Raw genomic sequence first — 55,361 nt, 5'->3', positions numbered from 1 at the left:
TCACGTAGGTGAAACCAGTGCCCGCCGTCGAGCGGAGCTTGATGATCGGACGGACGTCCTGACCCTTCTTCGCCATCAGATCTTCTCCCCGCGTGCGAGGACGTCCTTGACGACGGACTCGATGCCGCGAGCGTCAATGACCTTGATGCCCTTCGCGCTGAGCGTGAGGGTGACCTTCCGCCGGAGCGAGGGCACGTAGTACGTCTTCTTCTGCACGTTCGGGTCGAAGCGACGCTTCGTCCGACGGTGCGAGTGCGAGATGTTGTGTCCGAAGCCGGGAACGGCGCCGGTCACCTGGCACACTGCTGCCATGGTTTCCTCCTGATGCATACCGTGCGTCCGATCGGACGCACCCAAGGTCACTTGCCTGGCACACACGCGCAGGCCACCTGGAGGTGACGTCACGAGGGGGTTGTGTGTGCCGCCCAGTCCGACCGCGAGGGCCGGAACCGCGCGACCGCGGCGTTCGCGACGGTCGGAGGGCTGAACAACGGGACCGCGCGAGCGCGGACCAGCCACCAACACTACGCGAGCGCCGGGCGTGTCGCAACCGCGCCCACGCCGAGCCCGACCGCGAACACGGCCGCGGCCACGAACACGGGCCCGACCGCGAAGACGGCCACGAACACGGCCACGAGAACCAGCACCAGCACCAGCACCAGCACCACGCTCACCCCGGCAACGACGTCGGCGGCAGCATCGTGTACCGCTCCTGCCGGATCCAGTACATCCCCGTCCGCCGCCGTTCCTCCCGCGTCGCGAACCGGTACCGGAACACCCGGGCCCGCACCGCCAGGGGTCGACCCCCGGCGAACGGGTCGTGCCGCAGGAGCCGCAGGGTCGGCGCATCCGCCTCGAGCAACCGCACGACGAACACCCGGAACCAGCGCTCCTCCATCCCGAGCGCCAGGAACCACATCAACCAGTCGAGCCGCAGGTGGTACGGCGCGAACTGGCCGGGCCGACGCCGGGGATCGCCCGGCTTCCCCCGGAACTCGTACGCGCGCCACTCCCCGTCCTCGCCGAGCCCCTCGACGATCACCTCGTCGCGCTGCTGCGTCACGCTGCCGAACGCCCCGTAGGCGTTGACGAGGTGCCACCGGTTGAACGACGCGTTCATCAGCTGGCGTCGGGACACCAGGTTCCGCGCGGCCGGCACGGACAGCCAGAGCAGCAGGAGGCCGACGAGCACGGTCAGCACGACGAACCAGGGCGGCGTCGCCGTCGGACCGGCGTCGGCGACCGGCGCGAGGAACGGCAGGACGGCGGTCACCGACCGGTCGTCGACCGCCGCGAACGCCAGCACGAGCGTGATCCAGTTCAGCCACGCGAAGTTGCCCGACACCACGAGCCACAGCTGCGTGACGAGCACGAGCGCCGCGGCGACCGAGGCGATCGGCTGCGGAGCGAACAGGAGGAATGGCACGACGAGCTGCACCACGTGCGACGCCGCCGTCTCGAACCGGTGCACCGGGCGCGGCAGCAGGTGGGCGGTCCGCGACACCGGGTTCGGCATCGGCTGTGTCTCGTGGTGGTAGTAGAGCGCGGTCAGGTCGCGCCAGGACCGGTCGCCGCGCATCTTGATCATGCCGGCGCCGAACTCCAGTCGGAAGACCAGCCACCGCAGGGCGATCAGCACCACGATCGGGGGCGCGACCCGGTCCGACCCGAGGAACGCCACCGTGAACAGGGACTCGACGAGCAACGACTCCCACCCGAAGGCGTAGAAGGTCTGGCCGACGTCGGAGATCGACAGGTACGCGAGCCAGAGCAGCAGGAAGCAGACCATCGGCACCCACGCGGGTCCGAGTTGCGGCACCCCGACGACGACCGCGAACGCGAGGACGGCTCCTCCGACGGCGAGGGTCCGCAGGCGTGCGTCGGTGTACCGCACCCACCGCCACACCACGGGCAGGGTCCGTGCGGACGGCCGCTCCATGAACCGGGGCACCGGCAGCAGGCCCCGCTCGCCGAGCAGCGCCGGGAACTGCAGCGCCGCCGACACGAAGGCCAGACACGCGATCGCCGCCACCCCGCGCTGCAGCACGAAGCGGGCGACGTCGTAGTCCGCCGCGCCGGCCCAGCTCGTCCACGTGTCGAGTCCCACGGGCCGTCACCGTACGCGGGGCACTCCGGACGTGGACACGATCTGTCCGGCGCGGCCCGGTGCAGACCGGCATGGAGGCGCGACCCGCCCCCGCCACGCAGCCACCGCCCTGCTGGCGACCGGTGAACGACCGCACCCGCGTCCGCGACGCGAGCCGAGCCTCCTGTCCGGAGCCCGTGGCCGGAGCGCGCCTACGGCCCGTCGGTCGCCTTCCGGGCCAACGCCCGCACCATCAGGTCCCCGAGCGCCACCGGCGCCGTGAACATCGGCCAGTGGCCGGTGTCGAGCCCGACGATCGAGAGCTCCTCGGTCGCGACGAGCTCCGCGGCCCAGGTCTGGTGGTCAGCGACCATCGCCGCCAGGTCGGCCGGCGAGATCTCGCACGTGATGACGGTGGCCGGGACCGTGTGCCGGGCGGCGTCCTCGTAGTGGAAGGGGTCGCTCGGGACCGCTGCCGGCTCCGGGACCGCCCGGTGCTCGAACGCGGTCCGGAGCTCCGCCGTCATCCCGCGGACGGTCGCGGGCTCCCAGAAGTCCCATGCCGGCAGCGGCACGACGCCGTCCACGACCGGGAGTTCGTCGTTGACGCAGCCGCCCTCGGGCCCCGGGAACGTGTCGACGTACACCAGGTGCTGGACGAGGGACGGCCGCCGGTCGAGGGCCATGTACGCGATCGGACCGGCGCCGGAGTGCCCGACGAGTGCGACCGGTTCCTCCGGCGTCGCAACGTCGTCGAGGCGTTCGACCAGCGCGGCGACCTGCTCGTCGAGGGTGTCACCGTCACGGGTGAGGGCCTCGACCGAGTGGCCGGCCTCGCGCAGGACCGGCACGACCTCGTCCCAGGCGTCCGCCTCGAGCCAGAAGCCCGGCACCATGATCACGTGCATGCGCCGGACCCTACGCGCCCGCGCGGGCAGCGGTGCAGGAGGCGCACTCGCCGAAGATGTCGACGACGTGGCTGGCGTTCGTGAAGCCGTGTTCGGCCGCCACACGCTGTGCCCACTGCTCGACCGGGTCGGCCTGGATCTCGACGGTCCGACCGCAGTTCCGGCAGATGAGGTGGTGGTGGTGCTTGTCCGTGGTGCACGCGCGGTAGAGCGACTCGCCGTCCTGCTGCAGCGAGTCGGCGTCACCGTCGGTGGCCAGGTCGGCCAGCGCCCGGTAGACGGTCGCGAGCCCGATCGTCGAACCGCCCTCGCGCAGGTGGGCGTGCAGCGCCTGGGCGCTGACGAAGCCCTCCGACCCGTCGAGCGCGCCGCGCACCGCTTCGCGCTGCCAGGTGTTGCGCTTCGGCTTCGGCGTCACGCCGGGGTTCTGGACGGCGTTCATGCGCGGACCTCCTGTGGTGCATCGGTGCCGGTCTGGAGGCTCGGTGCGCCCCCGTCGTGCTCGTCGCGGACCGCGACCCGGTCGCGTCCGCGGCGTTCCTTCCGCGCACCGACGATGCGGCACACGACCCAGATGGCGAACGAGATCGAGGTCACGTACGGACTGATCGGCAGCCCGCCACCGAGTGCCAGCAGGATGCCACCGACGACCGACACGACCGCGAACAGCATCGACAGCAGCGGGACCAGCAGCGGGTGCACGGTGAGCCGCAGCGCCGCGGCCGCCGGTGTCACGAGCAGCGAGAGCACGAGGAGCGCGCCGACGATCTGCACGGAGACCGCCGTCGCGAGGCCGAGGGTCAGCATGAACACGAGGGCGAGCGTCCGGACGGGCACCCCGGCTGCCGCGGCGACGTCGGGGTCGACGGACGCGAACATCAGCGGGCGCCAGATGACGATGAGCGTGACGACGACGATCGCGCTGACGACGATCAGGAAGGTCAGCTGCGGGTTGTCGACGGAGACGATCTGCCCGGTGAGCAGACCGAACTTGTTCGCCGCGCGGCCCTTGTAGAGCGCCAGGCAGAGGATGCCGAGGCCGAGCCCGAAGGGCATCAGCACGGCGATGATCGAGTTGCGGTCGCGGGCCCGTGAGCCGAGCAGGCCGATGAGCAGCGCCGCGACCACCGACCCGACGAGCGAGCCCGTCACGACGTTGACCCCGAGCAGCAGGGACGCGCTCGCACCCGCGAAGGACAGCTCGCTGATGCCGTGCACCGCGAACGGCATGTTCCGCGCGACGACGAACGGGCCGATCAGCCCGCCGACGATGCCGAGCACCGCGCCCGCGAGGATCGAGTTCTGCACGAGCACGAGGAGCTCGCCGTAGTCCTGGAACGAGAAGACCGTCGACCAGACGTCCATCAGATGCGCCCTTCGTCGGGTGCCGCGGCGTTCGGGTCGACGTCGTGGTGGTGGTGGTGTTCGCCGGTGTGGTCGTGGGTGTCGTTGGCGCCGACGATCACGATGCGGCCCATCGTCCGGACGACGTCGACGGGGGTGCCGTACAGGTCCGAGAGCACGTCGGCGCGCAGGACCTCGTCCGGCGATCCGATGCGGAACCGACCGCCCGCGATGTAGAGGACCCGGTCGACGACGTCGAGGATCGGGTTCACGTCGTGCGTGACGAACAGCACGGCCGCGCCCTGCTGCCGACGCTGCCGGTCGATGAGCTCGGTGACGCCGCGCTGGTGCCGGAGGTCGAGCGAGATGAGCGGCTCGTCGCAGAGCAGCAGGGCGGGGTCGGCGGCGATGGCCTGCCCGACACGGGTGCGCTGCTGCTCACCGCCGGACAGCTCGGACACCGGGGCGTCCGCGAACGCCGTCGCCCCCACCTCGTCCACGATGCGGTCGATGCGCTCGCGCTCGGCCTTCCGCTCGGGCCGGACGCCCCACCGGTGCCCGGTGACGCCCTGCGCGATCATGTCCCGCGCGCGCAGCGGGGTGCCGGACTCCATCAGGCGCTGCTGCGGGATGTACCCGATGCGTCGGTGCCCGCGCCGGACCGGCTGCCCGAGGAACGCCATCGACCCGCTGGTCAGCCGCTGCTGCCCGAGGACCGTGCGCAGGAGCGAGGTCTTGCCGGCGCCGTTCGGCCCGAGCACGGCCAGGAACTCCCCCGGCGCGACGTCGAGGTCGAGTCCGCTCCACAGCTTCCGTGTGCCGTACGACAGGCCCGCGTCACGGAGCGCGAGCACGGCGGAGCCGCCACTGCGCTCGGCAGTGGCGGCTCGCGTCGGTTCCTGGACCGTCGTCACTTCGTCAGTGCCGCCTGCACCGCGTCGATGTTCGCCTGCTGCCACGAGACGTAATCCTCCCCCTTCGGGAGCGTCTCCGTGACACCGACCACCGGGACGTCGGCGCGCTTGGCGGCCTTCTCGACCTGTTCGGTCTCCGGGCTCGAGGTCTGCTCGTTGTACGCGAGCAGCTTCGCCTTCCCGCCCGAGAACAGCTTGATGGTGTCGTTGAGCGCGGCCGGCGGGACGTCGTCGCCCTCCTCGATCGCCTCGGAGAAGTCCGGCGGCGTGACGTTGTCGAGGCCCATCGCGTCGAACAGGTACCCGGGCACCGGCTCGGTGTACGCGACCTGCTCCCCGCCGACGGTCTTCTTCACAGCGGCCGTCTGCGCCTCGAGGTCCTGCAGCTTCGTGGTGAGCGCGTCGGCGTTCTTCGTGAACGTCGCCTCGTCGGCACTGTCGAGCTTCCCCAGGCGCTTCGCGACGTCCGCCACGAGCGTGACCATCGTCGGGTAGCTGTAGAACACGTGCTCGTTGAACTCCGCGGAGCCGCCCGTGTCGAGCCCCGACAGGTCCACCACGTTGATGGTGTCGGCCGTCGTGTTCGACGACTTCGCCAGCGTGGTCATGAAGTCGTCGTACCCGCCGCCGTTCTCGATGAGCAGGTCGGCCTTGGACACGGCGAGCTGCGTCTTCGCGCTCGACTCGAACGAGTGCGGGTCCTGCGACGGGTCGTTCAGGATGCTCGTGACCTGCACGTGGTCACCGCCGATCGTCTCGACGAGCGAGCCGTACACGTTGGTGGAGGCGACGACCCGGACGGTGCCGTCGTCGGACGCGTCCGAGGAGGCAGAGGACGTCGCGCACCCGGTCAGGGCGAGCGCAGCGGCGCCGACGACGAGCGGCAGGGCGAGGAGGCGGGAGTGCATGGTGACGACGCTAGCGTTTCGTGAGAACGATTGTCAAAACCGGTATCACCTGGCCGAGGGGTCCGCGGCTACGGTGATGGAACTCCGACGGCAGGACCGGGCAGTACCCATCGTGACCACCACCCACCCACCTCCCGACGGCCCGGCCGAACTCGGCGCGCTGTTCGACCTGCACGGCCGTCGCATCCTGCTCTACCTCGCTCGCCGGACGGACCTGCAGACCGCCGAGGACGTCCTCGGCGAGACCTTCGTCATCGCGCTCACCCGATGGGACACCCGGGACCCGGAACGTGGTGACCCGCTGCCGTGGTTGTTCGGCATCGCCACGAACCTGCTCCGCCGCCACTGGCGCTCCGAGGCCCGTGCCCGCCGGGCCCTGGCGAGGGCAGCCGAACCGGACCTCGTCGACGACGACCCGAGCGACCGGGTCGACCGCGAGCGGGCCGTCCGCGCCGTCGTGCGAGAGCTCGACCGGATGCGCCCGGCCGTCCGCGACACGGTGCTGCTGCACGCCTGGGCCGAGCTCACCTACGAGCAGATCGCCGCCGCCACGGGCGTGCCCGTCGGCACCGTCCGCTCCCGACTGAACCGCGCCCGCGCCGCCCTCCGCGCGACACCGGACCTGCCGACCACCCTGAACGGAGAACTCCGTGCCTGACTTCACCGCCCTCCGAGCCGTCCGCGCCGAGGTCGACGACCTGCCACCCGCCGTCGTCGATGCCGCCCTGCACCGCGCCAGGGCCCGGATGTCCGCAGCACCCGTCGCACCCGTACGCCGCCGACGACGGCCGGTCCTGCTCGCTGCTTCCGCGCTCGTCGCCGTCGGGGCGCTGACCGGCGCCGTGGTCGGTGTGGTCCACCTGGCGACGCCGGACTCCGCGGCCGCGGCGACCCTGCACGACGCCGCACGTGCCGCCGCCACCTCCGACAGCGCGTCCCCCACGGCGTACACCCGCGTGACGGTGACGGAACTGGCACTCGGGTACGCCACGAGCGACGGCGAGCACTACGACGAGGGGTACCTCGCGCCGACCACGACCGTCACCTGGGTCCCGCGGTCCGTCGCGGGGCAGTGGGTCCGCGAGTCCTGGTCCGACCCCGCCACGGTCTTCTACGGCGGGGCCGCAGCACGGGAAGCAGCCCGATCGGACTTCGCCAGCAGTGCCCACCGTGCCGACCCGACGCGACAGCGGGCCCTCGCCGGGGCCTTCACCAACGGGGAACTCGGGGGGACTGCACCGGGCACCCTGACCGCGGTCGACATCCCGGGGCTCCCCCGTGACCCGGCAGCGCTCGTCCGACGGATCGAGGACGCCCCGAGGTCAGCGGGTGCCAGCGACGAGGAGCACGTCTTCGACACCGTGACCACGTTCCTGCGGACCGGCATCGTCCCGGCGGACCTGCGCGCGACGATGTTCGAGGTGCTCGCCGACCTGCCCGGCATCGTCGTGACGGAGGAGCAGACCTCGCTCGACGGTCGACGCGGAACGGCCATCGGCCTGTCGGAGGAGGGCAACGGCATGCGGCAGGAGGTCATCATCGACCGATCGGGCGGGGAGTACCTCGGCGAGCGGACCCTGCAGACCCGACGGACCGGCAGCATCCCGGCCGGCACGGTGGTCGACTCCGCCTCGGTGGTGACCACCCGGGTGGGCAGCGTTCCCGAGGACTGACCGGTCAGCGGATGGTGCCGGACGACAGACGGGAGGCTCGGTGCCAGCTGGCACCGAGCCTCCCGTCCCTGAAGGGGTCGCGTCGCGACTACGCCTTGGTGAGGTCGTCGACCGAGGCCGAGGCGATCTCGTCCTCCGGCTCGCGGCCGGGGGTCCCGAGGTTCCACTTCTTGATCACGAAACTGAACAGGAAGTAGTAGACCGCCGCGTACGCGAGGCCGATCGGGATGAGCCAGATCGCCCCCTGCGCCTTGCCGAAGTTCAACACGTAGTCGATGGCACCGGCCGAGAACGAGAAGCCGTCGTGGATGCCGAGGGCGTTGACGAGGGCGAGCGAGGTACCCGTCAGCACGGCGTGGATCACGTACAGCGGCCAGGCGACGAACATGAACGAGTACTCGAGCGGCTCGGTGATGCCGGTGACGAACGAGGTCAGCGCAGCCGAGAGCATGATGCCGCCGACGAGCTTGCGCTGCGACGGGCGGGCGTTGCGCCAGATCGCCAGGGCACCGGCGGGGAGCGCGAACATCATGATCGGGAAGAAGCCGGTCTGGAAGATGCCGGCCGTCGGGTCCCCCGCGAGGAAGCGCGCGATGTCACCGTGGTAGGTCACACCACCGGTGGTGAAGCTCCCGAGCTGGAACCACGGGAAGAAGTTCAGCAGCTGGTGCAGCCCGATCGGGATGAGCATGCGGTTGACGAACCCGAAGATGCCACCACCGATGACCGGCTGCGCCGTGACCTGCTCGCCGACCCAGGTGAGCCCCTGGTCGAAGTAGCGGTACACGAAGGACATCAGCACCGCGATGATCAGTGCGGCGACGGCCGCCAGGATCGGGACGAGACGACGACCGGAGAAGAAGCCGAGGAAGTCGGGCATCTTCGTGCGGTGGAACCGGGTCCACAGGCCCGCCGAGACGAGACCCATGATGATGCCGCCGAGGACACCGAAGTTGATCGTCGCCTGGTTGCCGGACGAGTCCTTCACCCCTTCGAGGACGATCGGTGACATCGCCGCGAACACCTGGTACATGACCATGTAGCCGACGACCGCGGCGAGGGCCGTGGTGCCGTCGGACTTCTTCGCCCAGCCGATCGCGATGCCGACGGCGAAGAGCAGCGGCAGCCAGGTGAAGACACCGTTGCCGGCCGCGGCGACGATCGTGGCGCCCTTCTCGAAGCCGGGGATCGCGCCGAGCATGTCGCTCTGGCCGAGACGGAGCAGGATGCCGGCCGCGGGCATGACCGCGATCGGGAGCAGCAGGCTCCGACCGAGTCGCTGCGCGTTCGCGAAGACCCTGCTCTGCTTCTTCGGCGTCTTCTTCTCCGGCACATCCGTGGTTGCAGCAGTGCTCATCGGAGGTCCTCTCGTCATCGGGTGGAGCTGGTCGGGGTGAGTTGAGTCGTGCAGCCGGCGCCGGTACTCTCAGCAGTGTCGCGAGGTCCGGTCCTGTCCGGTCATGACCAGTACGTAGTGTCGACGACCTGTGTACTGACTGTCAACCTGATCGCGAAGCCGTAACGAGGAGGAAACAGATGGCCGACATCAAGGCAGCCGACATCATCGCCGCACTCGGCGGAGCCGACAACATCGAAGAGGTCGAGGGCTGCATCACGCGCCTCCGCGTCGAGGTGGAGGACGGCGACCTCGTCGACAAGGACGCACTCAAGACCGCCGGCGCCCAGGCCGTCGTCGGTGGCGGCACCGGCTGGCAGGTCATCGTCGGCCCGATCGCCGACAACCTCGCGCAGGACATCCAGGACGAGCTGTGACGGCTGTCCGCACGCCGTTCGCCGGGCCGGTCGTCGCACTCGCCGACGTGCCGGACCCGGTGTTCGCCGGACAGCTCGTCGGTGCCGGGGTCGCGGTCGACCCGACGGGCGTCGACGGCACGGTCACCGCGGTGGCACCGGTCGACGGCACCATCGTCAAGCTCCACCCGCACGCCTTCGCGATGCAGGGCTCGGCTGGCACGGACCTGCTCGTGCACGTGGGCATCGACACCGTGAAGATGGCCGGCGAGGGCTTCGAGCTCCTGGTCGCCGAGGGTGCCACCGTCGCCGCCGGGGACCCCGTCGTCCGGTTCACCCCCGCCACGATCACCGCCGCCGGCTACTCGCCGGTGTGCCCGGTCGTCGTGCTCGGCTCTGCCGCGGACTCCGTCGCGCAGGACGCCGTCGGCACCACCGTCGCCGAGGGCGACACGCTCTTCACGGTCTAGCGGCCGCCGGTCGGCTGCCGGTCGGCAGCCGGTCGGCAGCCGGTCGGCGCCGGCCGCGGCCGGCCTGCCGGGTGGGCGCGCTGCCCCTGCGCCGAGACTCGGCGCTGCGGACACCTTCGCGGGTCGACGCCCGCGGAAGTGTCCGGCAGGCCGAGACTCGCCGGGCGGGCCGCCGGGCGCGGACACCATGCGCACCAGGGGTCACGCGACCTGTGTGGCCGTGACCTCCATCTGCACGCGGTAGCGGTCGGACCGGTACCACGAGCGGGCGTGCTCCACGGGGCGATCCCCCGCGTAGGACACCCGGTCGAACTCCAGCACGGGGGCGCCCGTCTTCGTCCCGAGCAGGGTCGCGACGTCGTCCGCCGCGGACTTCGCGGCCACGGTCTGCTGTGCCCGGTCGATGGGCAGCCCGTACTCGTTCGCGACGATCGAGTACACCGACCCGGACAGGTCGTGCTCGAGCAGCCCGGGGAACGCGTCCGCCGCGAGCCAGGCGTCGTCGATGGACACCGGGGCACCGTCGGCCATCCGCAGGCGCTTCAGGTGGTACGCCGTGTCGTGCTCACCCAGCCGCAGGGCCGCGGCGGTGTCGGACGGGGGCACCCGTTCCTCGCGGATGAGCACCACGGTGGTGGGCACGTGCCCCATCGCCCGCATCTCCTCGGTGAACGAGGCCAGGTGCAGCGTCGACTGCACCGGGCGGTGAGCGACGAACGTGCCCTTGCCGCGGACCCGTTCGAGGTAGCCCTCGTTGACGAGCTGACCGAGGGCCTCGCGCACCGTGATCCGCGAGACGCCGTACTCGGCGATGAGCTGCCGCTCCGAGGGGATCGCCGCACCCGGAGCCAGGCGGACGGTCGCGAGCTCGAGCAGGATGCGCCGGAGCTGCTGGTGCTTCGGCTCGGCACCCTCGGTGATGCGGGTCGTCATCGGCTCCTCGTGCTCCATCGCGGTGGTTCGGTGACTGGTCATGGGCGGACATGACCAGTTGTTCTCAGACTACCGAGTCACCCTCCGCGCGTCGATGCCGCACCCCGTGAGTTCATCCGTCCGGCCGATGCCCGACGGCGGGCACTCCGCTTCGATGGGACGCATGACCGCGATCCGACTCGGCACCGTGGGGGCAGTGGTCCTCGTGACGACGCTCCTGCTGACGGTCGCGCGGGGGGATGCCTGCTGGGTCGCCGCACTCACACTCGTGCTGTGCGCCGCGGTCGCCGCGGTGATCGCCGGCCAGGCCCAGGACAGCGGCCGGATCGACTGACCGGCGGGGATCAGGCGTTCGCGACGAGCCAGTCGACCTGCTCGGACGACAGCGCCCGGTCGGACCAGACCTGGCGCTCCACGCCCGCGGGGGTCGGCGCAGCCGTGGTGCCCCGCCACACGAGCGAGAGCCCGGCGCGCGCGAGCACCCGAGCGGACGCGGGGTTGTTCGTCAGGACCCGGCCCGTGACGGGGACGCCCGGGGCGGTGTCGCAGGCGGCCGTGACGGCAGCCTGGGCGATCTCGGTCGCGTAGCCCTTGCCCCATGACTCGGGCGCGAGCCGGTAGCCGAGGTTCCAGACGCCACCGGCGGTCATGTCCACGCCGCCGACACCGACGACGTCGCCGGTGTCGATCGAGCGTGCTGTCCACGACCCGAGGCCGTGCCGCGCTCGCCCACCGATCTTGCGCTGGACGAGGTCCTGCGTCATCGCGCGTGAGGTGTGCCGTCCAGAGGGCAAATGAGTCCACGTGCGGGCGTCGGAGAACACCGCGTGCACGGCGTCGACGTCGGACGGCGTGACCGGTGTGAGCACCAGGCGACCCGTTCGGATCTCCTGTGGGGGCATCAGGAGCTGGTGGACCATGTGATGATCATCGCCCCGACCGCCGACATCCGCGTGAACACCACGCGGACGATCGCAGACGACATCCGACCTGGCAACACCCTCGACACCGGCCAGCTCGCGCCGGGCATGGTGGTCGGCATGCGCTCCACGACGACGACCGGGCTCCTCCTCGCCGCGACACTGGCCCTGGCGGTGACCGGCTGCACCGCCGGTCCGACCGAGTCCCCCGCATCACCGCCACCCGACCGGCCGTCGTCGAACGCAGCCCCGACCGGCACGACGGCCCCGACGTCGGCGCCGTCCGCGGACCCCACGAGCACGGCGCCGACGGACACGGCACCCACCCCGACCTGCGGTCCCACCGACGGCGCCACGGTGGTCGGAGCGGCCGTCGCACGCCTCGCGGCCCCGTCCGGGTTGCCCGATGCGCGGTGGGACGCCTCGGCCGCGGACGTCAGCGGCTACGACGCGTGCACCGCGCTGTCCTGGGCCGTCGTCCCCCTCGCCGAGGGCACGGCCAGCTCGCCGTACGCCGTGCTGCTCTTCCACCAGGGCACGTACCTCGGGACCGCCACGAAGGTCCAGTACCCGTTCGAGCCGCAGGTCGCGCGCTCCTCGGACGCCGCGATCGACGTCACCTACCGGTACGCGACCGCGACGGACCCGAACGCGGCCCCGAGCGGCACGACGCGAGCGACCTACACGTGGAACACCGCCGCACAGCGGGTGGTCCTCACCGGCGACGTGCCCCCGACCCCGTAGGACGCCGCCGACGCGCGCGCGGACACCAGGCGTTGTTTCCCACACCGCGCGCCATGGGGAGCGCTTTCGCGCGTTGCGGGTCGGAAGGAACGACCCCCCTCGCGCGAAACGATTTGCTGCGCACGGGAGGACCCGCGCCGCACGGGAGGACGCGCGGCGTCGACGCGTGTGCGTGAGGACCCGCCGCGACCAGCGGACCGCTAGTCGAGCAGGAGCGCCGGCTCCTCGATGACCGAGGCCACGTCGTGCACGAACCGCGACGCGACGTCTCCGTCCACCACGCGGTGGTCGAACGAGGCGCCGATCGTGGTCACCATGCGCGAGCGGACGTCGCCGTCGACGACCCACGGCTTCGGCTTGATCGTGCCCATGGCGACGATCGCGACCTGCCCCGGGTTGAGGATCGGCGTGCCGGTGTCCATCCCGAACACGCCGATGTTCGTCACGGTGATCGTGCCGTCGGCCATCTGCGCCGGGCTGGTCTTGCCGTCGCGGGCGGTGATGGTCATCTCCTCGAGGGCCTTGGCCAGCTCGAGCAGCGACATGTCCTGGGCGTCCTTGATGTTCGGCACGATCAACCCGCGCGGGGTCGCCGCCGCGATGCCGAGGTTGACGAAGTGGTGCACGATGATCTCGCGGTCGGTCCACGACGAGTTGACCGAGCGGTTGCGGCGGACGGCCCAGATCACGGCCTTCGCCATGATGAGCAGCGGCGAGACCTTGACGCCGGCGAACGTCGGCGACGCCTTGAGCCGCTTGACGAACTCCATCGTGCGGGTCGCGTCGACGTCGACGAACAGGGACACGTGCGGTGCGGTGAACGCCGACGTGGTCATCGCCGTCGCGATCGCCTTCCGCACGCCCTTCACCGGGATCGTCTCCTGGCGGACGTCACCCCACTCGGGCGTCTCGATGTTGCGGAAGACGCTGGCCTGTTGGGCGTGCCGGATCACGTCGTCGCGGGTGACCTCGCCGGACAGGCCGGTCGGCACCACGATCGCGAGGTCGACGTCGAGGTCCTTCGCCAGCTTCCGGATCGGCGGCTTCGCCATCACGGCGGGCATCGACGGCCGCGCGGGACGCTGTCCCTGCGCGGCGACGGCGTCGGCGGTGGTCGCCTCGCCCTCGTCGGTCACGACCAGGTCGGTCTCACGACTGGAGGCTCGGTTCGCCTGGGCAGCAGCGGCTGCAGCCCGGCGGGCACCCGGCTTGCGACGGGAGGGTGCGCTGGTCGCGGAGCCGTACCCGACCAGGACGGCGCCGGAGGACTCGTCGGTGCCGACGACGGACGCGCCCTCGGCTGCAGGCAGCGAGGCCGGCATGCGGGACTCGGTGGGCGCGGGGGTGGCAGCGGGCGCGGGCGTCGGTGCGGTGGCACGGGCGGGCGTCGCCGCTGCCGGAGCGGGAACGGCCACGCGGGCGGGGACCTCGACGGGCGGGGCGGAGGCGACCGGGGCACTGGGCGCGACCACGGGCGAGACCGGGGCGGCGTCGGCGACGGGGGCGGGGCCTCCCCCCACCGGCACGGCCTGCCCGCCGCTGGCGCGTCGGTCAGGCACCGGCGGCGTGGGCCCAGGCTGTTCCGCGGTGGCGGGGACGGACGCACCGGACTCGACCCGGATGATCGGGCGGCCGACCTCGACGGTGTCGCCCTCGGCGACGAGCAGACCGGTCACCGTGCCCGCGAACGGGGACGGCAGCTCGACCAGCGACTTCGCGGTCTCGATCTCCACGAGGACCTGGTCGACGGCCACGGCGTCACCGATCGCGACGCGCCACTGGACGATCTCGGCCTCGTTGAGGCCTTCGCCCACGTCGGGGAGGGGGAATTCGGCGACGGCCACGTCGGCTCCTTCGGCGGTCGGTCGTGCGGTGGAGAGATGGTCCGGACGGACCGGGTCAGTAGGCGAGCGCGCGGTCCACGGCCTCGAGGACGCGGTCGGCGTCCGGGAGGTGGTGGTGCTCGAGCTTCGACTGCGGGAACGGGATGTCGAACCCGGACACCCGCAGCGGCGGCGCCTGCAGCGTGTAGAAGGCGCGCTCCGCGACGGTCGCGGCGATCTCGCTGCCGACGCTGACGAACTCGCTGGCTTCCTGCGCGACGACCAGCCGGCCGGTCTTGCGGACCGATGCGAGCAGCGGCTCCCAGTCGATCGGCGAGATCGAGCGGAGGTCGACGACCTCGCAGCTGGTGCCCTCGGCCTCGGCGATGTCGGCGGCCTGCATCAGGGTCGCGACCATGGCGCCGTGCCCGACGAGGGTGACCTCGGTGCCGGTGCGGGCGACGCGGGTGGTGTGCATCGGCACGTGGCCGTCGACCATGTCGACCTGGCCCTTCGGCCAGTAGCGCGACTTCGGCTCCATGAAGACGACGGGGTCGTTCGACGCGATCGCCTCTTGGATCATCCAGTAGGCGTCGTTCGGCGTGCTCGGGCTGACCACGCGGAGACCCGGGGTGTGCGCGAAGTACGCCTCGGGGCTCTCCTGGTGGTGCTCGATCGCACCGATGTGGCCGCCGTAGGGGATGCGGATGACGACCGGGAGCGACATGTGCGCCGGCAGCCGGTTCGCCATCTTCGCGAGCTGCGAGGTGATCTGGTTGAACGCCGGCCAGACGAAGCCGTCGAACTGGATCTCGATGACCGGGCGGTAGCCGCGCAGCGCCATGCCGATCGCGGTGCCGACGATGCCCGACTCGGCGAGCGGGGTGTCCCGGACGCGCTCGGCGCCGAAGCGCTCCTGCAGGCCCTCGGTGATGCGGAAGACGCCGCCCAACCGGCCGATGTCCTCGCCCATGAGCAGGACCTTGTCGTCGGCGGCCATCGCCGCGGCGAGCCCGGCGTTCAACGCCTTGGCCATCGGGATGGTGGGGGTGGGGTCCGCGGGGACCTCGCCGGCGCCGGGGTGCGACCGGAGCGTGTAGTCGACGAGCTGCTCGGTGGTGGTCATGCGGAGGCTCCTGCGTCCTGGGCGGACTCGTAGTCGTGCAGCCAGGCGCGCTGCTCGTCGATGCGCGGGTGCTGCTCGCGGTAGACGTTGTCGAACATGGCGTCCATCGGGGGTGCCTGCAGTGCCGACGTCTTCGCGCGGATGTCGGCGGCGATCTGCTCGCCCTCGGCCTCGAACTCCGCGAACTGGGCGTCGGTGGCGCCACGGCTGCGGAGGTAGGCCTCGGAGCGGGTGATCGGGTCACGGGCGACCCAGTCGGCGAGCTCGTCGTCGCCGCGGTAGCGCGTGGGGTCGTCGGAGCTCGTGTGGGCGCCGATGCGGTAGGTCTCGGCCTCGATGAACGCCGGGCCCTGGCCGCTGCGGGCGTGCTCGGTGGCGACCGCGCTCACCGCGTACGAGGCGAGGACGTCGTTTCCGTCGACCTTGACGCTCGGGATGCCGAAGCCGCGCGGGCGGTCGACGAGCGGGGTCGGGGACTGCACCGACACCGGCACGGAGATCGCCCAGTGGTTGTTCTGCAGGAAGAAGACGACCGGGGCCTCGTGGGACGCGGCGAAGACGTAGGCCTCGTTCACGTCGCCCTGGCTCGTGGCGCCGTCGCCGAAGTACACGATCGAGCACTCGTCGACGTCGGGGTCACCCGTGCCGACGACGCCGTCGAGCGCCTGCCCGATGGCGTAGCCCGTGGCGTGCAGGGTCTGCGCGCCGATGACGAGCGTGTAGACGTGCGTGTTGCCGCGGGCGTCCGGGTCCCAGTTGCCGTGGGCCTGGCCGCGGAAGAGCGAGATGATCTCCATCGGCTCCACCCCGCGCTGCAGGACGACGGCGTGCTCGCGGTAGGAGGGGAAGAGGTGGTCCTGGGGGCGGAGCGCGAAGGCCGAACCGACCTGGGCGGCTTCCTGCCCGTGACTCGGTGCCCACAGGCCGAGCTGCCCGGTGCGCTGCAGGTTGCCGGCAGCGTGGTCGAAGCGGCGGGTGAGCACCATCTGGCGGTGCATGGCGAGCAGCGTCTCGTCGGGGAGGGCCGTGGCGATCGCCGCGAATTCAGCGTTCTCGTCGGTCTCCACGAACCGGCCCTCGGTGTCGAGGAGCCGGACGATGGTCGTCGCGGGGGCCGCGGCGTGGAAGGACATGCGGGTCAGCGTAGCGGCCGGGCTGGGCCGGCCGTTGTGAGTCCCCCGACAAGTGAACGGGCCGTTTCGAGGAGCTTCCCGACAGCCTCGTGCTCGCCGATCGAGATGCGGAGCCCCTCGTTCCCGAAGGCCCGGACGATGATGCCCGCGTGCTCGAACTGCTCCGTGGCGTGGGCGGTGTGGTCCCCCGTCGGCAGCCACACGAAGTTGCCCTGGGCGTCCGGCACGTCCCAGCCCTGCGCGCGGAGCTCGGAGACGATGCGGTCACGCCGTTCCGTCAGGTGCGTGACGCGTTCCAGCAGCTCGGACTCGCGCTCGAGGCTGGCCAGTGCGGCCGCCTGCCCCTGCGCGGTGACGGACAAGGGGATCGCGCACGCGCGCACGGCGTCGAGGACGTATGCCGGTCCGAGCGCGTACCCGACGCGCAGACCGGCCAGGCCGTACGCCTTGGAGAAGGTCCGGAGGACGACGAGGTTCTGGTAGCGCTCCAGCAGCGGGACACCGCGGACGGCGTCGGGGTCGGTGACGAACTCGGCGTAGGCCTCGTCGAGCACCACCAGGACGGTCGCCGGCACCCGCGCCATGAAGGCGTCGAACTCGGCCGCGGTGACGATCGGGCCGGTCGGGTTGTTCGGGGTGCACACGATCACGATGCGGGTGCGCTCGGTGACGGCAGCGGCCATGGCGTCGAGGTCGTGCCCGCCGTCGGCCCGGTTCGGCACCTGCACGCTCGTGGCACCCGCGACGGTGACGACGCCGGGGTAGGCCTCGAACGACCGCCAGGCGTAGACGACCTCGTCGCCCGGGCCGGACGTGGCCTTCGCGAGCTCGTGCAGGATCGCGACGCTGCCCGGGGCGACGTGGACCTCGTCCACCGTCACGCCGAAGCGGTTCGCGAGGACGGCGCGGAGCGCGATCGCCGAGGCGTCCGGGTAGCGGTTGAACGCGGTCTGCGCCTGCACGGCCTCGACGACGCCGGGGAGCGGCGGGAAGGGGTTCTCGTTGCTGGACAGCTTGAAGGCGTCGGCAGCGGCCTGGCGTCCCTGCTTGTAGGCGGGGAGCACCGCGATCTCGGGGCGGATGTGCACGGGCTGATCGGTCACGACATCAGCCTACCGAGCGGCTACCAGGCATCATGGACGCATGCGATTCCTCGTCCGCCTCGTCATCAACGCCGTCGCGCTCTGGCTCACCACGCTCATCGTCAGCGGTGTCTCCGTCACGCCCTTCGGCGAGGGCGGCACCGTCGAGACCGTGCTGACCTTCCTGCTCGTCGCGTTCGTCTTCGGGCTCGTCAACGCCGTCATCGGCACGCTGATCCGGATCGTGGCCTTCCCGATCTACATCCTGACCCTCGGGCTCATCTCCTTCGTGGTGAACGCGATCCTGCTGCTCATCGTCGCCGGGATCTCGACGAGCATCGGCTTCGGGCTCGAGGTCGACTCGTTCGGCTGGGGCATCGTCGGGGCCTTCGTGCTCGCCGTCTTCGCCTGGCTGATCGGCCTGGTCGCCCGCCCGGTGCTGAGCCGCCCCCGCGCTTGACGGGCCCGGGGCACGACGCCGTGCGCCATGATGAGCAGATGACCACGGACGCCGGCGCCCCGTCGCCCTTCCGCGTCTCGTTCGTCTGCAGCGGCAACATCTGCCGGTCCCCGATGGCGGAGATCGTCTTCGCCCGGATCGTCGAGGACGCCGGCATGAGCGACCGCTTCCAGGTGCAGTCCGCCGGCACCGGTGACTGGCACGTCGGCGAACCGGCGGACGAGCGGACGATCGCAGCACTCGCGGCGCGCGGATACGATGGCAGCAGGCATCGCGCCCGTCAGTTCGACCCGGACCGGTTCCCGGACCTCGACCTGGTGGTCGCACTCGACCGTTCCCACGAGCGCATCCTGCGGTCGTGGGCGCCGACCATGGACGACGCCGCCAAGGTGACGCTCCTGCTGCGGTACGACGACTCCTGGCCGGAACAGGCCGACGTGCCGGACCCGTACTACGCGGACCGACACGAGTTCGACCGGGTCCTGTCCACGGTCGAACGGGCGTGCCGCGCACTCTTCCACCAGATCGAACCGGCAGTCCGCCAGGGAGCACCATGACCCCCCTTCCCCCGCAGCCGATCAGCCCCCTCGACGGGCGGTACTACCCGGTCGTGCACACGGTGGGTGAGCACCTGTCCGAGGCGGGCCTCAACCGTGCGCGCGTCTCCGTCGAGGTCGAGTGGCTGATCTTCCTCACCGACCACGCGATGTTCACCACGTCGCCGCTCAGCGTCGACGACAAGGCCGCCCTCCGCGCCGTCGTCACCGACTTCGGGCAGGCGGAGATCGCCGAACTCGCCGAGATCGAGGCCACGACCCGGCACGACGTCAAGGCGGTCGAGTACTTCGTCCGTCGCCGGCTGTCGGAGCTCGGCCTGGACGCCATCGCCGAGCTGACGCACTTCGCGTGCACGAGCGAGGACGTCAACAACCTCTCCTACGCGCTCACCATCAAGGACGCCGTCGCCCAGGTCTGGCTGCCGGGCTTCCGCGCCGTCATCGCACGCCTGCGGGACCTGGCGCTCGAGCTGCGGAGCGTCCCGATGCTCTCGCACACGCACGGACAGCCCGCCACCCCGACCACGCTGGGCAAGGAGCTCGCGGTGGTCGTCTACCGCCTCGAGCGCGTGCTGGCGCAGGTCGAGGGCGGCGAGTACCTCGGCAAGTTCTCCGGCGCGACGGGCACCTTCTCGGCGCACCTCGCCGCCGACCCCGAGGCCGACTGGCCCACGCTGTCGCGCGAGTTCGTCGAGGGCCTCGGCCTGACGTGGAACCCGCTCACGACGCAGATCGAGTCGCACGACTGGCAGGCGGAGCTCTACGACCGCGTCCGGCACGCCAACCGCATCCTGCACAACCTGGCGACCGACGTGTGGACCTACATCTCGATGGGGTACTTCACGCAGATCCCGGTCGCCGGGGCCACCGGGTCGTCGACGATGCCGCACAAGATCAACCCGATCCGGTTCGAGAACGCCGAGGCGAACCTCGAGATCTCGTCCGCGCTGTTCTCCACGCTGTCGGAGACGCTCGTCACGAGCCGTCTGCAGCGCGACCTGACCGACTCCACGACGCAGCGCAACGTCGGCGTCGCGTTCGGGCACTCGCTGCTCGCGCTCGACAACCTGCGGCGCGGGCTCGGCGAGATCGCGGCGAACCACGAGCGCCTGGCCGCCGACCTCGACGGCAACTGGGAGGTGCTCGGCGAGGCGATCCAGACGGTCATCCGCGCCGAGGTCACCGCCGGGCAGTCCGACATCGAGGACCCGTACGCGATGCTCAAGGAGCTCACACGGGGCAAGCGCGTCAGCCAGCAGGACCTCGTCGCGTTCGTCAACGGCCTGGACATCTCGGACGGCGCGAAGGCCCGGCTGACGAACCTCACGCCGGGGACCTACACGGGCCTGGCAGACGAGCTGGTCGACCACCTCGACGTCTGAGGACGGCGGCGGGACCGGTGACCCTCCGGGCAGGAGGCTCGGCCCGGCCCCGTCGGGGACGTCACCGGCTCAGGTGGTGACGTCCAGGGCGGTGGCGACCAGGGCCTCCAGGACGGTGCGGACCACGGGGCGGACGGCATGGTCCGGTCGGACGAGCGCCTCGATGCGGCGTCCCGCGCGGACGTCCGCGAGCTCCGCCAGGTGGAAGCGCCCCGGCGCCCGCGTGCGCGACGTGTACCGGGGGACGAGCGCGATCCCGTGGCCCGCCGCCACCAGGTTCTCGATGACGGGCAGGTGGATCGTGCGGAACGCGACGGACGGCGGGGTGTCCCGAGCAGCGGCCATGGCGGTCAGCACGCGGTCGATCGGGTAGTCGCGCGGTACGCCGATCCACGTCTCGTCCACGACGTCGTCGATGCCCACGCGGGCACGGTCGGCGAGCCGGTGCCCCTCGGGCAGGGCGACGTCGAGCGGTTCCCGGAGCAGCGGGACGGTCTCGAGGGCCTGCCGGTGCGGCGGGGACGACCCGTCCGGGCGGTGGCCCACCACGACGTCGTGGTCGGCGGTGAGCGGGGCGAAGCCGTCCTCGCTGACGTCGACGTCGGAGAGCACCAGGTCGATCGCGGGGTGCTCCCGCATCCGGTCGAGCAGACCCGGCAGCAGCAGCTCGGCGGCCGACGGGAAGATCGCCAGGTCGACGACGCCCGACGCTCCCCCGAGGTGCTCCTGCCAGGCGGCATCGACGGTGGCGACCGCGGTGGCCACCACACCGGCCAGCCCCGCGAGCACCTGACCGTGCTCGGTGAGCCGGACCCCGCGGCCGACGCGTTCGACGAGCGGGACGCCGACCTGGCGCTGGAGGGTCTGCAGCTGCTGCGACACCGCGCTCGGGGTGCGGTGGGTGGCAGCGGCGACGGCGGTGACGGACCCGCGCTCGTCGAGCTCGCGGAGGACGGGGAGCAGCGTGACGTCGAAGCCGACCATGCAGGGACCCTACAACGTCGGTGTCGAAGTGTTCGCTGGTGCTACCACCCGGGCTGCGGGAGCATCGGAGGGTGCTGCTCCGCGACCGCCTCCTCGCCCTGACCGTCGCCGTGGTCTGGGGCCTGAACTTCCCGGCGACGGCGATCGCGCTCGAGCACTGGCCGCCGTTCCTGCTCGCCGCGGTGCGGTTCACGCTGCTGGCGGTCCCGACGCTGCTGTTCGTGCCGCGCCCGCCGATCCCGTTCCGGATGCTCGTGCTCGTCGGTGCGACGCTCGGGGTGCTGCAGTTCGCGTTCCTCTACCTCAGCATGGCGTCGGGGATGCCGTCCGGGCTGGCCTCGCTCGTGTTGCAGGCCTCGGCGCCGTTCACCGTCGTGCTCGCCGGGGTGTTCCTGCGCGAGCGGCTGACCCGGCGGCAGGTCGTCGGCGTGACGATCGCGGTCCTGGCCCTCGCCGCGATCGCCGTGCACCGCTCGCAGACGGCCGCGCTGCTGCCCGTCGTGCTGGCGCTCTGCGGGGCACTCGGGTGGGCGATCGGGAACGTGGCGACACGGAAGGCCGGGGCGCCGAACGGGCTGCACCTGACGCTGTGGTGGTCGGTGGTGCCGCCGATCCCGATGGCCGTGCTGTCGTTCGTCGTCGAGGGGCCGGTGCGGATGGGGCAGGCGCTCGGGACGGCCTTCACGCTCGACGCGCTGCCCGCCGACCTCGGGCTGCTCTACATCGTGCTCGTGGCGTCGCTCGTCGGCTACGGCCTGTGGACGCGGCTGATGTCGCGGTACCCGTCGAGCACCGTCGCACCGTTCTCGATGCTCGTCCCCGTGGTCGGGGTGCTGGCGTCGTGGCTGGCGTTCGGCGAGGTGCCCGACGTGGTCGAGGTCCTCGCGGGCGTGGTCGTCGTCGGCGGGGTGCTGTGGGCGTCGCGCACGCCGCGCCTGCGCACGTCGGCTCCGTCTGGCTCGTCTGCTCCGTCCAGGGAGCAGCGATCGTCGCGTGCGCTCGACCCGGGCGACGATTCCTGCTCCATCGATGCACCCGTTGCCGAGCCCGCCGCCGCCGGACCCGCCGCTGTCAGCCCCGGTGGGCCCGACGGTCCGCGATGATGTCCGCGAGCGCCCCGTGGAGCAGCGGGTACCGGAACTCGTAGCCGGCCTGCACGAGGCGCGTCGGCACCACCCACCGGCTCTTCAGCACGAGTTCGGTCTCGGTGCGGATCGCGAACGACCCGAGCTCGAGCATCCACCGCCAGGTCGGTAGTCCGAAGCGCCGCCCGACGGCCTCCCGGATCGTGGCCATCACCGTGCGGTTGTCGGACGGGTTCGGGCTCGTCACGTTCACCGCGCCGTCGAGGTCGTCGTGGTCACGGATGAACCGGATCGCGCCGAGGACGTCGGCGATGTGCACCCAGCTGAAGCGCTGTCGCCCGTGGGTGTGGCGGTCGTGGTGGTACGTCCCCGCGGTCAGCCGCGCCGGGGTCGGGAACCAGGGGCCGTCGTGCTGCGGTCCGCCGAGCCCCGCCTGTGCGAGCCGGAGGAGCGGGACCAGCGCGCTGCCGTCCCCGAGGACGATCGCCATCCGGAGCGCGACACGACGGGTACCGGGCAGGTCGGCGGCGAACAGGGCGTCCTCCCATGCGCGGGCGACCCCGACCGAGAAGCCCTCGCCGAGCTCACCCGTCGCCTCGTCCTGCGGGCGGTCGTCGGCGTGCCGGTAGATGGTGGCGGTCGAGGCGTTCAGCCACAGCGGCGTCGGGTGCTCGGACGTGCGGATGGCCTCGGCGAGCTCGAGCGTGGTGTCGACGCGCGAGCGGATGATCTCCGCCCGGTTGCGGCGGCCGTAGCGGCAGTTGACGCTCTTGCCCGCCATGTTCACGACGATCGCGGCACCGTCCACGAGTTCTCGGACCCGGAGCGTGTTGCCCCAGACCGCGTCGCCGGTGCGGCCGATCGTGACGACCTCGTAGCCCTCGTCGCGGAAGGCGTCCTGCAGGTACGTCCCGACGAAGCCGCTCGCCCCCGCGATCACCGCACGGCCCTTCGTCGTCTGGGTGCTGTCGTCAGTCATCGTTCTCCCCGTCCTGCCCCGGCGCGATCGCGTACCGGAACGCCCCCTCGTACCGGTACAGCGTGCCGAGGATCGGCGCCGCGAGCACCAGGGACACGCGCTGGCGGTCGGCTTCGTCATCGAATCGTTCCGTGAGCGTGACCCGCGGGGCGAGGAGGGCCGGGAGGCTCCACTCCCGACCCAGCGCACGGAACGACACACGTGTGGAGACCAGGCGCAGGACGCCGGCGTCCGGCCCGTGCGCGTCCACCTCCGCCCGCAGGTCGGCGCTGACGCGCCCGCGGCGACCGAGGTGGTCGACCAGCCCGTGCGGTCCGGCGGCGATCGCGTCCACCATCGTGCGGTCCCCGGAGCGGAACCGGAAGGTACGGTGCGCGCGGACGGCGAGCTGGGCCTCCTGGCCGGTGCCGGGGTCCCCGCGACCGACGCGGACCGGGCGGTTCGCGACGGCGAAGGGGACGTCGCCCTCCCAGACCGGGAACAGGACGCAGGCGCGGGCGAGGACCGCGAGGACGGGCCACAGCCAGCGCCGCGGGGTGCCGACCACGGTGAACACGCCCTCGCCGCGACCGACGTGACCGGCCGGGATCGGGCCGAAGTACGTGCGGAGGCGCGGGTGCAGGCGGGCGAGGACCTCGGGTGCGACGGTGCGCTGCCAGGGCGATTCGGTCACGGGCACGATCCTGGCAGGTCGTCAGTCGTGCTCCCTACGATTGGGGGCATGGGACACGACCACGGGCACGCGCACGCCGGTGCGAACGAGCGCGCCCTGCTCGTGGCGTTCTGCATCTCCGCGACGATCCTGCTGGCCGAGGTCGTCGGGGCCGTCGTGACCGGGTCCCTGGCGCTCCTCGTCGACGCCGGGCACATGGTCGTGGACACCGGTGGGATCGGGATCGGGCTCGTCGCCGTCCGGCTCGCGCGGCGCTCCCCCACGTCGCAGCGCACGTGGGGCTTCCAGCGGGCCGAGGTGCTCGGGGCCACGGCGCAGGCGGCGATCCTGCTCGCCGTCGGCGTGTACGTGATCATCTCCGGCGTGCAGCGGTTGTTCGTCCCCGCGGAGATCCACTCCGGGCCGCTGCTGGTCTTCGGGGCGATCGGCCTGGTGGGCAACCTCGTCGCGTACGCGGTGCTGATGCGGGCCTCCGGCGTGGACTTCACGTCCCGGGCCGCGCGGCTCGAGGTCCTCAACGACACGCTCGGCTCCGTCGCGGTGATCATCGCCGCGATCGTGCTCGGGGCCACCGGCTGGGACCGCGCCGACTCGGTCGCGGCCCTCGTGATCGGGGCGCTCATCCTGCCCCGGGCGATCCGGCTGCTCCGCGAGACAGCCAACGTCCTGCTCGAGGCCACGCCGCCAGGCCTCGACCTCGAGGACGTGCGCTTCCACATCCTCGAACTCGAACACGTGATCGCCGTGCACGATCTGCACGCCACGCTCGTCGCCACCGGGGTGCCGAACCTCACCGCGCACGTCGTGGTGGACGACCACTGCTTCACGACGTCGCACGCGCCGGAGATCCTCGACGAGCTGCAGCGCTGCGTGGCGGAGCACTTCGACGTGCCGGTCGCGCACTCGACGTTCCAGCTCGAGCCCGCGTCGCACCGACTGCACGAGCACGAGGTGCACGCGTAGGGACGGCGGTGCCGCGGGGTGCGCGGTGCGGGGGTGCGGCGCGCGGCGAGCGGCGAGCGGCGAGCCGATTCCGAACGACAACATCCCTGTCGTACGACGTCGAGCTTGTCGTTCCGGGGCGGAGGGGGCGGGCGGCGGCAGGGCGGCGCGGGACGGGGCGTCAGCAGTCGTCGTCGCGCGTGGGGTAGGCCGTGATGACGCGGTCGGTCGTGGCGGAGACGATGACCTTCACGAAGGCGTCCGGCGAGGGCGTCGTGCCGTCGTCGAACCGGACGGGAGCGGCATAGCAGACCTTGCCGTCGCCCGCATCGACGGGGAAGCCCGACCGCGGTGCCGTCACGGCGGTCTTCACCGCGGTCAGCATGGCGTCGTCCCAGTCGCGGTCTCCCGTCCCGGCGAGGACGTCCTGCCAGTCGCCGGTGTGCCGCACGCGGATGTGCTCGTAGCCCTGGCTGCTGTTCCCGCACTGCAGGACGACCTGCCCGAGCGCGGCGGTGTCGTACCGGCCGACCTCGGCGCGGCTGCTCCGGTCGCACGAGGCCAGCACGTCGTCCCCGGGCAGGTCGGGCCCTCGACGGTCGATGACCACGGTGCCGTCGGCGGTCGCCACGGCCGCGGGAGCCGTCGTCGCGCTGGTCACCGGGTCGTCGCCGCTCCGCTGCGCGCCGAGGGCGAACCCTCCGGCGACGAGCCCGACGGCCACCACGACGGCCAGGCCGGCCACGACTGATCGGTTGCGCTGCGTCGGCATGCGGCCAGTATGCCGGAGGTGGGGCGGGCCTCCAGGCCGGGGACGACCCACCGGACCGGAGGCTCGGAGCGGCTCAGGCGCGTGCGGCCAGTCGGATGCCGGCGACGACGGCGAGCACCGAGACGAGCACCACGTACCCGATGAGGACGGGGAGCGTCGGGAGCACCAGGAGCGCTGCCCCGACCGCCACGACCGGCACCGTGAGCCCGGCGTAGGCGATGAGGAAGACGGCGGCGAGGACGCCGCCGCGCTGTCCCGGTTCTGCCAGCTCGCCGGCGCTGCCGATCGCGGCGCGGAAGATCAGCCCGACGCCGGCACCAGCGACGACCCCGCCGCCGATGAAGCCGCCGACCTGCAGGACCACGGCGGCACCGGCGAGGACCACGAGGCCACCGACGAGCAGCACCATGCCGAGGCGGATCTGGGCCCGCTGCGAGAGCCGGGCGAAGACGAGCTGCGAGAGGGCACTCGCGGCGAAGACTCCGAACGTGGTCGCACCGGCGGCCAGCCGGTCGGTGACGTGGAAGGTGGTGCCGAGGAAGGTCGGTGCGACCGAGGTGAACAGGCCCTGCACCGCGAGGGCGGCGAACGCGGCGACGCCGGCTGCCCAGAACGCGGCGGACTTGCCCGCCGGGGCCTGGATGCGCTGCGGGCGGTAGGGAGGGCGCTCCTCGGGACGGTCGACGGTCTCCGGGGCGGCGAGCACCGCGATGAACGACACGGCGAGCAGCACGACGAACACGGCGTAGGGCACCATCAGCGGGGCGCCGACGAACTCGGCCAGGGCGCCGCCGATGAGCGCGCCGAGCGAGAGGCCGCCGAGGTTCACGACACCGGCGGCGATGCTCGCGCTCTTCGCGGAGCGCGGGTCACCGGTCGCACGGACCCGGAGCTCGCCGAGGTGCGCGGTCGCCGTGGCGGTCAGCGTGCCGATGCCGAGACCGGTGACGAAGCGGGCGACGATGAGGCCGCTGACGTCGTTCCAGACGAGGAACAGCACGGCCGCGACCAGCTCGAGGGCGATCGAGACGAGGATGAGCGGCTTGCGCCCGTGCACGTCGCTGAGGTGGCCGGCGAGCCAGAGGGACCCCACGACACCGACGCCGTAGGCCGCGAACACGATGGTCGTCGTGAAGGTCGGGAAGCCGTCACGGGCCTGGTAGAGCACGTAGAGCGGGGCAGGGACGGTCGCGAAGGCCATCACCGCGAGGAAGGCGACGGCGACGGCCCAGAAACCGGCCGCGTGGCGACGGCGGGTGTGCGAACGCCGGCCGCGCGGAGCGGGCACGCGGTCGTCGGGTGTGGTGGGGGTCGAAGCGGTGGGCGTCGCCGCGCTGTCCGTGACGGTTGACATGGTGCCATCGTCGTCCCGCCGGGTCATCATGTCGAACGGATGTCCTTGATGTCCGCCATCGACCTGATCGATGATGGACGCATGGAGACCCGTCTGCTCGAACAGTTCGTCGCCGTCGCGGACGAGGGCACCGTGACCCGCGCCGCCGAACGGCTCTGGGCAGCACAGTCGACGGTGTCGGCGGGGATCGCGAGCCTGGAGCGGACGTTCGGCGTCCGGCTGTTCGACCGCACAGGCCGGCAGCTCGTGCTCACCACGGCGGGCGAGGACCTGCTCCCCCACGCCAGGGCCGTCCTGCAGTCCCTCGACCGGATGCAGGACCTGGCGACGGCGACCGACGCCGAGCTCCGCGGGCGGGTGCGGCTGGGGATCTTCACGAGCATGGACGTGGTCGACCTGATCGGGGTGCTCCGGACGTTCCGGGAGCGACACCCGCTCGTGGCCGTCGAGCTCATGACGTCACCGTCGGGCACGACCGGGCTCGTGCAGGACCTGACGTCCGGACGGCTCGACCTGGCCTACTGCGGCCTGCCCGTCGTGCCGGCCGGCATCACCGTGGAGCCCCTCCGCGAGATGCCGTTCCGGGCGTTCGTCGCGACGGACCACCCGCTCGCCGGACGGGCCTCGGTGTCGCTGGCGGAGTTGGCGGACGAGCCGTTCATCGACACGGCGCACGGCTTCGGCAACCGGGTGATCCTCGACCAGGCGCTCGAACGGCTCGGGATCCGGCGGCGCATCGTCGCGGAGATGAACGACATGCCGGCGGTGGTGCGGTTCGCGACGGCGGGGCTCGGCGTGGGGGTCGTCCCGGACTCGGGTGCGGCGCACGAGGGGGTCGCGATCGACCTCGACGACGAGGTCGACCCGCTGCGCGTGGGGCTCGCGATGCGGACGACGCCGGTGCCGAACCGGGCGACGCAGGCGCTCGCCCAGGACATCGTCGCCGCACGGCGCTGAGGCGGGCGGCGCTGGGCGCGGCGCTGAGGGCGGACGGCGCGGGTGCGGCGGGGTGGTTCGGATCGGCGCCACACAACCGACGTGCGCTCGAACCACGGACGTGCCCGGTTCGAGCCGGTTCCGGTTGTGCGACGCCAGGCGGAACCGCGCGGGCAGCCCGGGCGGCCCGGACGGGTCAGGCGTCGAGCAGGGGCGCGACCCGGTCGACGGAACGCCGGGCAGCGGCGGAGGACGCCACGAACCCGATCACCACGATGCCGACACCGATCCCGACGACGATCCACCACATGGCGTGTGTGGCGACCGCGAACCCCGCTCCGACGCTCGCGACCGCGCTGGCACCGGTGACCGTGCCGGCGAGGGCGACGCCGAGGGACACCCCGGTCTGCCGACTCGTCGAGGCCACGGCCGCGGCGGACCCGGCCTGGGCGCGGGGCATGCCCGAGACGGCGGTGTTCGTGATCGGGGCGTTCACCATGCCGAACCCGAAGCCGAACAGCACGAAGGCGACGACGAGCACCCACATCGGTGTGGTGGCGTCGATCGTCGTGAGGACGGCTCCGGCACCGCCGATGCCGATCCCCGCGAGCACGAGGGGGACGCGCGTGCCGAACGACCCGACGAGCCGCCCGGACACCGGCGACATCACCATGGTGGCGAGGGCGGCGGGGAGCGTCCAGAGGCCGGACTCGAACGGGGACATGCCCCGGACCTCTTGGAGGTAGAGCGCGTTGAGGAACAGGAACGCCCCGTTCGCCCCGAACGCCGCCACCGCGGTGAGCACGGCGGACGAGAACGGGATGCTGCCGAAGAACCGGACGTCGATGAGCGGCTCCGCGCGACGACGCTCGACGGTCACCAGCAGCGCCAGGGACCCGGCGGCCACCACGAAGAGCCCGAGCGCACCGGGTGAGGTCCAGCCGAGGCGCGGCCCCTCGATGAGTCCGCCGACCAGGGTCGCGAGCAGCACGATGACGAGCAGCTGCCCGACCGGGTCGAGACGACGGGGCTTCGGGGAGCGCGACTCCGGGACGAACAGGGCGGTCAGGACGATCGCGGCGATGCCGATCGGCACGTTGATCCAGAAGATCGCCCGCCACCCGACGGTGTCCGTGAGTGCTCCGCCGACGAGCGGGCCGACCCCCATCGAGACGCCCACGACCGCGCCCCAGACGCCGACGGCCCGTGCACGTTCCTTGGCGTCGTCGAACGTCGCGGTGATGATCGACATCGCGACCGGGTTCATCATCGAGCCGCCGACGGCCTGGACCATGCGGAAGACGACGAGCCACCCCACGCTCGGCGCGAGCGAGCAGAGCAACGACCCGAGCGTGAACAGCGCGAGGCCGATCTGGAAGGTGCGACGGCGTCCGATGCGGTCGGCGGTGGAGCCCGAGAGCATCAGGAGGCTGGCGAGCACGAGCGTGTAGGCGTCGATGGTCCACTGCAGACCGCTGATGCTGCTGTGGAGCTCGCGTCCGATCGAGGGCAGCGCGACGTTCACCACGGTGGCGTCCATCGAGACGATGAACAGGCTCATGCAGCAGACGGCGAGGATCAGGTACCGGTGGCGGTACCGGTCCGGGAGCGCTGGGTCACCCAGCGCGGGGCGCCGGACGTCAGTGGAAGCCGTCGTCGTCTCCTTCACCCGGGGTCTTGTGACCACCGAGCATGTCGTTGTCGTCCTGGTCGCTCGTGGAGGCGAGCTGCAGCATCGCCAGGACCACCACGACCACGATGAACGCGATGCCGAGGAAGATCAGGGCGAGCATGACCTCCCGCGTCGAGAGCAGCACGACGAGCCCGGTGAACACCGCGATGATCGCGGAGATCCCGAGGAGCTCGACCGGGCGCATGCGGTCACGACGGCTGGGGTTGGTCATGCGTGTGGTGCTCCGTCCGGGGACACTGCCGGAGCAGTCGTCCCCCACTTGTGCGAGAGGCCGGCGATCACGTGGAAGACCGCCGTGATGGCGAGGTAGGCGCCGAGCAGGCCGACGAGGACGATCGAGGCGTCGAGCGTGCCGGTCACGCGCTCGACCCCGCCGAGCTGCTGGGAGTAGTCCGGCGGCGTCAGGAGGAACGCGATCGCCAGCAGCAGGGTGAGCCCGCCGATCGTGGACCAGTCGCGCGAGAACGGCGACCGGCCGCGGGACCGCAGGCCCTGCGTGAGTTCGAGTGCACCGGTCAGGACGGCGAACGCGACGACCACCGCGATGAAGGCCGGCAGCCCGAACCCGTTGCAGGCGATGCCGACGGCACCGGCCACCACGCTGACGACGGCCTGCACGAGCGCGGTGCGGCGCGAGCGCGGGTCATCACGCAGCCGGGTGGCGCTGCCGATGCCGACGACCACGCCGTCGACGATGGCGAAGACGCCGAACAGCAGCAGGCCGTAGCCAGCCGCGTGGTTCGACGAGAAGGTGATGACCATCGCGATCACCGCGGCGGGGACGGCCCGCAGCACGGGGATCGGCCAGTACCGCGCGCGCTGGTGTGCGTCGGCGACGGAGTCGGACACGAGACCTCTTTCGGGCATGTTGATCGTGGTCCGATCCTACCGCCGCCCCGGTGTGCCCCCGTCCCGAGGACCCCGTCGGCGCTGAGGATCCGAGAACCTCAGCGCCGAGGGGACACACGCCGCCGGCTCAGTCGCTCACGGCACTCCCGGGCATCGCCGCCCCACGCACCGGCTGCTCCGGAGCGCGACGTCGGCGCCGGGCGAGCACCCAGCAGCCACCGCCCAGGACGAGGAGCAGGACGCCGATGCCCGCGGCGAGCGCCGTGCCCGCGGCACCCGTGTACGCGAGCGCACCCGGGGCCGCTGGTGCGCGGTGTCCGGCGCTGCCGCCGCCGTCACCGCGGTCGCTCGCGTGCCCGGTCGTCGGACCCGCGGTCGGGCTGCCGCTCGGCTGCGGTGACGGTGTCCGGGTCGGGGTCGGCCCGGGCGTGGCACCGGCGTCGGGGTCGTCCGGCCGCGGCACGACGATGGCGACCTCGTCCGAGGGGTCGCCGCCGTCCGGGTCGGTCGGGGACGTGGCGGTCGCGATGTTGACCACGTCGGAGCCGTCGCCGCGGTACTCGGGGTCGAGGACGGCCCGGATCCGGAAGGCGTGCTCCTGTCCGACGGCGAGGGACTCCCCTGACCGGCAGGTGACGTGCTGCCCCTCCGCGGTGCAGTCGTCGTCGGACCCGGCGAAGGACATCGCGGCGGGCAGGTCGTCGACCGCGCCGACGTCCTGCGCCACGGCGGGGCCCCGGTTGCGGGCGGTGACGACGTACTCGACCTCGTCACCGGGCTCGACGTCCGTCGACGGGGAGACGCGCTTGTCGGTCTCGACGTCGGCGCGGACGGTGATGGGCGTGGTGGCGGTGGAGGTGTTGTCGGACTCGTCGACGTCGGCCAGGCCGGGTGCCACGTCGATGGTGGCGACGCTCGTCAGTGCACCCTCGGCCGCGGGGTCGAGGGAGCCCTCGATCACCGCTCTGGCAGTACCGCCACGGACCAGGTCGAGCGCCGTGTCCACGTCCCCGGTGCCGCTGCCGTCGCCGCACGCCGAGCCGTCGGAGGCCGAGCAGGTCCACGTCACGTCGCTGAGCTGGTCGGGGACGTCGACCGTGAACGGGCTCGGCTCGGAGTCGTTGCGACCGGTGTTCGCGGCCGAGACGGCGTAGCGGACCCGCTCCCCCGCGACCGCAGGGGCCGTCTCGTGCTGCACGCGGAGGTCCGCCGGCTGTGCGACCCGCAGGGCGTCGATCTCGTGGACGCTCCGGTAGGCGCCGGTCGCGCCGGTGAACCCGAGGCGGAGGGTGTCGGGCAGCGGGGCCTGGCCGTCGCCGCCGAGCTGGACCGAGTCGAGCACGGTCGTGGTGACCCCGCCGGTCGTCAGGCGGACGGTGAGCTCGAGACCGTCGTCGCCGGGCTGCAGGGTGACGCGAACCGTCCTGGTGGTGGGGCCGTCGGTCTCGACCCCGCTGCGGACGGCGGCGTTGTCGACGAACCGGTAGCCGTCCGTGCCGTTGCCGGAGCCACGGACGGTGACCGTGTTCGGCGACCTGCCGGGACCACTGCCGTTGATGGGCAGGGAGAAGTTGCCGTGGAGGTCGAGGGCCACCGCGGCGAAGCCCCCGGGGAGCCCCGGGGGCGAAGCCCCCGGGGAGCCCCGGCGTCTGGCAGGGTCCCGAGCCTTCGTTCTGCTCGGTGCGACAGGCGTACCCGAGCGCGGCCCCGGTCCCGCCGACCCCGGGAGCGACGGAGCCGTCGGCGAGGTAGAGGAGCAGGCCGTCGGCACCTTGCTCGTACGGCGTGTACATGGCGTAGTCGAACTCGACGTCGAGCCCCAGGGTCGACGGGAAGGCGTCGTCCATGGCCCAGGCCCCGGCGACGCCGACGCCCGCCGGTGTGAGGCGGAGCCGGCCGTCGACGATGCGGGCGCTGCCGGTCAGCGTGCCCCCGTCCGCGGTGGTGAAGTCGTTGACGTAGGGGAAGGTGTGGTCCTCGGCCTGCGCGGGCACCGGGCCGAGGGGCGCGAGGACGACGGCGAGCGCCGCCGCGACGGCCCCGAGCCCGGACGCCCGACGCACGCCGTGCCCGGTCGCCCGACGCACGCCGACCCCGGATGCCCGCCGTGCGCCACGCCCGACGACCGGACGCGGGCCGCGCCGGGCCGACCGACGCGGCCGGACCGGCGGAACGGGTCGTGCAGGAGGTGGTGGTGGTTTCGCTGGTGATGTCATGCCACCGATGCTCGCGACCGGGCCGCGACCACACGGCGGGGCCGGGTCCATCTGTGGAACCCGGCCCCGAGCCTCCTGGCTGTGGAGGGATGGACCCCGCAGCGATCAGCCGAGCGCTACCCCACCCACACCGTCGTCTCGCCGGGCAGCATCCCGTCCGTCAGCGGCCCGGACGCCAGCAGCACCTGTCCCTCGGGGAGTGGCACCGGCGACGTGCCGAAGTTCGTGTACGACCGCCACCCGTCGTGCCGGGCGAACCCGACGACGTGCGCCGGGGTGTCCAGCCACGTCAGGTGCTCGCCGCGCTGCAGCTGCCGACGCGTCGCGAAGGCCGCGCGGTACAGGGACAGCGTCGAGGTCGGGTCGTCGGCGAGGGCCTCGACGCTCGACGCGCCGAAGTCCTCCGGCTGGGGCAGCTGCGGCGGCACGTCGCCGAACCCGAACGACGGGCCGTCGACGGTCCACGGGATCGGCACGCGGCAGCCGTCGCGCCCCTTGACGGTGTGCCCCGAGCGGATCCACTTCGGGTCCTGCAGCAGCTCGCGCGGGATGGCCGGGGCCTCGTGCAGCCCGAGCTCCTCGCCCTGGTAGGTGTACGTCGAGCCGGGCAGCGCGAACAGCAGCAGCGAGGCTGCCCGGGCCCGGTGCAGCCCGTGGTCCCGGTCGAGCGTGGGCGTGGTGCCGTCGGTCATCAGCCACGCGTCGGTGTCAGTGTCGTCGGGCAGCCCGTACCGGGTGGCGTGGCGGACGACGTCGTGGTTCGAGAGCACCCACGTGCTCGACGCGCCGGACTCCTCGGACATGGCGAGGTTGCGCTCGATGATCGTCCGGAAGGCGGTCGGGTCGAACGGGGCCTCGAGCAGGTCGAAGTTGAAGGCCTGCCCGAGCTCGGTCGGCCGGGCGTAGAGGACGCGACGGGGCGCGGGTGCCCAGGCCTCGGCGATCGCGGCGCGCGGCGGGTCGTACTCGTCGAGCACACGTCGCCACCCCGCGAAGATCTCGTGCACCTCGTCGCGGTCGTAGAGCGGGTCCGAGCCGTCGAGGGGCAGCGCCTGCTCGTTCGAGGGGCGGTACGGCTCCGACAGGTCCTTGGCGAGCCCGTGGGCGACGTCGACACGGAAGCCGTCGACGCCCCGGTCGGACCAGAAGCGGAGGGTGTGCTCGAAGTCGGCGTGCACCTCGGGGTTCGTCCAGTCGAGGTCGGGCTGCTCCGGCGCGAACAGGTGCAGGTACCACTGACCGTCGGGCACCCGGGTCCAGGCGCTGCCACCGAAGTTCGCGACCCAGTCGCTCGGCGGGAGCTCCCCGTCGACGCCGGCACCCTCGCGGAACACGTAGCGGGCCCGCTCGGGGGACCCCGGTCCGGCGGCGAGCGCGGCACGGAACCACTCGTGCTCGTCCGAGGTGTGGTTCGGCACCACGTCCACGATCACCCGGATGTCGTGCGCGTGCGCTGCGGCGATGAGCGCGTCGGCGTCCTCGAGCGTGCCGAGCCGGGGGTCGACGTCGCGGTAGTCCGCCACGTCGTAGCCACCGTCGGCGAGGGGCGACGGGAAGAACGGGGAGAGCCAGATCGCGTCCACCCCGAGTTCGGCGAGGTAGGGCACCCGGCTCGTGATGCCGGCGACGTCACCGAGTCCGTCGCCGTTCGAGTCGGCGAAGCTCCGCGGGTACACCTGGTAGACGACGGCCTGACGCCACCAGTCGGCGTCGGGGGTGGCTGGGGTGCTGGCTGGGGTCCTGGATCCGGTCACCCCTGCACGCTACCGACGACGACACACCCTGTTCCGAGGGTCGGGAACACGGCGTCGCACGAACCGGTTGGTTGTCGGTGAAACAATCAGACCCGACAACGACGTCGACGAACGACCACGCTCGACCACGAAAGGGTCCCCATGACGAACGTCCTCGTCCTCGTCGGCAGCCTCCGCGCCGGCTCCATCAACCGCAAGCTCGCCGAAGCCGCGATCCACCACGCCCCGGAGGGCACCACGCCCACCGTGTACGAGGGCATCGTCGACCTGCCCTTCTACAACGAGGACATCGACGGGGACACCCCGCCCGCCGCAGCGGTCGCGTTCCGGCAGGCGCTCGCCGAGACCGACGGCGTCCTGCTCGTCACGCCGGAGTACAACGGCACGATCCCGGCCGTGCTGAAGAACGCGCTCGACTGGGCCTCGCGGCCGTTCGGCGCCTCGCCCCTGTCCGGCAAGCCCGTCGCCGTCATCGGTTCCGCGTTCGGCCAGTACGGCGGCGTCTGGGCGCACGACGACGCCCGCAAGGTCGCCGGCATCGCGGGCGCGAAGGTGCTCGAGGACGTCAAGGTCGCCATCCCGCAGTCGGTCGTCCGGTTCGCGGAGACCCACCCGCGCGAGGACGCCGAGGTCACCGAGCTCGTCCAGGGCGCGCTGACCGCGCTCGCCGAGGCCGCCCAGGAGCCCGCAGCGGCCGCGTAGCCTGCCGCACCGACACCGGACGGGAGGCTCCCCACCAGCTGGTGGGGAGCCTCCCGTCCGGTGCGTCCATCCTGAGCAACGGTCAGCACCACCCGTGTGTTCGCTAGACGTCCTAGCAACGAGACGGGTTACCCTGATCGGCATGTCCTTGCAGGAGACCGCGGAGGCGTCCGGGTACTGGTTCCCCGACGACGACGCGACGCAGCGCGGAGTCGCCGTGCTGAACGCCCTGCGTCGGTACCGTGCCGCCGAGACCGCGATGCGTCGGCGCACCCGCGACTCGATGGGCATGGGCGAGACCGACCTGCTGGCCGTGCGGTACCTGCTGCAGGCCCAGCGCGCCGGCCGCCAGGTCAGCCCGAAGGACCTCGCCGCGTACCTGAAGATCTCTTCGGCATCGACGACGATCCTCATCGACCGCCTCGTGAAGAGCAACCACGTCCGCCGCGACAAGCACCCCACCGACCGCCGCGCCCTCGTCATCACCCCGACGACCGCGAGCGACGACGAGGTCCGCGCCACGCTCGGCACCATGCACCGCCGCATGATGTCGATCGCCGAGGGGCTCTCGCTCGAGGACGCCCGCACGGTGGCGTTCTTCCTCGAGCACATGCGCGACGCCGTCGACCAGGTCGACCCCGCTCCGTCCCACTGACGTCCGCGCGTGCGCGGGGGACACTCCCTCACTGCGCACTGTGAACGGTGGCGCTCGCAGCGCGTAGACCAGAGAGGTCAACCGAAGCGAAAGGAGCCACCACCATGCACGCATCGGACAAGATGGCCAAGAACCTCCAGGCGGTCCTCGTGGACCTCATCGACCTGCACCTCCAGGGCAAGCAGGCCCACTGGAACATCCTCGGCACGAACTTCCGCGACCTGCACCTGCAGCTCGACGAGATCGTCGACGCCGCCCGCGAGTTCGCCGACGACACAGCCGAGCGCATGCGCGCGCTGTACCTGGTCCCCGACGGCCGCTCGGCGACCGTCGCCGCCGGCAGCCACCTCGACGCGTTCCCCGACGGGGAGATCACCACGCACGACGCGATCGACCAGATCACGCTCCGTCTGTACCAGGCGACCGGCACCATGCGTGACGTGCACGACGAGGTCGACGAGGAAGACCCGACGACCGCCGACCTGCTCCACGGCTTCATCGAGCGCCTCGAGCAGCTCGCCTGGATGGTCAGCGCCGAGAACCGCGCTCCCCGCACCCCCCTCGCCGCAGCGGTGACCTCGCAGACCGCCGAGGCCTCCGCGCACGCGTGACACCAGCACCACCAGCAGGTGACCGCGCGGCGCACTCGCGCCGCGCGGTCCTTCGTTGAACCAGGAAGGAACCGACGTGGACCTCGGCATCCAGGGCAAGACCGCACTCGTGTTCGGCGGCGACTCCGGCATCGGCTGGAACACCGCCCGCATCCTCCTCGCGGAGGGCGCCACGGTGGTCGTGACCGACATCGACCAGGCACGACTCGACAACTCGGCCGACCAGCTCGAAGCACCGGTCGGCAAGCTCCACGCCTTCGCCGCTGACGTGCGCAGTGCCGAGAGCCTGGCGTCGCTGCACGAGCAGGTGCGGGACGCCGTCGGCGAGATCGACATCCTCGTGCAGTCCTCCGGTGTGACCGGTGCGCAGGGGATGTTCCACGAGATCGACGAGGCCGGCTGGGCCGAGACCCTCGACGTCGACCTGATGGGCCCGGTGCGCATCACGCGCGAGTTCATCGCCGACCTGCGGAACGGCGGCTGGGGTCGCATCGTCTACCTCGTCTCCGAGGACGCGTCGCAGCCGTACGACGACGAGCTCCCCTACTGCGCCGCCAAGGCCGGGGTGCTCTCGTTCGCGAAGGGCCTGTCGCGCAGCTACGCGAAGGAGGGGCTGCTCGTCAACACCGTCAGTCCCGCCTTCATCCACACGCCGATGACCGACACGATGATGAAGAAGCGTGCCGAGCAGATCGGCAGCAGCTTCGACGAGGCCATCGAGAGCTTCCTCGACGAGGAGCGTCCGTACATGGAGCTGAAGCGCCGCGGGGAGCCGGAAGAGGTCGCGAACGTCGTCGCGTTCCTGTGCTCCGAGCTCGCCAGCTTCGTCAACGGCTCCAACTACCGGGTCGACTCCGGCTCGGTCGCCACGATCTGACAGGGACACCATGACCGACTACCGCTACCTGATCGTCGGCGGCGGGATGGTCGCCGACGCGGCCGCCCGCGGCGTCCGCGAACTCGACACCGACGGCACGATCGGGGTCCTCAGCGAGGACGTCGACCGCCCGTACGCCCGTCCCGCCCTGTCCAAGAAGCTCTGGACCGACCCGGACTTCAGCTGGGACGAGAAGGTCGACCTGCACACGGAGGAGACCGGCGCGGAGTTCCTGCTCGGCACCAGGGTCGTCTCGATCGACCGTGCCACCAAGACCGTCACCACCGCCGACGGGGCCACGCACGGCTACGAGCAGCTGCTCATCGCCACCGGCGGCAAGCCCCGCGGCCTGCCCGGACTCGAGCCGTCCGACCGCGTGCTCGACTACCGCAGCGCGGCCGACTACCGACGCCTCCGCACCCTGGCCGACGCCGGCGCGCACGTGGTCGTCGTCGGTGGCGGCTACATCGGCACCGAGATCGCCGCGGGCGTCGTGCAGACCGGCGCCCGCGTCACCCTGGTCGACCCGGACGAGGTGGTCGGCGGCGCGATGTTCCCCGACGACCTGGCCCGGGCGTTCCAGCAGCGCTTCGTCGACCACGGCGTCGAGCTCCGGACCGGCCGCCGCGTGACCGAGGGCTCGCAGACCGCCGACGGCGTCACCCTGACGCTCGACGACGGCTCCGAGGTCGAGGCCGACGCGGTCGTCGTCGGCCTCGGGATCGAACCCGTGACCGGTCTCGCCGCGGACGCCGGTCTCACGGTGGACGACGGCATCGTCGTGTCCTCGACGCTCGTCACCGACGACCCCGCCGTGTTCGCCGCGGGTGACGTCGCACGGTACCCCGACCGGATCCTCGGCACCCGCCGGGTCGAGCACGTCGACAACGCGCAGCAGCAGGGACGCCAGGCTGGCCGCAACCTCGCCGACGCCGACGAGACGTACGACCACACGCCGATGTACTACTCGAACGTGTTCGACATGGGCTACGAGGCCGTCGGGACCGTCTCGACCGACCTGCGCACCGTCGAGGACTGGCAGGACCCGACCGTCACCGGCGTCGTCTACTACCTGGACGACGACGACACCGTGCGTGGCGTGCTGCTCTGGAACGTGTCGGACAAGACCGACGAGGCCCGCAAGGTGCTCGCCGAGGCGAACGCGATCACACCAGACATGCTGCCGGGCCGCATCACGGCCTGACGAGACTGGCGGTCAGTGGTCGTCGCGCCGGTTCAGCTCCGGCGCGACGGCCTCGACGATGTCGTGGCGGACGTCCGGGTCGACCGGAGCGTCGGCGTCGTCGGCCATCGCGAGTGCGTGGGCGGACTTGCCGGCCTCGAGGACCTCGTCGTCGCCCTTCGCCATGCCGAACAGCTCCTTGAAGCGGGCACGGACGACGAGCCAGGCGTCGCCGGGGCCGAGTCGGGCCAGGTCCGTCTTCGTCGAGTCATCGCGGACGCGCTGCAGCGACGACACCCCGCGGTCCGTCAGCTCGCCCTTCACGTGGGCGACTGCCAGGCGCGCGACGACGTCGGCCTGCGCGTGCATGACCGAGTGCGCCCCACCGACGACCTCGCGGAGGACTGCGTGCGGGAAGACCCGGGCCAGGCGTCGGACCCAGTCGCGCGGGACCATCGCGTCGTGCTCCCCGCGGACGATGAGGACGCGGGCCTGCACGTGCGGGGCGCGCTCCTCGATCGGGAACGCGATCATCTTCGGCAGCACCTTGCGGAACCAGTGCCAGCCGCAGAGCGCGTACGCGGTGACGGCGTGGAAGCGGACGGCGGAGGGTTCGTGGAGGGCTGAGCGGAGGAACCGCACGGCGGACTCGCTGACCGTGCGGGCCTTCGAGTCGACGACGGGACTGATCAGGACCAGGTCGGTGATCTCCGGGTGGCGCGCGGCGACCTCGGTGACGACCTGCGTGCCCATGGAGTGGCCGACGAGCACCGGGTTGTCGAGGCCGAGCTCCTCGATCACGCGCTCCACGGCATCGGCGTAGCGCTCGATCGAGACCGTGCCGCGGAACTTCGGCACGCCCGCGAAGCCCGGCAGGTCGAGGGCGCGGACGGGGCCGAACTCCTCGAGGTTGGGCGCGAGGCGCTCGTAGTACGTCGACGCGATCCCCAGACCCGCGACGAGCAGGAACGGGCGCTTGCCCACGTCGCCGATCGAGCTCACGCGGACGTTCGTGCCGTCGACGGGGACGCGGTCGACCTTGACCACGACGTCGGCGCTCTCCGTGTGCTCCAGGGCGTCGGCGTGGCGCGGGTGCTCCTCGTTCACGTGGGTCTCCTCGGATGGCAGGCGGTCGCCCAGACTACCGCCAGGGGTCCGGCACTCCGAGGTGTGCGGCTGTCAGCCTGCGCAGGCGCAGCCGGCGGCGACCGCGGGCTCAGCCACCGAAGGCGAACGCCGGGACGCCGTGCACGCGGGTCGGCACCGCGAAGACGCCGCCGGAGTGCGGGTGCTCCTCGAGCTGCTCCTCGGTCAGGTTCTCGCGGGCGGTCGCCACGAAGAGCGTCGACATGTCGTCCCCACCGAAGGCCACGGAGGTGACGTTCGGTGCGGGGACGTCGACGGTCTCCAGGTGTGCCCCCGAGGCGTCGTACCGCTCGATGTGCCCCTCGCCGTAGCTCGCACTCCAGAAGCAGCCCTCGTCGTCGCGCACCAGCCCGTCGTGGGGAGCGCCCACGACGAAGGGCTCCAGCTCACCGAGCTCCCCGTCGGGGCCGTACGTCCCGCGGTAGATCGTCGAGGTGCTCGTGTCCGTGACGTACATCAGGTCGCCCGCCGGGGACCACTCGAAGCCGTTCGTCGTGCCGAAGCCCCCACGGAGCAGTCGGGTCGTGCCGTCGGGCTCGACCGAGTACAGCGCGCCGTCGGGCTCCCCCGTCGTCAGGTTCATGCTGCCGACCAGGAAGCGGCCGAAGGGGTCGCACTTGCCCTCGTTGAAGCGGATGCCGGCGTGCGCGTGCTCGACGTGGGTGATGGTCCGAGGGTCCCCACCGTCGGCGTCCGTGACGACGACCGTGTCCCCGAGGGCCGCGACGAAGCCGCCCTGGGCCCTGGGCTGGAAGGACGCCAGCGGCGGGGGCAGCGGGACGGCTCTCAGCGGGGAGCCCGACGCGTCGGCGGTGTTCAGCGTGCCGAGGGTGATGTCGGTCCAGCGCAGGACGTGCTGGTCGGGGTCCCACACGATGCTCTCCGCGAGGACGGCGCCCGCGTCGGAGAACAGGTGGGCCGGTCCGGTGGTGGCGCTCGTCGTCATGGTCCCGGTCTACCGCGGGCCACCACACACCACGTTCAGCCCCTGTGGCAGGTCGGCTTCCGAGGGCCCTCGCGGCGGGGAGTCCGTTCCCGTTCTCCGCGGTGACGGATCCGGTTCGGGAGACCCGGGCCGAGCCAGCCGGATCCGTCAATGTCCCCGACGAGATCCGTCGTCCGGAGCCGGGCGCCTCCCGATGCCCCACGAGTGGTCACGACACCCCGTCGGGTGGTCGTCGAGATGCTCCACGAGTGGTCACGACACCCCGTCGGGTGGTCGTCGAGTGGGCGCAACCCGTCGCACCGCGGCCGTCGGAGCGACGGTTGGTGACCGTTCGCCAGACGTGAGCGGGGTGTCGCGACCGCTCGGCGGGCGTGAGCCGGGTGTCGCGGACCGCTCGCCGGACGTGAGCGGGGTGTCGTGACCGCTCGGCGGGCGGGCGGGCAGGCGGCACCCGACGAACCCGCCCGGGAAGCGTCAGATCTTCGCGTACTTCGCGCGCAGGAAGCTGTAAGCGCCGAAGGCCAGGAACCCGATGCCGACCACGACGAGCACGACCGACCCGCCGGGCATCGACCGCAGGGCGTCGAAGGCCCCGTCGAGTCCGGTCGCCTGGTCGGGGTCGCTCCGGAAGGCCGCGACGGCGACGAGCACGCCGACGATCGTGACCGCGATGCCCTTCGCGACGTAGCCCGCGACCGCCAGCACGGTGAGGGTCGGCTCGACCGAGCGCGGCGGCGTCACGAGCTGCTTCCGGTAGGAGCGCCGGATGCCGATCACCACGAGGCCGATGCCGATGGCGACCGCGACGGCAGCGACGAGGAGCAGCAGGAACACGCCGCCCGGGGTGGCCAGGGCCTTCGCGGCGGCGCTCCGGGTGGAACCGCTCGAGCTCTTGCCCGCCCCGAGCGCGAACGACCCGGCGGAGTACGCGATGGCCCCGTAGACGACGGCCTTCGCGGCGTTCTTCGCGCGCGCCAACCAGGCACGGGCACTGTCGGTGCGGCCACCGACGACGGCCTCGATGACCAGGCGCAGGCAGAGCGCCGCGGTGCCGACGGCCACGACCCAGAGCAGCACGATCCCGCCGGGGACGGCCGCGATCTGCGCGAGTGCTCCGGACTGGTCGGTCTCGCCGGACTGTGATCCCTGGGACCCACTGCCGGCGGCCGCGTTCCCGATGCCGAGCAGGATCGCCAGGTACCCGATGAGCAGGTGGACCACGCCGCTGCCGACGAACCCGGCGCGGGCGGTGAGTTCGAACCAGCGGCTGTCCGCCACGCGGCGCGCCTGTCGTCCGGTCTCGCGGGCAGTGGCTTCAGCGCTGGTGTTCACGGGGGACCACACTGCCCGACGCGGCTGCGGATGTCCGGCGCGCCACGGTGCGGACAGGAGACACGGGCAGGACTGGAGGCGCGGTGCGGGGCCGCACCGCGCCTCCAGTCCGACAGCCCGTCAGTCGCCCTTCACGTTGACGACCTGACGCAGCGTGTGCCGGATCGTGACGAGGTCACGGGCGTCCTCCATCACCTGGTCGATCGGCTTGTAGGCCGCCGGGATCTCGTCGAGGAACGCGTCCGTGTCGCGGTACTCGATCCCGACCATCGCGGCACGGAGCTGGTCGTGCGTGAACGTCCGGCGCGCGGCCGACCGCGAGTACATCCGACCGGCCCCGTGCGGCGAGGACTCCAGCGAGGGCTTGTTCCCCCGCCCCTCGACGACGTACGACGCCGTGCCCATCGACCCGGGGATCAGCCCGAGCTGCCCGGTGCGCGCCTGGATCGCACCCTTGCGGGACACCCACACGGACTTCCCCCAGTGCTCCTCGCGCTGCGTGAAGTTGTGGTGGCAGTTGATCCGCTCGCGCTCGTCGACGGGCTGCCCCATCACCTCGGAGAGCTGCCGGACGACGCGGTCCATCATCTCCTCGCGGTTCAGCAGGGCGAAGTGCTGCGCCCACCGGAGCTCAGCGATGTACCGGTCGAACTCGGGCGTGCCCTCGACCAGGTACGCCAGGTCGGGGTCCGCCAGCTCGATCCACCACCGCTGCATCGCGGCCTTGGCGACGGCGATGTGGCGCTGGGCGATCTTGTTCCCGACCCCGCGCGACCCGGAGTGCAGGAACAGCCAGACCCGGTCCTCCTCGTCGACGCTCACCTCGATGAAGTGGTTGCCGGACCCGAGGGTCCCGAGCTGGTTCCGCCAGCCCTGCAGCGCGCTCGCCGGGTCGAACCCGGCGGCCTCGGCCATCGTCTCGAGCTCCGCGATCCGTGGTGCGGCCGTCGCGACGACCTTCCGGTTCGCGGCGCCCGCGGACAGCGGGATCGCGCGCTCGATCTGCTCGCGGAGGGGCTGCAGGTCCTCCGGCAGCTCGGCGCGGGTGAACTGCGTGCGCACGGCGATCATGCCGCAGCCGATGTCGACGCCCACGGCTGCGGGCATCACGGCGCCGAGCGTGGGGATGACGGACCCCACGGTCGCGCCGAGGCCCAGGTGGGCGTCCGGCATCAGGGCCACGTGCGGGAACACGAAGGGCATCGCCGCGGTGGTGCGGGCCTGCTGCTCCGTGTTCTCCTCGAGCAGCGACGCCCAGGACAGCAGCCGGCCGGTGATCTTCTGCATTGCTTCTCCTCGTCTCGTCTCTTCAGGGTGACGGTCCGAGGCGGAACTGTGCCGGGCCTCCTGTCCGGTGTGGACCGAGCGTCCTGACGGACGCGGGGTCCGTGGCGGACGCGGCGTCCGTGGCGGACGCGAGGAGGACGGCGAGCGACGCCCCGGGCCGGGTGGGCACGGGGGCGTCGTGTGACGGTCGTGCCTACGCGGGGTTGCCGGTGGACTGCTGCGTGCTGCGCTCTTCGGGCAGCACCGCGAGCGCATCGAGCTGGAGCTCGATCCGCTGTTCGGGATACTGCACGGCGCGCATGCGCGGTCCTTCCGGTGTCCTGCCGCTGGCAGGGCCTGCCCGGGGCGGGCAGGAGAGCGACACTAGCGCGACACGCCCGGGATGCACAACCCGGCTCCGGTGAACGGCCTGGAGGCCCGGCTCGGCTCCGGCAGGCGGGGTACGCCGCGGGCTGCTCACCCGCAGGGCATCCGGGCAGCATGGACACATGCCTGAACGCACGCGAGACACACCGGACGCCTCCGACAACGAGGAGCGCACCGACGGGTACGTGCCCCTGCGCTCGTACGGCGCGATCGGGGACGGCCGGACCGTGGCGCTCATCGCCCGCGACGGCCGCATCGACTGGCTGCCGATCCCGTCGATGGACTCGCCGCCCGTCTTCGCGAGCATCGTCGACGCCGAGCACGGCGGACACGTGGCGCTGCGCCCCGTCGCCGACGACGCCACCGTCTCCCGCGAGTACATCGCTGGGACGAACGTCCTGGTCACCACGTGGACCACGTCGTCTGGCACCGTCACCGTGACGGACGCCATGGTCACCGGTGTCGCGGGACGGCTGCCGTGGGCCGAGGTCGCGCGCTGCGTGCAGGGCGTCGACGGCACCGTCGAGATGGAGTGGGCGGTCGTCCCCGGCACGCTCCTGAACACCGCGGAGCCGAAGCGCCTCGACACGGCGAACGGCACCGTCATCGGCATCGACGGCGTCACCATCGCCATCGTCGAGCACGGCTTCGACCCGGTGCACGACGACGGGCCCCGCTTCTCGGGCCGGTTCGACGCCGAGGAGGGCTCGAAGCACATCCTCTCCATCGTCGGCACGCACGACGAACCGATCTTCATGCCGCGACCGGAGAGCGCGCTCGCCGCGATGGACCGGACGATCGCGAACTGGAAGTCGTGGTCGGAGGAGTTCAGCTACGACGGCCCGTGGGCCGAGGCCGTGCAGCGGAGCGCCCTCGCGCTGAAGTTGCTCATCTTCTCCCCCACCGGGGCGATCGCCGCGGCGCCGACGACGAGCCTGCCGGAGGACCGCCGTGGCGGGAAGAACTGGGACTACCGGTTCGCCTGGGTGCGCGACCTGTCGTACACGGTGCACGCCCTGACGCGCTTCGGCCTGCGCGAGGAGACCCACGCCGCGGTGTCGTGGATGATGCGCACGATCGCCGAGCACGACGAGACCATGCCGATCTTCTACGCGCTCGACGGCTCGAAGACCGACGACGTCGAGGAGCGCGACGTGCCCGGGTGGAACGGCATCGGCCCCGTCACCATCGGCAACCGTGCCGGCAACCAGCTGCAGCTCGGCGTCTGGGGCGACGTCTTCGAGATCCTCCGGCAGTACGTCCGGGCCGGCAACGTCCTCGACCGCAAGTCCGCGGCGGTGCTCCAGGACCTCGCCGACGACGCGTGCCACCGCTGGCCGGAGGCGGACTCGGGCATGTGGGAGCTCGAGGACACGCAGCACTACGTCACGAGCAAGATCGGCTGCTGGCAGGCACTCGACGCGGCCGTGGAGCTGCACGACGCCGGCATGATCGACGGTCCGCGCGAGAAGTGGATCGAGAACCGCGAGCTCATCGAGGACTGGGTGTCCGAGAACGGGTGGAACGAGGAGCTCGGCCACTACGTGATGTACCCGGGCACCGACGCGCTCGACACCTCGATCCTGCTGCACGCGATGAGCGCCTTCGACCGGGGCCCGCGCATGGAGTCGACGATCCGGGCGATCGAGGAGCAGCTGCAGCAGGGGCCGCTCGTCTACCGGTACTCGGGCATGGACGTCGAGGAGTCGCCGTTCGTCGCATGCTCGTTCTGGCTCGCGGCTGCGCTGGCCTGCGTCGGACGGGTCGACGACGCACACAGCCTGATGGACGACATGGTCGCGCAGGCGAACGACGTCGGGCTGTTCAGCGAGATGCTCAGCGCCGAGGACGGGGCCTTCATGGGCAACATCCCGCAGGGGCTGTCGCACCTGGCGCTCATCCAGGCGGCGTTGACGATCGAGGAGGTGTCCGGGGCGGAGTCCGGTTCCGGGTCCGGGTCAGCCGATGCTGATGGCGACGAGGCCCGCGACGCCGAGTAGGTAGAGCAGGACGACGACGAACGAGTCGACGCCCATCCCCGCGATCCGTCGCTGAGGCCGGAACACGAGTCCGACCGCGTAGACGAGCGTCAGCACGGCCGCCAGGGCGGTCAGGTACACGTCGCTGGCGTTGGCCTGCGGCAGCACCGCCTTGCCGGACAGCAGGGTGGCGACGAGGAACAGCACCGGCAGGAAGGCGTTGCCGCCGAAGATGTCGGAGACCGCCAGGTTGTCGTCGCCCTGCTTCACCGCCTGGAGGCCCGTGGAGATCTCCGGCAGGCTCGTCGCCAGAGCCAGGACGGTCGCGCCGAACAGCACGCCGGAGAGCCCGATCTTGCTGGACGCCGCGTCCCCGGCCTGCTCGAGCACGACACCGGCGACCAGGGTGGCGAGGGCGGACACCGCGAAGACGACCGCGGCCTTCTTCGTGCTCATCGGCTTCGACGCGTCCGGCTTGCGGGTGCGGTGCCCCGCGGCGTGCGGACTGGCGTCGGGCGCGTGTCCGCTCTCGTGCCACGGCAGGCCCTTGCTCGCGCGCTGCACCAGGAACAACCCGACGAGCCAGATCGCCGCGATGAGGACGACGTCCGGCGTCAACCGGGCGACGACGAGGTCCGGCGGCAGCTGACTGCCCGCGATCACGACGCCGAGGACCGCGACGACCACGACCGCCTCGAGCACCAGGGTCAGCGAGGCCGCGCGGTAGGTGATCGGCTTGACGCCCTTCCCGCGCTTGCCGAACGCGTCGAGGACGGCGATGACGACGGTCTGCAGCGCGATGCCGCCGAGGATGTTGCCGGCTGCGACCTCGATCGACCCGGAGAGCCCGGCGCTGACGGTGATGGCGATCTCGGGCAGGTTCGTGGCGACGGCCAGCACGATGAGGCCGCCGAGTGCGCTGCCGAGGTGCAGGCGGGCGTCGAGCACGTCGGTCGTCTTCGAGAGCTGGATGCCGGCGACCCAGATCACGGCCGCGCCGGCCACGAAGACCACGACGAGCAACCAGAGGGGCAGTGAGTCCATGCACCCGACCGTGGACCACCGCGGCCGTGGAGGTTCTCGGAAGGACCGCTGGCGACGAGGGTGTCCGGGGCGTGCGGCCTGGGTGCGCCGTCGGACGGGCGGGGCATCATGGTCTGACGATGAACGACGTCGACGCACGGATGGACCGGCTCAGGAGGGCCGCCCGCTACCGCTACCAGCAGCTCGTCGAGAGCGAGATCGAACGCGGGTCGCTCGACCCGGACGAGGTGCGTGAGGAACGTCGCCTGCTCAAGGCCGCCGACGTGGCCGCCCACGCACGGGCCCAGATCGAGGAAGCGGAGCGGCGCGGTGTCTTCGAGGGCAACCCGTACCACGGCAAGCCCCTGCCCGGACTCGACGGCCAGCACGACCCCGACTGGTGGATCAAGTCGAAGATCGAGCGCGAGGACATCCGCGGGATCGCCCCGCCCGCACTCGCCCTGCGGACCGAGGACGCCGAGCTCGACGACCACCTGGACGCACTCTCAGTGGAGTCCGACGTCCGGGACGTCCTCGTGGACTTCAACGCCCGGGTGAAGGAGGCCCGTCGCCAGCTCCTCGGCGGGCCACCCGTCGTGACGCCGATGCGGGACGTCGACTCCGAGCTGCAGGCCTGGCGCGAGCGTCGGGAGGCCCGGATGGCATCGGCCGCTCGCGCTGCGGAGCAGGCGCTGGCTGGCGCGCGCCCGCGTCGCTGGTGGCGCCGCCGTTCCTGACGCTGCTGGCGCTCCCGGCGCGTGGCGCTCCGGCTCGGCGGGTCGCTCCGCGCGTTGTAGGTCGTTCCGCGCGCGGCAGGTTGTTCCGCGCGTTGTAGGTCGTTCGTTCCGACCTCCGACGCGCGTTTCCACTTCCCATCGCGTGCGTCATGGGTCGTTCCGCGCGTTGTAGGTCGTTCCGCGCGCGGCAGGTTGTCCCGCGCGTAGGGGGTCGTTCGCTCCGACCTTCGACGCGCGTTTCCACTTCCCATCGAACGCGCCAGGGGAACGACCGCGCGCCGAACGGGTTCCCGTGCTGCGGGATGACGGATCTGGTTCGGGGATCTCGGGCGGAGACGACCGGATTCGTCACCGCCGCGGAGGGGAACCAGCATCGGATGCGCCCGCGACGCCGGAACTCCCGCGCAACGCAGAGAACGCCGCCCCCGTGATCGGGGCGGCGTTCTCGTGTGTGGTGCTGCGGGGTGGCCCCGCGGGGGTGTTACTTGATCTGGGCGGTGATGGTGGCGGTCCCGACGAGCAGGCCGGCCTTGACGGCGTCGGTCTTGAAGGTGCTGTTGAGCAGCTTCGCGGCGTCGGCGGAGACGTGGACGGTGGTGCCGGTCAGGATCGCGTTGTCACCCTCGAGCTGCAGGGCCTTCAGCGAACCACCGTGGAGGGAGAACAGGTACGCGTTCGGCGCTGCGACCTCACCGTTGACGAGGACGTCGCCGTAGAGCTTGGAGGAGCCGGGGTTCACGACGAAGTTCTCCAGCGTGACGGTCGTGTCGCCGGCCTTCAGGGTCAGACCGGAGTCGTCGTGGTTCAGCAGGCCCTGGACGTAGGGGCGGTAGTTGCCGTCCGGGCTCCAGTACGTGACCGACCCGGCGGTGATCGGGAACGACACGGCGCCGTCGGCGAGCTTCGCGGTGCCGGAGACACCGGGGGTGAGCTTCAGGGAGGTGAGGGCGTCGGTGAAGCCCTTGTCGAGGGCGACGGAGGTGTCGCCACCGAGGACCTCGGGGACCGACGCGACGGGGGCGGGGATCTTGGAGGAGGACGAGGCGACCGTGTGGATCGTGGGGGTGGCCTGCGCGGCGGAGACGCCGAACCCGGCACCGGTGAGGATGATCGCGCCAGCGGCGGCGAGGGAGACCGTGGTCTTGGTGATCTTGCGCATGGTGTTCGTTCCTCTTCTGTGAGTTGATCGAGTCCTGGCCGGACGAGGCCGGGAAGTGCTCTGGGCGTTTGCCCTGTGCTGATGATTCGGTACCCCTCCCCGAACGGATTGGACGAGTTTCTGGAACCGTCCTGCGGCGAGGTCCGTACCGTGGGGTCATGGCCCCCGAGCACCTCCCCACGACTGACCGGATCCGCGCGATCGACGCGTGGTGGCGCGCCGCGAACTACCTCACCGTCGGGCAGATCTACCTGCTCGACGACCCGTTGTTGGAACACCCGATCACCCCGGACGACATCAAGCCGCGGCTCCTCGGGCACTGGGGCACGTCGCCCGCGCTGAACCTCGTGTACGCGCACTGCAACGCGCTGATCACGTCGACCGACCGGGACATGCTCTACATCTGCGGCCCCGGGCACGGCGGCCCCGCGATGAACGCGAACGCGTGGCTCGAGGGCACCTGGCAGGAGCTCTACCCGGGCACCACGCTGCAGCAGTTCTTCAAGCAGTTCTCGTTCCCCGGCGGCTTCCCCTCGCACGCGGCCCCGGAGACGCCCGGGTCGATCAACGAGGGCGGCGAGCTCGGCTACTCCCTCGCGCACGCGTACGGTGCCGCGCTCGACAACCCCGACCTCGTCGTGACCTGCGTCGTCGGTGACGGCGAGGCCGAGACCGGGCCGCTGTCCGCGTCGTGGCAGGCCCACACGTTCCTCGACCCCGTGGCCGACGGCGCCGTGCTGCCGATCCTCAACCTCAACGGGTGGAAGATCGCGAACCCGACGGTGCTCGCACGCATCCCCACCGAGGACCTCACCGCGTACTTCCGCGGGCTCGGCTACGACCCGATCATCGTGGACTCCTCCCGCGTCGACGACGACCCCTTCGCCGTGCACGCCCTGTTCGACGGGGCCCTGCGCCGGGCGCTGGCGTCCATCGACGACATCCAGGCCGCCGCCCGCGCCCAGGCCGCGCGCGCCGCCGCCGGCGAGATGGCCGGTGCGACCGACCTCCGCCCGCGCTGGCCGATGATCGTCCTGAAGACCCCGAAGGGCTGGACCGGCCCGAAGGAGGTCGACGGCGAGAAGGTCGAGGGCACCTTCCGCGCCCACCAGGTGCCGCTGCCCGCGGTCCGCGAGGACGACGGACACCGCGCCCAGCTGCAGGCGTGGATGGAGTCCTACCGACCGTCGGAGCTCTTCACCGAGGACGGCACCGGCACGGGGCTGCTCGAGGCGATCCGCCCCGTCGGCGACAAGCGGATGAGCGCGACGCCCCACGCCAACGGCGGCCGGAGCCGCACGGCGCTGCAGCGACCTGACCTCGCACCGTACGGCGTCCCCGCCGGTGAGGACGCCTCCTCCACCGGCACGCTCGGCCCCTGGCTGGCGGCGCTGATGGCCCAGAACCCCTCGACGTTCCGGCTGTTCGGCCCCGACGAGACCGTCTCCAACAAGCTCGACGCGGTGTTCGACGTCACCTCCCGCGTCTGGCGGGCGGCGAACTCCCCCGACGACGAGCACATCGCGCCGACCGGTCGGGTCACCGAGATCCTGTCCGAGCACGTGCTCGAGGGCCTGCTCGAGGGCTACGTCCTGAGCGGTCGCCACGGGATCATCAACACGTACGAGGCCTTCGCCCACATCATCGACTCGATGGTCGGCCAGCACGCCAAGTGGCTCGAGTCCTCCACCGACATCGACTGGCGTGCGCCGGTGTCGAACCTGACGATCCTGCTCTCGTCGCACGTCTGGCGGCAGGACCACAACGGGTTCTCGCACCAGGACCCGGGCTTCCTGGACGTCGTCGCCTCGAAGCAGCAGGACCTCGTGCGGATCAAGCTCCCCGCCGACGCGAACACCCTGCTCGCGGTGACGGCGCACGCGCTCGAGACGACGAACCGCATCGAGGTCATCGTCGCCGGCAAGCACCCCGAGCCGGTGTTCCTGTCGCTCGAGGACGCCGTCGCCCACGCGGACGCCGGCATGGGCGTCTGGGACTGGGCCGGCACCGAGCAGACGGTCGGGCACGCGGACGTCGTCCTCGTCAGCGCCGGGGACGTCCCCACCGTGGAGACCGTCGCGGCTGCCGACATCATCCGCACCCACGCGCCCGAGGTGGGCGTCCGCGTGGTGAACGTGGTGGACCTGCTCTCGCTCGGGGACCCCCGCAAGCACGAGCACCCCGTCTCCGACGAGCGGTACGACGAGCTGTTCCTCCCCGGGACGCCCGCGGTGTTCGCGTTCCACGGGTACCCGTCGCTCGTCCACCAGCTCACCTACCGCCGCCACGGGCACGACGACCTGCACGTGCACGGGTTCCTCGAGCGCGGCACGACGACGTCGCCGTTCGACATGCTCATCCGCAACGAGATGGACCGCTTCGCACTCGCGCACGACGCGCTGACGCGGGTGGCCGACGGGTCCGACCGGTTCGCCGAGCTGCTCGGGAAGCTGTCCGAGGCACGTGACGCCGCCCGTGCGTACGCCTACGCGAAGGGCGAGGACCACCCCTCGGTCGGCGCGTGGCAGTTCGCGGGGTGGCCGCAGGACGAGCCCGCCGAGGGCGGGACCGGCGGCGACCCGGGCGAGGGTGAGACCGAGAGCGCCGCACCGGGTCAGTAGGCCCGTGCCACGCTGGGGTCGTGACCGACCTCGTGATCCCGGCTCCGGCAACGCCCTCCGTCCCGACGACGACGGGCGGGCGGTTCCCCGTGCGCCGTGTGTTCTGCGTCGGACGGAACTACGCGGCGCACGCGCGCGAGATGGGCCACGACCCCGATCGTGAGCCGCCGTTCTTCTTCACCAAGCCGGCCGACGCGGTCGTCACGGACGACGCGGGGACTCCGTACCCGCCGATGACCGGGCGGCTCGAACACGAGGTCGAGCTCGTCGTGGCGGTCGGTGTCGGCGGCGCGGACATCCCCGTCGGCGACGCGCTCGACCACGTCTGGGGGTACGGCGTCGGCCTCGACCTGACCCGGCGGGACCTGCAGGCCGAGGCCAAGCGACTGGGTCGGCCGTGGGACATGGCGAAGGGGTTCGACGCCTCGGCACCGATCGGCACGCTCGTCCCCGCCGCCGACGTCGACCCGACGCACGGCACGATCGCGCTCACCGTCGACGGCGAGCGCCGCCAGCACGGGGACCTGGCGGACCAGATCTGGTCCGTTGCCGAGGTCCTCGCGGAGCTGTCCCGGGCCGTGCGCCTGGAGCCGGGTGACCTCGTGATGACGGGGACGCCCGACGGTGTCGGCGTGGTCGCTCCCGGGTCGGTGCTCGTCGGGACGGTCGAGGGCGTCGGGACCGTGCGGACGACGCTGGGTCCGGCACCGTCGCTGACCTGACGGTGCGCGCCGGACGTGCACCGAGCCTCCCGGCCGTCCTGCGGTGCGCGGATCGTGACCAGATGACGCAGTCGGCGTGCGGCTGTGAGCCGGTGCGGAGCAGCAGCGAGTAGCACGGTGCCAGACGGCGTCGTCGCAACGCGTCGTCGTGGTCCGCTGACAGGGAAGCGGGCCGGGGACGCTCGACACCGCCGTCGTGCGTCCGTGGACACGGAGGTGCACCGTGCTGGAACACGACCTGCTGGCGACGTCCTGGACGTGGGACGGCGACGAACCGATCGACGAGCGTGTCCGCGCCGTCGGTGCCGCCGGCTTCTCCGGCATCTCACTCGCCCTCGACGACGTGCACGAGGTCCGTGCGACCATCGGTCTCCACCGGCTCCGGAGGATGCTCGACGACGCCGGCATCGTCTGGGTGCAGCTCGGTACCCTCAGCACCTGGTGGACGTGCCCGAGCCGCACCACGGCGGTGGACGCGGACCGGGGTGTCCTGCTCGAGGCTGCAGCGACCCTCCGTGCCTGGCAGGTCGTGGCCCGCGCCGACGTGAGCCTGCCCGGGGTCTCCCCCGCGGCGATGCTCGACGACTGGGTGGTGCTCGCGGAGCAGACCCGGGGCGTCGGTGCGCAGCTCGTGCTCGAACCCGAGCCGTGGTCGAACCTGCCGACGGTGGAGCGGGCCTCACGGTTCGTCGCGACCGCGGGGCACCCGAACGGCGGGCTGCTGCTCGACGCGATGCACGCCCTGCGGGGCGGTTCGACCCTGGCGTCGATCCGCCACGGGCTGGCGCCGTCGACGCTGGCGGCGGTCGAGCTCAGCGACGGTCTGATGGACACCCCGAACGGCATGACCCTGGCCGACGAGTCCCGGCTCGGGCGGTACCTGCCCGGTGCCGGCGCGTGGGACATCCCCGGGTTCATCCGGACGGTCCGTGACCTCGGCTTCGACGAGCCGTGGGGTGTCGAGGTCCGGACCCCGGCGCACCGGGCGCTCCCCATCGCCGACGCGCTCCGCACCGCGGCCGCCGCGACCCGGGCCGTGCTCGACGCTGCCGACGCGTACGGCGCGCCGCCCGCCCCGGTCATGCCGACGTCCCCGGCGCCGACGTCCGCGGTCGACTACGAGCCCGCGCACCGACCGCGGCGGGAGACCGGCTCAGGCGCTCCCGCGTAGCGTCGGGCCCATGAGCGAGACAGCACCCACCGGCAACGACGACCTGCTGCGGAAGTCGCAGGACACCATCGACGACGCGAAGGCCGCCGCGGCCGACGTCGTCGACACCGAGGACGACGGCATGATCGGTGAGGACCTCCCCGCGACCGACGGCGGCGCTGCCGCGGACGACGGCGCCCCCGCCGCCTGAGCCCACGGGCGCCGACCCGGCGACGCGCGGCGGCGGGCGGCGGTGCGTCAGACGATCTCGACCACCCGCACCGTGACGTCGTCCGGCCGGGTCGCAGTGGCGTGCTCGATGCAGACCCCGAGTGCGTCCCGGACCGACCGCAGCGTGGTCAGCGCCGAGACACCGGCGTCCACCGTGACGACCACCCGGACGCGCAGCCCCGTGGTGCGGTCCTCGACCAGGACCGCACCGCCGTCCCGCGGCAGGTCCAGCACCGATCGGACGTCGCGCACCAGGACGGCCAGGCTCGGCCCGGGCAGCACCACCGACCGGACGCCGGGGACCGCGAGGACCGCTTCCGTCGCCAGGCGCGACAGGGCCCTGGTGTCCGTGGTGGTCATGCGTGCTCCCCAGGGGTCAGGACGTCGGCGACGCGGACGGTGAGCGACGCGACCGTGAACGGTGCGTGCTCGTGCAGGGCCGCGGCGACGGTCTCCCGCAGCGCGTCGGCCCGCTCCCGCAGCGGCGCATCGGCCGCCAGGGCGATGACGACCTCGACGTCGATCGCGGCGCCCGCCGTGGTGACGTCGCCGGTGAACCGGGTCCTGCGGACGAGGACGCCCGGCATGCCGTCGCCGAGTGCCCGGACGAGCCCGCGGACCGCGCCCTCGGTCACGACGAGGTGGGACGTCGGGTCGTCGTCGGGCACGGGGATGTCCCGGCCGGCGTGCGCCGTCGTCCTGATGCTCGCCAGGACGCGCGCGATCCAGTCCTCGTCGGCAGCGCCGGCGGCGCGGACGTCCGCGTCGAGCAGGTCGGCCGAGGCCTCGCGCAGCCGTTCGAGTCGCCGGAGCGCCGTACTCGCGTCGGGGTCCGCCTCGATCTCGGGTCGCACCGGGTCCCGGCCGGAGTCCAGGTAGTCGGCGAGCTCGTCGAGGGTGAAGGCACCGTGGCGGTCGTCGACGTCGTCGTCGTTCATCGCCACCCCTCCATCTGCGTCATCACGGCCTGACGGGCCCGGGCGAGCAGTCCCCGGACAGCGGTGACGGTGAGCCCGGTCTGGTCGGCGATGTCCGCGTAGGACGACCCGCCGATCTCCCGCAGGACCCACACTGCTCGCTGCGCGTCCGGCAGGTCCCGGACCACCCGCGCGAGGGCGTCGACCTGCATGCGTGCGACGACCACCTCGTCGACGGGTCGGTCGTCCGCACGGTCGGGCACCGCCTCGAGGTCGAGGTGCGGGTGCCGCCGTCGGAGGCGGTCGAGCGCCTTGTTCGCCGCGATCCGGAACAGCCAGGAGCGCACGCGGTCGGGGTCCTCCACCCGGTCGATGCGCTGCCAGGCCTGGAGTGCTGCCTCCTGGACCGCGTCGTCGGCCTCGCCGTCGCCGTGTCCGAGGATCCGCGCGGCGTAGGCGCGCATGAGCGGGCCGTACCGGCGGATGAGCACGCCGAAGGCCTGGGCGTCGCCGTCGGCAGACCGTTCGACGAGCGACGCGTCCGACAGGGCGGAGAGCGGTTGGTCCTCAGTCAGGGGAAGTCCTCCGGGTGGATCTCGGGGCGCGGCGTGACGAACGCCGTCCTCGGGACGTCTTGTTCTGTGGGCCTCCCGTGGGCTCTGCACGCCGACGGGGTCGAGCGCGCCGTGGCCGGTCGCCCTGAACGGCCGGTCACGGCGCTTCGTGGCGGTCCGTGCGTCCCCTGATCCGGCGCACGGGCCGCCCCGCCCGGAGCCCGGCCGTCGGCCGGGTGGGCGATGCGGTGTCAGTCCTCGACCTGGTCGCCCAGGAAGTCCGCGTAGGTCGCCTCGTGGTCGGTGTCCGCCGGAGCCGGGTGTGCCGGTCCCTCGGGTGCATCGTCCTGGGTCTGGTCGACGCGCTCCGCTGCGGAGAACGGTGGCAGGTAGTTGCTGGTCATCCCGCACCCCCTTTCGTCCCGCGAACGTAACAGCCGGTCCGCGGCATCCCGGCACGAGCAGGGGAATCGTCCCCCGTGGACCCGCTGATCGGGGGACGGAAGTTCGCCTCCAGCGGACCTCATGCGGACGCATGCGGAACGTGGACGGGATCACTCCAGGACGACGTCCCCCGGGGCCTTGTCCGGACGCCAACCCCGCCACGACGGCTGCCGGAGCCGCCCGTCGGCCGTCCACTCCGCGAACTCGACCTCCCCCACGCGCTCCGGGTCCACCCAGCGGGCGTCCCGCGCGTCGGGTCGCGGCACG

At 72.1% G+C, this 55,361-nt stretch carries 60 protein-coding genes (2 of these 60 cut by a window edge); 23 read left to right on the top strand and 37 right to left on the bottom strand.

What is annotated here, in order from left to right; genetic code table 11:
* The 9 genes from rpmG to OVA28_RS06020 form a co-directional block, all read right to left on the bottom strand.
* Positions 1-76, bottom strand: the 5' end (the start) of a protein-coding gene (gene rpmG / locus OVA28_RS06060; RefSeq protein ID WP_056123557.1) for a 50S ribosomal protein L33. The gene continues 95 nt to the left of window position 1, outside the view; 76 of the gene's 171 nt are visible here — the first part of the coding sequence; the start codon lies at positions 74-76; its stop codon lies beyond the left edge, outside the window.
* Positions 76-312 carry a 50S ribosomal protein L28 gene (rpmB, locus tag OVA28_RS06055; RefSeq protein WP_071279553.1) on the bottom strand — a complete coding sequence of 79 codons (237 nt, stop codon included), beginning with the start codon at positions 310-312 and terminating at the stop codon, positions 76-78. The genes rpmG and rpmB overlap by 1 nt, the downstream gene beginning before the upstream one ends.
* 212 nt (positions 313-524) lie before the next feature.
* Positions 525-674, bottom strand: a complete 150-nt coding sequence (locus OVA28_RS06050) for a hypothetical protein (RefSeq protein WP_268096175.1) — start codon at positions 672-674, stop codon at positions 525-527.
* Positions 671-2,107: a lipase maturation factor family protein gene (locus OVA28_RS06045; protein ID WP_268096174.1), complete on the bottom strand. Its 1,437-nt coding sequence runs from the start codon at positions 2,105-2,107 to the stop codon at positions 671-673. Before OVA28_RS06045 ends, OVA28_RS06050 begins: the two co-directional genes overlap by 4 nt.
* Positions 2,108-2,298: 191 nt before the next feature.
* Positions 2,299-2,994: an alpha/beta fold hydrolase gene (locus tag OVA28_RS06040; protein ID WP_268096173.1), complete on the bottom strand. Its 696-nt coding sequence runs from the start codon at positions 2,992-2,994 to the stop codon at positions 2,299-2,301.
* Between the two features lie 10 nt (positions 2,995-3,004).
* A complete protein-coding gene (locus OVA28_RS06035) occupies positions 3,005-3,436 on the bottom strand; it encodes a Fur family transcriptional regulator (protein ID WP_194659915.1) in 432 nt (143 codons plus the stop codon).
* Complete coding sequence (locus OVA28_RS06030) at positions 3,433-4,359, bottom strand: metal ABC transporter permease (protein WP_268096171.1); 927 nt, start codon at positions 4,357-4,359, stop codon at positions 3,433-3,435. Before OVA28_RS06030 ends, OVA28_RS06035 begins: the two co-directional genes overlap by 4 nt.
* Positions 4,359-5,252: a metal ABC transporter ATP-binding protein gene (locus tag OVA28_RS06025; protein WP_194659914.1), complete on the bottom strand. Its 894-nt coding sequence runs from the start codon at positions 5,250-5,252 to the stop codon at positions 4,359-4,361. Before OVA28_RS06025 ends, OVA28_RS06030 begins: the two co-directional genes overlap by 1 nt.
* Positions 5,249-6,160 carry a metal ABC transporter solute-binding protein, Zn/Mn family gene (locus tag OVA28_RS06020; RefSeq protein ID WP_268096170.1) on the bottom strand — a complete coding sequence of 304 codons (912 nt, stop codon included), beginning with the start codon at positions 6,158-6,160 and terminating at the stop codon, positions 5,249-5,251. Before OVA28_RS06020 ends, OVA28_RS06025 begins: the two co-directional genes overlap by 4 nt.
* Before the next feature lie 112 nt (positions 6,161-6,272).
* Here OVA28_RS06020 and OVA28_RS06015 point away from each other — a divergent pair, with 112 nt between their 5' ends.
* Entirely contained in the window at positions 6,273-6,818 is a 546-nt protein-coding gene (locus OVA28_RS06015) for an RNA polymerase sigma factor (RefSeq protein ID WP_268096169.1), read from the top strand.
* Positions 6,811-7,833, top strand: a complete 1,023-nt coding sequence (locus OVA28_RS06010; protein WP_268096168.1) for a CU044_5270 family protein — start codon at positions 6,811-6,813, stop codon at positions 7,831-7,833. Before OVA28_RS06015 ends, OVA28_RS06010 begins: the two co-directional genes overlap by 8 nt.
* 88 nt (positions 7,834-7,921) lie before the next feature.
* Here OVA28_RS06010 and OVA28_RS06005 read toward each other — a convergent pair whose 3' ends face one another.
* Complete coding sequence (locus OVA28_RS06005) at positions 7,922-9,190, bottom strand: PTS transporter subunit EIIC (RefSeq protein WP_194659912.1); 1,269 nt, start codon at positions 9,188-9,190, stop codon at positions 7,922-7,924.
* Positions 9,191-9,369: 179 nt separating this feature from the next.
* Here OVA28_RS06005 and OVA28_RS06000 point away from each other — a divergent pair, with 179 nt between their 5' ends.
* Both OVA28_RS06000 and OVA28_RS05995 read left to right on the top strand, forming a co-directional pair.
* Complete coding sequence (locus OVA28_RS06000; RefSeq protein WP_071279534.1) at positions 9,370-9,606, top strand: PTS transporter subunit EIIB; 237 nt, start codon at positions 9,370-9,372, stop codon at positions 9,604-9,606.
* On the top strand, positions 9,603-10,055 hold the full coding sequence (locus OVA28_RS05995) for a PTS sugar transporter subunit IIA (RefSeq protein WP_268096165.1): 453 nt from the start codon (positions 9,603-9,605) through the stop codon (positions 10,053-10,055). Before OVA28_RS06000 ends, OVA28_RS05995 begins: the two co-directional genes overlap by 4 nt.
* Positions 10,056-10,256: 201 nt before the next feature.
* Here the strand turns inward: OVA28_RS05995 and OVA28_RS05990 are convergent, their stop codons facing one another.
* Positions 10,257-11,030, bottom strand: coding sequence for a GntR family transcriptional regulator (locus OVA28_RS05990; RefSeq protein WP_268096163.1), 774 nt, complete (start codon positions 11,028-11,030; stop codon positions 10,257-10,259).
* A gap of 121 nt (positions 11,031-11,151) precedes the next feature.
* Here OVA28_RS05990 and OVA28_RS05985 point away from each other — a divergent pair, with 121 nt between their 5' ends.
* Entirely contained in the window at positions 11,152-11,322 is a 171-nt protein-coding gene (locus OVA28_RS05985) for a hypothetical protein (RefSeq protein ID WP_194659910.1), read from the top strand.
* 10 nt (positions 11,323-11,332) lie between these two features.
* Here OVA28_RS05985 and OVA28_RS05980 read toward each other — a convergent pair whose 3' ends face one another.
* Positions 11,333-11,908, bottom strand: coding sequence for a GNAT family N-acetyltransferase (locus OVA28_RS05980; RefSeq protein ID WP_268096161.1), 576 nt, complete (start codon positions 11,906-11,908; stop codon positions 11,333-11,335).
* Positions 11,909-11,911: 3 nt separating this feature from the next.
* Between OVA28_RS05980 and OVA28_RS05975 the strand changes: the two genes are divergently transcribed.
* Complete coding sequence (locus OVA28_RS05975; protein WP_268096158.1) at positions 11,912-12,652, top strand: LppP/LprE family lipoprotein; 741 nt, start codon at positions 11,912-11,914, stop codon at positions 12,650-12,652.
* Between the two features lie 200 nt (positions 12,653-12,852).
* On the opposite strand, the gene OVA28_RS05970 is transcribed toward OVA28_RS05975, so the two are convergent.
* The 4 genes from OVA28_RS05970 to OVA28_RS05955 form a co-directional block, all read right to left on the bottom strand.
* The gene (locus OVA28_RS05970; protein ID WP_268096157.1) at positions 12,853-14,496 is read right to left on the bottom strand and encodes a dihydrolipoamide acetyltransferase family protein; all 1,644 of its coding nucleotides are present in this window, start codon (positions 14,494-14,496) and stop codon (positions 12,853-12,855) included.
* 55 nt (positions 14,497-14,551) lie between these two features.
* A complete protein-coding gene (locus OVA28_RS05965) occupies positions 14,552-15,511 on the bottom strand; it encodes an alpha-ketoacid dehydrogenase subunit beta (RefSeq protein ID WP_194660179.1) in 960 nt (319 codons plus the stop codon).
* An 86-nt stretch (positions 15,512-15,597) separates the two neighbouring features.
* Positions 15,598-16,734: a thiamine pyrophosphate-dependent dehydrogenase E1 component subunit alpha gene (locus OVA28_RS05960; protein WP_268096156.1), complete on the bottom strand. Its 1,137-nt coding sequence runs from the start codon at positions 16,732-16,734 to the stop codon at positions 15,598-15,600.
* A 5-nt stretch (positions 16,735-16,739) separates the two neighbouring features.
* Entirely contained in the window at positions 16,740-17,837 is a 1,098-nt protein-coding gene (locus tag OVA28_RS05955) for a histidinol-phosphate transaminase (RefSeq protein WP_268096155.1), read from the bottom strand.
* 40 nt (positions 17,838-17,877) lie between these two features.
* Between OVA28_RS05955 and OVA28_RS05950 the strand changes: the two genes are divergently transcribed.
* From OVA28_RS05950 to purB, 3 genes are read left to right on the top strand one after another with little or no spacing between them, the layout of a single operon-like run.
* Positions 17,878-18,276, top strand: coding sequence for a phage holin family protein (locus tag OVA28_RS05950; RefSeq protein WP_194659904.1), 399 nt, complete (start codon positions 17,878-17,880; stop codon positions 18,274-18,276).
* A gap of 38 nt (positions 18,277-18,314) precedes the next feature.
* The gene (locus OVA28_RS05945) at positions 18,315-18,833 is read left to right on the top strand and encodes a low molecular weight protein-tyrosine-phosphatase (protein ID WP_194659903.1); all 519 of its coding nucleotides are present in this window, start codon (positions 18,315-18,317) and stop codon (positions 18,831-18,833) included.
* Entirely contained in the window at positions 18,830-20,215 is a 1,386-nt protein-coding gene (gene purB, locus OVA28_RS05940) for an adenylosuccinate lyase (protein WP_194659902.1), read from the top strand. Before OVA28_RS05945 ends, purB begins: the two co-directional genes overlap by 4 nt.
* A gap of 69 nt (positions 20,216-20,284) precedes the next feature.
* On the opposite strand, the gene OVA28_RS05935 is transcribed toward purB, so the two are convergent.
* The gene (locus tag OVA28_RS05935) at positions 20,285-21,199 is read right to left on the bottom strand and encodes a LysR family transcriptional regulator (RefSeq protein WP_268096154.1); all 915 of its coding nucleotides are present in this window, start codon (positions 21,197-21,199) and stop codon (positions 20,285-20,287) included.
* Positions 21,200-21,270: 71 nt separating this feature from the next.
* Between OVA28_RS05935 and OVA28_RS05930 the strand changes: the two genes are divergently transcribed.
* Entirely contained in the window at positions 21,271-22,302 is a 1,032-nt protein-coding gene (locus OVA28_RS05930) for an EamA family transporter (RefSeq protein ID WP_268096153.1), read from the top strand.
* Here OVA28_RS05930 and OVA28_RS05925 read toward each other — a convergent pair.
* Both OVA28_RS05925 and OVA28_RS05920 read right to left on the bottom strand, forming a co-directional pair.
* On the bottom strand, positions 22,271-23,263 hold the full coding sequence (locus OVA28_RS05925; RefSeq protein WP_268096152.1) for an epimerase: 993 nt from the start codon (positions 23,261-23,263) through the stop codon (positions 22,271-22,273). The two genes, OVA28_RS05930 and OVA28_RS05925, sit on opposite strands and share 32 nt — an antisense overlap.
* Entirely contained in the window at positions 23,256-23,936 is a 681-nt protein-coding gene (locus OVA28_RS05920; RefSeq protein ID WP_268096151.1) for a DUF4166 domain-containing protein, read from the bottom strand. The genes OVA28_RS05925 and OVA28_RS05920 overlap by 8 nt, the downstream gene beginning before the upstream one ends.
* A gap of 48 nt (positions 23,937-23,984) precedes the next feature.
* Here OVA28_RS05920 and OVA28_RS05915 point away from each other — a divergent pair, with 48 nt between their 5' ends.
* Positions 23,985-24,899 (top strand): cation diffusion facilitator family transporter, encoded by a 915-nt coding sequence (locus OVA28_RS05915; protein ID WP_194659898.1) that lies wholly within the window; start codon positions 23,985-23,987, stop codon positions 24,897-24,899.
* A gap of 160 nt (positions 24,900-25,059) precedes the next feature.
* On the opposite strand, the gene OVA28_RS05910 is transcribed toward OVA28_RS05915, so the two are convergent.
* Both OVA28_RS05910 and OVA28_RS05905 read right to left on the bottom strand, forming a co-directional pair.
* Positions 25,060-25,650 carry a hypothetical protein gene (locus OVA28_RS05910; protein WP_194659897.1) on the bottom strand — a complete coding sequence of 197 codons (591 nt, stop codon included), beginning with the start codon at positions 25,648-25,650 and terminating at the stop codon, positions 25,060-25,062.
* Positions 25,651-25,723: 73 nt separating this feature from the next.
* Entirely contained in the window at positions 25,724-27,004 is a 1,281-nt protein-coding gene (locus OVA28_RS05905; RefSeq protein ID WP_268096149.1) for an MFS transporter, read from the bottom strand.
* An 81-nt stretch (positions 27,005-27,085) separates the two neighbouring features.
* On the opposite strand from OVA28_RS05905, the gene OVA28_RS05900 reads away from it, so the two are divergent.
* Positions 27,086-27,961, top strand: a complete 876-nt coding sequence (locus OVA28_RS05900; RefSeq protein ID WP_268096148.1) for a LysR family transcriptional regulator — start codon at positions 27,086-27,088, stop codon at positions 27,959-27,961.
* A gap of 175 nt (positions 27,962-28,136) precedes the next feature.
* On the opposite strand, the gene OVA28_RS05895 is transcribed toward OVA28_RS05900, so the two are convergent.
* The 5 genes from OVA28_RS05895 to OVA28_RS05875 form a co-directional block, all read right to left on the bottom strand.
* Positions 28,137-29,609 carry a DHA2 family efflux MFS transporter permease subunit gene (locus OVA28_RS05895; protein ID WP_442780768.1) on the bottom strand — a complete coding sequence of 491 codons (1,473 nt, stop codon included), beginning with the start codon at positions 29,607-29,609 and terminating at the stop codon, positions 28,137-28,139.
* On the bottom strand, positions 29,581-29,844 hold the full coding sequence (locus OVA28_RS05890) for a hypothetical protein (protein WP_194659893.1): 264 nt from the start codon (positions 29,842-29,844) through the stop codon (positions 29,581-29,583). Before OVA28_RS05890 ends, OVA28_RS05895 begins: the two co-directional genes overlap by 29 nt.
* Positions 29,841-30,482: a DUF308 domain-containing protein gene (locus OVA28_RS05885; RefSeq protein WP_268096147.1), complete on the bottom strand. Its 642-nt coding sequence runs from the start codon at positions 30,480-30,482 to the stop codon at positions 29,841-29,843. Before OVA28_RS05885 ends, OVA28_RS05890 begins: the two co-directional genes overlap by 4 nt.
* A gap of 127 nt (positions 30,483-30,609) precedes the next feature.
* Positions 30,610-32,076: an LPXTG cell wall anchor domain-containing protein gene (locus OVA28_RS05880; RefSeq protein WP_268096146.1), complete on the bottom strand. Its 1,467-nt coding sequence runs from the start codon at positions 32,074-32,076 to the stop codon at positions 30,610-30,612.
* A gap of 738 nt (positions 32,077-32,814) precedes the next feature.
* Entirely contained in the window at positions 32,815-34,452 is a 1,638-nt protein-coding gene (locus OVA28_RS05875; protein WP_268096145.1) for a glycoside hydrolase family 13 protein, read from the bottom strand.
* Between the two features lie 141 nt (positions 34,453-34,593).
* On the opposite strand from OVA28_RS05875, the gene OVA28_RS05870 reads away from it, so the two are divergent.
* The 5 genes from OVA28_RS05870 to OVA28_RS05850 all read left to right on the top strand — a co-directional run bounded on the left by OVA28_RS05870 (position 34,594) and on the right by OVA28_RS05850 (position 38,501).
* A complete protein-coding gene (locus OVA28_RS05870) occupies positions 34,594-35,154 on the top strand; it encodes an NADPH-dependent FMN reductase (RefSeq protein ID WP_194659889.1) in 561 nt (186 codons plus the stop codon).
* 142 nt (positions 35,155-35,296) lie between these two features.
* A complete protein-coding gene (locus OVA28_RS05865) occupies positions 35,297-35,809 on the top strand; it encodes a MarR family winged helix-turn-helix transcriptional regulator (protein WP_194659888.1) in 513 nt (170 codons plus the stop codon).
* 104 nt (positions 35,810-35,913) lie between these two features.
* Positions 35,914-36,420, top strand: a complete 507-nt coding sequence (locus tag OVA28_RS05860) for a Dps family protein (RefSeq protein WP_194659887.1) — start codon at positions 35,914-35,916, stop codon at positions 36,418-36,420.
* A 76-nt stretch (positions 36,421-36,496) separates the two neighbouring features.
* A complete protein-coding gene (locus tag OVA28_RS05855) occupies positions 36,497-37,297 on the top strand; it encodes an SDR family NAD(P)-dependent oxidoreductase (protein WP_268096143.1) in 801 nt (266 codons plus the stop codon).
* Positions 37,298-37,307: 10 nt separating this feature from the next.
* Positions 37,308-38,501, top strand: coding sequence for an NAD(P)/FAD-dependent oxidoreductase (locus tag OVA28_RS05850; protein ID WP_268096142.1), 1,194 nt, complete (start codon positions 37,308-37,310; stop codon positions 38,499-38,501).
* 12 nt (positions 38,502-38,513) lie between these two features.
* Here OVA28_RS05850 and OVA28_RS05845 read toward each other — a convergent pair whose 3' ends face one another.
* The 4 genes from OVA28_RS05845 to OVA28_RS05830 form a co-directional block, all read right to left on the bottom strand.
* A complete protein-coding gene (locus tag OVA28_RS05845; RefSeq protein WP_268096141.1) occupies positions 38,514-39,587 on the bottom strand; it encodes an alpha/beta fold hydrolase in 1,074 nt (357 codons plus the stop codon).
* Between the two features lie 109 nt (positions 39,588-39,696).
* The gene (locus OVA28_RS05840; protein WP_268096140.1) at positions 39,697-40,572 is read right to left on the bottom strand and encodes an SMP-30/gluconolactonase/LRE family protein; all 876 of its coding nucleotides are present in this window, start codon (positions 40,570-40,572) and stop codon (positions 39,697-39,699) included.
* A 474-nt stretch (positions 40,573-41,046) separates the two neighbouring features.
* Positions 41,047-41,904 carry a DUF1206 domain-containing protein gene (locus tag OVA28_RS05835; protein ID WP_268096139.1) on the bottom strand — a complete coding sequence of 286 codons (858 nt, stop codon included), beginning with the start codon at positions 41,902-41,904 and terminating at the stop codon, positions 41,047-41,049.
* 120 nt (positions 41,905-42,024) lie between these two features.
* Positions 42,025-43,191: an RtcB family protein gene (locus OVA28_RS05830; protein ID WP_268096138.1), complete on the bottom strand. Its 1,167-nt coding sequence runs from the start codon at positions 43,189-43,191 to the stop codon at positions 42,025-42,027.
* A gap of 488 nt (positions 43,192-43,679) precedes the next feature.
* Between OVA28_RS05830 and OVA28_RS05825 the strand changes: the two genes are divergently transcribed.
* A complete protein-coding gene (locus tag OVA28_RS05825; RefSeq protein WP_268096136.1) occupies positions 43,680-45,557 on the top strand; it encodes a glycoside hydrolase family 15 protein in 1,878 nt (625 codons plus the stop codon).
* On the opposite strand, the gene OVA28_RS05820 is transcribed toward OVA28_RS05825, so the two are convergent.
* Positions 45,516-46,580: a sodium:calcium antiporter gene (locus OVA28_RS05820; protein WP_194659879.1), complete on the bottom strand. Its 1,065-nt coding sequence runs from the start codon at positions 46,578-46,580 to the stop codon at positions 45,516-45,518. The genes OVA28_RS05825 and OVA28_RS05820 overlap by 42 nt on opposite strands.
* Positions 46,581-46,699: 119 nt before the next feature.
* On the opposite strand from OVA28_RS05820, the gene OVA28_RS05815 reads away from it, so the two are divergent.
* A complete protein-coding gene (locus tag OVA28_RS05815) occupies positions 46,700-47,296 on the top strand; it encodes a J-domain-containing protein (protein ID WP_268096135.1) in 597 nt (198 codons plus the stop codon).
* Positions 47,297-47,777: 481 nt separating this feature from the next.
* Here OVA28_RS05815 and OVA28_RS05810 read toward each other — a convergent pair whose 3' ends face one another.
* On the bottom strand, positions 47,778-48,455 hold the full coding sequence (locus OVA28_RS05810; RefSeq protein ID WP_194661312.1) for a hypothetical protein: 678 nt from the start codon (positions 48,453-48,455) through the stop codon (positions 47,778-47,780).
* Positions 48,456-48,613: 158 nt separating this feature from the next.
* On the opposite strand from OVA28_RS05810, the gene OVA28_RS05805 reads away from it, so the two are divergent.
* The 4 genes from OVA28_RS05805 to OVA28_RS05790 all read left to right on the top strand — a co-directional run bounded on the left by OVA28_RS05805 (position 48,614) and on the right by OVA28_RS05790 (position 53,159).
* Positions 48,614-51,076, top strand: coding sequence for a phosphoketolase family protein (locus OVA28_RS05805; RefSeq protein ID WP_268096134.1), 2,463 nt, complete (start codon positions 48,614-48,616; stop codon positions 51,074-51,076).
* Positions 51,077-51,096: 20 nt separating this feature from the next.
* Positions 51,097-51,798 (top strand): fumarylacetoacetate hydrolase family protein, encoded by a 702-nt coding sequence (locus tag OVA28_RS05800; protein WP_268096133.1) that lies wholly within the window; start codon positions 51,097-51,099, stop codon positions 51,796-51,798.
* 223 nt (positions 51,799-52,021) lie between these two features.
* A complete protein-coding gene (locus tag OVA28_RS05795) occupies positions 52,022-52,969 on the top strand; it encodes a sugar phosphate isomerase/epimerase family protein (protein WP_194659874.1) in 948 nt (315 codons plus the stop codon).
* A gap of 10 nt (positions 52,970-52,979) precedes the next feature.
* Positions 52,980-53,159, top strand: coding sequence for a hypothetical protein (locus OVA28_RS05790; protein ID WP_194659873.1), 180 nt, complete (start codon positions 52,980-52,982; stop codon positions 53,157-53,159).
* A 47-nt stretch (positions 53,160-53,206) separates the two neighbouring features.
* Here OVA28_RS05790 and OVA28_RS05785 read toward each other — a convergent pair whose 3' ends face one another.
* The 5 genes from OVA28_RS05785 to OVA28_RS05765 form a co-directional block, all read right to left on the bottom strand.
* Positions 53,207-53,539: a hypothetical protein gene (locus OVA28_RS05785; protein ID WP_194659872.1), complete on the bottom strand. Its 333-nt coding sequence runs from the start codon at positions 53,537-53,539 to the stop codon at positions 53,207-53,209.
* A complete protein-coding gene (locus OVA28_RS05780; RefSeq protein WP_268096131.1) occupies positions 53,536-54,117 on the bottom strand; it encodes a hypothetical protein in 582 nt (193 codons plus the stop codon). Before OVA28_RS05780 ends, OVA28_RS05785 begins: the two co-directional genes overlap by 4 nt.
* Positions 54,114-54,587, bottom strand: coding sequence for an RNA polymerase sigma factor (locus OVA28_RS05775; protein ID WP_268096129.1), 474 nt, complete (start codon positions 54,585-54,587; stop codon positions 54,114-54,116). Before OVA28_RS05775 ends, OVA28_RS05780 begins: the two co-directional genes overlap by 4 nt.
* Positions 54,588-54,901: 314 nt before the next feature.
* Complete coding sequence (locus OVA28_RS05770; RefSeq protein WP_268096128.1) at positions 54,902-55,054, bottom strand: hypothetical protein; 153 nt, start codon at positions 55,052-55,054, stop codon at positions 54,902-54,904.
* 150 nt (positions 55,055-55,204) lie between these two features.
* Positions 55,205-55,361, bottom strand: the 3' end of a protein-coding gene (locus tag OVA28_RS05765) for an ATP-dependent DNA ligase (RefSeq protein WP_442780766.1). Its footprint extends 2,489 nt past the window's final position; only the last 157 of its 2,646 coding nucleotides appear in the window; the start codon falls outside the window, past its right edge; its stop codon occupies positions 55,205-55,207.

The sequence above is a fragment of the Curtobacterium sp. SL109 genome, assembly GCF_026672405.1.
Classification (GTDB): Bacteria; Actinomycetota; Actinomycetes; order Actinomycetales; family Microbacteriaceae; genus Curtobacterium.
Note: the sequence above shows the minus strand (reverse complement) of the source record. Positions and strands in the feature narration are given on the sequence as shown.

Bases quoted from the DNA above. Each gene is read 5' to 3' on its own strand.
- rpmB (WP_071279553.1), bottom strand. From the start codon at position 312: ATGGCAGCAGTGTGCCAGGTGACCGGCGCCGTTCCCGGCTTCGGACAC.
- OVA28_RS06040 (WP_268096173.1), bottom strand. From the start codon at position 2,994: ATGCACGTGATCATGGTGCCGGGCTTCTGGCTCGAGGCGGACGCCTGG.
- OVA28_RS06035 (WP_194659915.1), bottom strand. From the start codon at position 3,436: ATGAACGCCGTCCAGAACCCCGGCGTGACGCCGAAGCCGAAGCGCAAC.
- OVA28_RS06030 (WP_268096171.1), bottom strand. From the start codon at position 4,359: ATGGACGTCTGGTCGACGGTCTTCTCGTTCCAGGACTACGGCGAGCTC.
- OVA28_RS06020 (WP_268096170.1), bottom strand. From the start codon at position 6,160: ATGCACTCCCGCCTCCTCGCCCTGCCGCTCGTCGTCGGCGCCGCTGCG.
- OVA28_RS06005 (WP_194659912.1), bottom strand. From the start codon at position 9,190: ATGAGCACTGCTGCAACCACGGATGTGCCGGAGAAGAAGACGCCGAAG.
- OVA28_RS06000 (WP_071279534.1), top strand. From the start codon at position 9,370: ATGGCCGACATCAAGGCAGCCGACATCATCGCCGCACTCGGCGGAGCC.
- OVA28_RS05990 (WP_268096163.1), bottom strand. From the start codon at position 11,030: ATGACCAGTCACCGAACCACCGCGATGGAGCACGAGGAGCCGATGACG.
- OVA28_RS05985 (WP_194659910.1), top strand. From the start codon at position 11,152: ATGACCGCGATCCGACTCGGCACCGTGGGGGCAGTGGTCCTCGTGACG.
- OVA28_RS05980 (WP_268096161.1), bottom strand. From the start codon at position 11,908: ATGGTCCACCAGCTCCTGATGCCCCCACAGGAGATCCGAACGGGTCGC.
- OVA28_RS05975 (WP_268096158.1), top strand. From the start codon at position 11,912: ATGATCATCGCCCCGACCGCCGACATCCGCGTGAACACCACGCGGACG.
- OVA28_RS05965 (WP_194660179.1), bottom strand. From the start codon at position 15,511: ATGGCCAAGGCGTTGAACGCCGGGCTCGCCGCGGCGATGGCCGCCGAC.
- OVA28_RS05960 (WP_268096156.1), bottom strand. From the start codon at position 16,734: ATGTCCTTCCACGCCGCGGCCCCCGCGACGACCATCGTCCGGCTCCTC.
- OVA28_RS05950 (WP_194659904.1), top strand. From the start codon at position 17,878: ATGCGATTCCTCGTCCGCCTCGTCATCAACGCCGTCGCGCTCTGGCTC.
- OVA28_RS05945 (WP_194659903.1), top strand. From the start codon at position 18,315: ATGACCACGGACGCCGGCGCCCCGTCGCCCTTCCGCGTCTCGTTCGTC.
- purB (WP_194659902.1), top strand. From the start codon at position 18,830: ATGACCCCCCTTCCCCCGCAGCCGATCAGCCCCCTCGACGGGCGGTAC.
- OVA28_RS05935 (WP_268096154.1), bottom strand. From the start codon at position 21,199: ATGGTCGGCTTCGACGTCACGCTGCTCCCCGTCCTCCGCGAGCTCGAC.
- OVA28_RS05925 (WP_268096152.1), bottom strand. From the start codon at position 23,263: ATGACTGACGACAGCACCCAGACGACGAAGGGCCGTGCGGTGATCGCG.
- OVA28_RS05915 (WP_194659898.1), top strand. From the start codon at position 23,985: ATGGGACACGACCACGGGCACGCGCACGCCGGTGCGAACGAGCGCGCC.
- OVA28_RS05910 (WP_194659897.1), bottom strand. From the start codon at position 25,650: ATGCCGACGCAGCGCAACCGATCAGTCGTGGCCGGCCTGGCCGTCGTG.
- OVA28_RS05905 (WP_268096149.1), bottom strand. From the start codon at position 27,004: ATGTCAACCGTCACGGACAGCGCGGCGACGCCCACCGCTTCGACCCCC.
- OVA28_RS05900 (WP_268096148.1), top strand. From the start codon at position 27,086: ATGGAGACCCGTCTGCTCGAACAGTTCGTCGCCGTCGCGGACGAGGGC.
- OVA28_RS05890 (WP_194659893.1), bottom strand. From the start codon at position 29,844: ATGACCAACCCCAGCCGTCGTGACCGCATGCGCCCGGTCGAGCTCCTC.
- OVA28_RS05870 (WP_194659889.1), top strand. From the start codon at position 34,594: ATGACGAACGTCCTCGTCCTCGTCGGCAGCCTCCGCGCCGGCTCCATC.
- OVA28_RS05865 (WP_194659888.1), top strand. From the start codon at position 35,297: ATGTCCTTGCAGGAGACCGCGGAGGCGTCCGGGTACTGGTTCCCCGAC.
- OVA28_RS05860 (WP_194659887.1), top strand. From the start codon at position 35,914: ATGCACGCATCGGACAAGATGGCCAAGAACCTCCAGGCGGTCCTCGTG.
- OVA28_RS05850 (WP_268096142.1), top strand. From the start codon at position 37,308: ATGACCGACTACCGCTACCTGATCGTCGGCGGCGGGATGGTCGCCGAC.
- OVA28_RS05840 (WP_268096140.1), bottom strand. From the start codon at position 40,572: ATGACGACGAGCGCCACCACCGGACCGGCCCACCTGTTCTCCGACGCG.
- OVA28_RS05830 (WP_268096138.1), bottom strand. From the start codon at position 43,191: ATGCAGAAGATCACCGGCCGGCTGCTGTCCTGGGCGTCGCTGCTCGAG.
- OVA28_RS05825 (WP_268096136.1), top strand. From the start codon at position 43,680: ATGCCTGAACGCACGCGAGACACACCGGACGCCTCCGACAACGAGGAG.
- OVA28_RS05820 (WP_194659879.1), bottom strand. From the start codon at position 46,580: ATGGACTCACTGCCCCTCTGGTTGCTCGTCGTGGTCTTCGTGGCCGGC.
- OVA28_RS05815 (WP_268096135.1), top strand. From the start codon at position 46,700: ATGAACGACGTCGACGCACGGATGGACCGGCTCAGGAGGGCCGCCCGC.
- OVA28_RS05810 (WP_194661312.1), bottom strand. From the start codon at position 48,455: ATGCGCAAGATCACCAAGACCACGGTCTCCCTCGCCGCCGCTGGCGCG.
- OVA28_RS05805 (WP_268096134.1), top strand. From the start codon at position 48,614: ATGGCCCCCGAGCACCTCCCCACGACTGACCGGATCCGCGCGATCGAC.
- OVA28_RS05790 (WP_194659873.1), top strand. From the start codon at position 52,980: ATGAGCGAGACAGCACCCACCGGCAACGACGACCTGCTGCGGAAGTCG.
- OVA28_RS05785 (WP_194659872.1), bottom strand. From the start codon at position 53,539: ATGACCACCACGGACACCAGGGCCCTGTCGCGCCTGGCGACGGAAGCG.
- OVA28_RS05780 (WP_268096131.1), bottom strand. From the start codon at position 54,117: ATGAACGACGACGACGTCGACGACCGCCACGGTGCCTTCACCCTCGAC.
- OVA28_RS05770 (WP_268096128.1), bottom strand. From the start codon at position 55,054: ATGACCAGCAACTACCTGCCACCGTTCTCCGCAGCGGAGCGCGTCGAC.